This is a genomic window from Actinophytocola algeriensis (genome assembly GCF_014203735.1).
Taxonomy (GTDB): domain Bacteria; phylum Actinomycetota; class Actinomycetes; order Mycobacteriales; family Pseudonocardiaceae; genus Actinophytocola; species Actinophytocola algeriensis.
The window spans coordinates 906066-963736 of sequence record NZ_JACHJQ010000003.1 but is presented as its reverse complement, the minus strand read 5'-3'; the positions used below and the strand labels follow the sequence as shown (position 1 = coordinate 963736).

Here is a 57671-nt window from a genome sequence, read left to right as displayed (position 1 = left end):
GGTGGGGCCGGGGGTGGCGGCGTCGGGGCCGTGCAGCGCCGGGGTGTAGCTGACCGGCGACGGTGGCGGGGCGATCGCGACCGGGTCCTCGCCGGTCAGGCCGAGCTTGTCGGACACACCGGGGATGCCGAAGACCACGCCCGCGGCGATCGCGATGACGGCCGCGATCGAGATGGCCGCGATCAGCAGGGGTTTCCTGGTCTTCGTCTGCTCCTGCTCGGATTCCGGTTCGTCGGCTTCCGGGTGCGCGCCGACGCGCCGGGGTGCGGCGCGGGCCGGCTCCGGAGGTGGCCAGTCGGCGCGGCGGTCGGGCTCCGGGCGCTCCGGGCGGCTCAGGTTGACGGTGGTGCTGTCGGTGAAGCTCTTGTCGCGCCGGATGAAGGTGGTGGCGGAGTTGTCCGCGCGGACGAAGCTCGGGGGCTCCTGGCGGCGGACGAAGCTCGTTTCGTTGTTGTCCGGCCGGGTGTCCTGGCGGTTGTGCGGACGGTTCTCCTGGCGGTTGTCCGGGCGGAGGAAGCTCGGCGGGGCGGATTCCTTCCGGGGCGGCGGACTGACCGGGCGGACGAAGCTGGTCGGGGCGTCCTCCGGCCTGCGTCGCGCGCCTTCTTCACGGCGGTCACCCGCACCGCCGCCGGGTTCGTTGCGCACGCCGTTGGCGGGCCGGGGGCCCGGTTCGCTGCTCTGCTGGCGCCCGGTCCGCTCGTCGTCACCGGCGCTGGGCCGGGAAGCACCCGCCGCGGCACCCTGGGTCTCCTGCCGGCCAGGGCCGGGCTCGTCGGAGCCGCCGGCACTCGGTGCGTCGCGCTGGGAGTCGCCGCCGGTACTCCTCGGCCGGCCGAGGCCCTCCGCGCTCGTGTCCGTGTCCTTGTCGGTGCTCGCCTGCTCCGACTCGGCCTGCGCCGCGTCCGGAGTGGCCTTTTCCTCGTTCGAAGGCGGCCAGGCGGGGCGTTTCACGATGGCGGTCTTCGCGTCCGCCGATTTGGGGAGTGGGCGGGAGAAAGATCTGACCGGGTCCTCTGCCGCCTGTCTTTCCAGATCAGCCACCGGCCACGACACCGGTTGGGTGATCTGCTGCTCAGGTCGGGCGTGCGGTTCGTCACGCCCCTCGCCGGCGGTCTCCGGGGCCTCGGTGTCCGGCTCGCTGTCGGCGTCCTCGGCGGGCGCAGGCTGCGACTCCGCCTGCTCAGCTGGCTCTTTCTGCTGGTCAGGGACCGGCAACTCGTGGGTTTCCGCGTCCTTGGCCCGGGCCGACGAGGAGTCGTCGTCGGTCGTCGGCCAGAGGTCCCCATCCCCGGACTGCGGCACGTGCCCTCCCCAATCGGTAACCAGCAGTGGTCCACACTAGATGGCACCCAGACACGAGCCGATTTGAGCGAGGAAAACCGTGGAGTTCGACGTCACGATCGAAATCCCCAAAGGCGTGCGCAACAAGTACGAACTGGATCACGTCACCGGCCGGATCCGCCTGGACAGGACCCTGTTCACGGCCACCCAGTACCCGGCCGACTACGGCTTCGTGGAGAACACCCTCGGCGAGGACAGTGACCCGCTCGACGCGCTGGTGCTCGTCCAGGAGCCGACGTTCCCCGGCTGCCTGATCAAGGCCAGGGCCATCGGCATGTTCCGCATGACCGACGAGAAGGGCGGCGACGACAAGGTGCTGTGCGTGCCCGCGGAGGACCCGAGGACCGAGCACCTGCGCGACATCCACCACCTCGCCGAGTACCACCGGCTGGAGATCCAGCACTTCTTCGAGGTCTACAAGGACCTGGAGCCGGGCAAGAGCGTCGAGGGCGCCACCTGGGTGGGCCGCGACGAGGCGGAGAAGGAGATCGTCCGCTCCTACCAGCGGCTCAAGGACGCGGGCGGCGTCTACCCGCACTAGGCTGGTCCGTCTGCTGACCAGGCGCGGACCTCAGCACGAAGATCCACGGGACGTGACGAAGAGGCAGGCCCCGCGCACCCCCTGAGTGCGCGGGGCCCTCACCTCCCCGGGTCAGTGTGCGATCGCCGGAGCGGCCGCCGCTGCCTCGTCGTCGGCGACCCGCTGGATGCCCGACTTGTCGGACAGCGGGGTCTCCTTGAGGAACCACATCAGCACGAACGCCACCAGCGTCACGAACCCGCCGACCATGAACACCGTGTCGATCGACTCGGCGAAGCCGGTCAGGATCGGCCTGGCCAGTGTCGGGTCGAGGCTGTTCAGGAACTCGGTGTTGTTCAGGTCGAGACCGCCGCCGCCACCCTGGAGCATCTTCGCGAACTCCGGGTTCTGACCGGCCGCGGCGAGGAACGCCGGGTCGGTCCGCACGGCGGTGAACGCGCCCGCGATCTTCTCGCCGACCAGGCCGAACAGGATCGACAGGAACACCGCGGTACCGACGGTGCCGCCGATGGACCGGAAGAACGTCGCCGACGAGGTCGCGACACCCATGTCCTTGGCGGGCACGTCGTTCTGGATCGCCAGGATCAGGGTCTGCATGCACAGGCCGAGACCCAGGCCCGCCAGGCCCATGATCAGCATGGTCGAGACGAGCGGGGTGTCCACGCCGATCTGCGCGAACAGGAACATCGACACCGACACGATGAACAGGCCCGCGATCGGGAACCGCTTGTAGCGCCCCGTCTTCGAGATCAGGATGCCGGAACCCATCGACGCCACGAGGATGCCCGCGGTCATCGGCAGGGTCTGCAGACCCGACTCGGTCGGCGTCGCGCCCTTCACGATCTGCAGGTACAGCGGCAGCGACATCATCATGCCGAACATGCCGATACCCATCACGAAGTTGATGATGTTGGTCAGCGAGAACACCGGCCTGCGGAACAACCGCAGCGGCAGCAGTGCCTCGTCGCCCATCAGCCGCTCCACGAACACGAACGCGACCAGTCCGACGACGCCGAGGCCGTACATCGCCCACGCGGCGCCGGAGTCCCAGCCCCACACCCGGCCCTGCTCGGCCACGATCAGCAGCGGCACCAGCATGACGGTGAGCGCGGCCGCGCCCCAGTAGTCGACGCGGTGGTTCACCCTGGCGTGCGGCACGTTCAGGAACCGCGCGACCACGAACAGCGCGACGATGCCGAGCGGCACGTTCACGAGGAACACCCAGCGCCAGCCGTCGACGCCGAAGATCGTGCCCGCCCCGGCGAAGAACCCGCCGATCACCGGCCCGAGGACGCTGGACGTGCCCCAGACCGCCATGAAGTAGCCCTGGTACTTGCTGCGTTCCCGTGGCGACACGAGGTCGGCGAGGATCGCGAGCGCCAGCGACATCAGACCACCGGCACCGAGGCCCTGGACCGCGCGGAACGCGGCCAGCTCGTACATCGAGGTCGCCATCGCCGACAGCACGGAGCCGGCCAGGAACAGCGTGATCGCGGTCAGGTACATCGGCTTGCGGCCGAGGATGTCGGACAGCTTGCCGTACAACGGCGTCGAGATCGTCGACGTGATGAGGTACGCGGTGGTGACCCACGCCTGGATGGTCTGGCCGTGCAGCTGGTCGGCGATCGTCTTGGTCGCCGAGCCCATGATCGTCATGTCGAGGGCGGCCAGCAGCATGCCGAGCAGCAGCCCGGCGAGAATCGTCATGATCTGGCGGTGCGACAGGACGCCGCCCCGCTCCCCCTGCACCTCGGGCACAGTGCGCGAGGTTGACTCGGACATCTACTTCTCCCCTTCGGAACGCGCGGCGAAGGCCACACATTCGTTGATCATCGTGGGCAGCTGGCGCTCGTGATCGGTCACGAACCGTTCGAGCAGATCGAGGAACCTGTCCACGTCCTCGGGCGCCCACTGCTGTACTACGCGAGCCAGCGCCAGGCCCAGCCGCCTGCGCTGCTCTTCCAGGAGTGCCTTCCCCGCCTCGGTCGGGGCGAGCACGCTCGCCCTGCCGTCCTCCGGGTCGGCCATCCGCTCCACCAGACCGTCCCGCACCATCGCGGCGATCTGCCTGCTGACCGTCGACGGATCCGAGTGGATCGCCGCCGCCAGCGCGCTCGACCGGCTCGGACCCTGGTGCACGAGGGTCTTCAGCAGCAGAATGGTCGACCGGTCGACACCGGCCTTGCTCATCTTGTGACCGAGCGTCGCCTGCTGCTTGCCGATGCCGAAGATCGCGCTCGCGAGCCTGCGGCCCGCCTCGATCTGCTCCTCGGTCAGCACGGCCGGCTCGGAGTCGGTCCCCGCAACGACCACGACCCGTCCTCCTATTGCTTGCATCACCCAATTAGTTGGTCGATACAAGCATGCGCTTCGTCCAACTGCGCAGGCAAGCGGATAAGGTGTGACGCCGATCCCAGGGCACCTCTGCTGACCTGCACAAACTTCCACAAGTGGACATGTGGGACGTACCCGGCGGTGAACATCACGCGGCGGACGAGCGCAACTCGTTACATTCTCACGGTTGGCACAAGTGTGGCGCAGGCGACAAACTGCTCCAATGCGTCGACTCCTTGCGATGGTCCTCGCGGCCGCCACCGCCTTCTCGCTCGCCGCCGCGGCTCCGGTCGCGACCGCCGAGCCCGTGACCAAGTGCGCACCCGATCCGGCGGCGGCCAAGCAGCAGCTGCGTGCCGAGTGGATCGCGAGCGTCGCCAACATCGACTGGCCCTCCGCCCGCGGCCTCACCGCGGACCAGCAGAAGGCCGAGCTGGTCCGCTGGTACGACGAGGCCGTCGCGCTGGGCCTCAACGCGGTGGTCGTGCAGGTCCGGCCGACCGCGGACGCGTTCTGGCCGTCGCCGTTCGAGCCGTGGTCGCACTGGCTCACCGGCACGCAGGGCCAGGACCCCGGCTACGACCCGCTGGCCTTCGCGGTCGAGGAGGCGCACAAGCGCAACCTCGAGTTCCACGGCTGGTTCAACCCGTACCGCGTGTCGATGGGCACCGACGTCAACGCGCTCGTGCCGACGCACCCCGCACGCGTGCACCCGGACTGGGTGCTGCCCTACGGCGGCAAGCTGTACTACAACCCGGGCATTCCCGAGGTCCGCGAGTTCACGATCGACGCGATCATGGACGCGGTCCGCAAGTACGACATGGACGCGGTCCACTTCGACGACTACTTCTACCCGTACCCGGTGGCCGGGCAGGTCTTCGGCGACGCGGCGACCTATGCCGAGTACGGCAACGGCCTGTCGCTCGCGGACTGGCGGCGCAAGAACGTCGACCTGCTCATCTCCGAGCTGTCGGGACAGATCCGGTCGGCGAAGCCCTGGGTGCAGTTCGGCATCAGCCCGTTCGCGATCTGGCGCAACTCCTCGACCGACCCGGCGGGCTCGCCGACGCAGGGCGGCGTGCAGACCTACGACGACCTGTACGCGGACACGGTCAAGTGGGTGCGCGAGGAGTGGATCGACTACATCACGCCGCAGGTGTACTGGAACATCGGGTTCGCGGTCGCCGACTACGCGAAGCTCGTGCCGTGGTGGTCGGACATCGTGGCCGGGACGGACGTGAACCTGTACATCGGGCACGCCAACCACAAGGTCGCGAACCCGGCACAGCCTGCGCCGTGGCAGGACCCGAACGAGATGAGCCGCCAGCTCACGTTCAACCAGGACTACCCGGAAGTGGAAGGCGACGTCTACTTCTCGGCCGTGCAGGTGCGCGCGAACCGCTTGCAGCACATGACGATCGTGAAGGAGGACCACTACTCCCAGCCCGCGTTCGCACCGACCGCGGACCGGCTGGCGGCACGTGGTCCCTCGGCGCCGTTGATGGCGGACGCGTCACGGACGGCCGACGGTGTGCGGGTGCGGTGGCTCGCGAACGGCGCGACCTCGTACGGCGTCTACCGGTTGGACGGGCACGACCTCGTCGGCCGCTGTGACATCGCGGACGCGACGCACCTGGTCGGGTCGGTGCGGGCGAAGCGGGGTGTGCTGCAGTCGTTCACCGACACGACGGCCGTGCCGGGCCAGCGGTACACGTACGTGGTGACGGCGCTGGACCGCTCGCACAACGAGAGCCGCGCCAGCCAGCCACGGTTCACGAAGGCCTGATGCCCCGAACGGCGCTTTCGGGACGCCGAGTGTCCCGAAAGCGTCGTTCAGGGCATGGCTCCTAGGCCCAGCCCGGCATCGGGTAGGCGGACAGCAGTTCCTTGACCTCGGCGGCGATGGTCGCGATGGCGGTCTCGTCGCCGTCGTTCGCGGCCGTCGCCGTGCGGTCGATCCACTCGGCGATCTGCGGCATCTGCTCGGTGCCCAGGCCGCGGGTGGTGATCGCGCCGGTGCCCAGGCGCAGGCCGGACGGGTCGAACGGCTTGCGCGGGTCGAACGGCACGGTGTTGTAGTTCAGCTCGATCCCGGCCCGGTCGAGGGCCTTGGCGAGCGGCTTGCCCGCGGTGCCCTTGCCGGTGACGTCCATCAGGATCAGGTGGTTGTCGGTGCCACCGGACACGAGGTCGAAACCGCGCGCCGTCAGCGCCTCGGCGAGTGCCTTGGCGTTGGCGACGACACCGGCGGCGTACTCGCGGAACTCCGGCCGCGCGGCCTCGGCCAGCGCGACGGCGATGCCCGCGGTGGTGTGGTTGTGCGGGCCGCCCTGCAGACCGGGGAAGACGGCCTTGTCGAGCGCCTTGGCGTGCTCGGCGTCGGACATGAGCATCGCGCCACGCGGGCCACGCAGCGTCTTGTGCGTGGTGGTCGAGATGATCTGCGCGTGCCCGACCGGCGACGGGTGCGCGCCACCGGCGACGAGGCCCGCGATGTGCGCGATGTCGGCGACCAGGACCGCGCCGACCTCGGCGGCGATCTCCGCGAACGCCGGGAAGTCGATGGTGCGCGGGATGGCGGTGCCACCGCAGAAGATCAGCTTCGGCCGCTCGGCGCGCGCGAGGTCGCGCACCTCGTCCATGTCGACGCGGCCGGTGTCCTTGCGCACGCCGTACTGGACCGCGCGGAACCACTTGCCGGTGGCGGAGACGGACCAGCCGTGCGTGAGGTGGCCGCCCGCGGGGAGCGCCATGCCCATGACGGTGTCGCCGGGCGCCGCGAGCGCCAGGTAGACGGCGAGGTTGGCCGGGGAGCCGGAGTAGGGCTGCACGTTGGCGTGGTCGACGCCGAAGACGGCCTTGGCGCGCTCGATGGCGAGCGTCTCGACCTGGTCGATGAACTGCTGGCCCTCGTAGTAGCGCTTGCCCGCGTAGCCCTCGGAGTACTTGTTGGTCAGAACCGAGCCGGTGGCCTCGAGTACGGCGGTGGAGACGTAGTTCTCCGACGCGATGAGACGCACCTTCTCGAACTGACGCGCAGCCTCGCCTTCGACGAGCTGGGCGATGTCGGGATCGGCGGCGGCAAGGTGCGGGATCGCCGGCTGGTGCATGGTCGTGCCTCCATGGTGGTCGGTGCCGCGACGACACTATCTGTCGTGGCCGGGTGCATCGAGCCGCGCCCGGATCTGTGCCACGAGCTGGGTGACCTCGGCGTTCCCGCCGCGCGGCGCGGCCGGCCACTCGTCGAGCCGGGGCCACCAGTAGTCCCGTGGCGTGCCCGGGTACCGCGGGACGAGGTGCAGGTGCAGGTGGTCGATCCGGTGCCCCACGATCGACGAGTAGACGTGCTCGGCCTGGAGCGCGTGTGCGGCTGCCGCCGCCCACCGGCCGAGGGCCGCGGCTTCGTCGGGGGTGAGATCGGCGAGGCCCTGGACGTGGCGCCGGGGTTCGACGACGAGGTGGCCGAGGTAGACGGGGCCGTCGGCCAGGTCGGGCAGCACGTGCCCGAGGACCATGAGGTCGTCGGCTGCGATGACCCCGTCACCGGCCTGGTGCTTGTCGCAGATGTAGCACGCCACGCGGGGACGTTACCCCGAGCGCACGGCACCGCTCACCCGCACGAATGCGAAACAACCTGCCGCGACCGCGAATCCGCCCGTACGGCAGCCCCCACCCTGCCCCGGGGGCGTCCCGCCTTGCCAGTCTATCAGCTGGAGGTCACGATTCAAGGGCTGTGGGCCGAACTGTGGACAACTGGTGCGGCTGTGGACAACCAGAGCGTGTCCAGCCACCAACCGCCTGCGGTCCGAGGGTGTCGCTGGGTCGGGACCAACACTGTCAAGCGCGGGGAGGCGGACTGGTGCGGTGCGGCGTGCACCAGCGGCGGGTGCAGCCGTTCGTGCGGTCCACGAACGGGGTGCCGCACGTGTCGCAGCGCTTCAGCCGCCGCCAGCCCGTCACCGCCACCAACGCGGCGAGCCCGCCCGCCGCGACGACCAGCTCCGGGTCGCGGCGGGCGACAGCCACGTAGACCACGCACCACACCCCACCGACGGACCGCAACCGCGGGCGGGCCCCGGCCAGCACCTCGTTCAACCGCGCGGCGGCGGCTCGCTCGTCCGGCAACGACAGGACCACGGTGGACAGCCGCGACGACGGCAGCAACCGCTCCGCCACCGCCAGCGCGGGGTCCAGCGCACGAAACGGGGGCACGACCTTCATTCCACTATGGACACCCCCATCGACCGGGCCGTACCCGCGATCGTGCGCATCGCCGCCGCCACGTCCGTCGTGTTGAGATCGGGCAGCTTGCGTTCCGCGATCGCGCGCAGCTGCTCATGGGTCAGCGAACCCGCCCTGTCGTGCCCCGGCCGCGCGGATCCCTTGCTGCCCAGCGCCTTCCTGATGAGAAACGACGTCGGCGGGGTCTTCAGGCGCAGCTCGAACGAACGGTCCTCGAAGACCGTGACCACGACCGGCACCACGTCACCGCGTTGCCCGCTCGTGCTCGCGTCGTAGGAACGCTTGACCTCCACCAGGTTCACGCCGGTCTGCCCCAGCATCTTGCCGAGGTCCACCATCGGCGCGTCGCCCGCGGGCAGTTCCAGCGTGACCTGGAACGTCTGTTTCTTCTTCGGTGCCATGGGGAGCACGTTAGGAATTGACGTTACGTGAAACTCAAGTGCGAACTCGTGCGCGCCTGGTTACCGTCCGTCCATGGACGCCGACATACTCGAGTACTACGACCGCGGCGGCGAGGACACCCGTCTCGTCGACTCCGTGGAACTGTTGCGCACCAAGGCCTTGCTGCAACGGTACCTGCCGAAGAACGCGACTGTCCTCGACGTCGGCGGTGCCTCCGGCGTCTACGCCACGTGGCTCGCCGAGGAAGGGCACGACGTCCGGCTCGTCGACCCGGTGCCCCGGCACGTGGCCACCGCGCGTGCGAAGGGCATCGACGCGGTCGAGGGAGACGCCCGCGCGCTGGCCGAACCCGACGCCAGCCGCGACGCCGTCCTCCTCCTCGGCCCGCTCTACCACCTGCTCGACCGCGCCGACCGGGTGCGCGCCCTGGCCGAAGCCGGGCGCGTCAGCAAGGGCCTGGTCGTCGCGGCCGCGATCAGCCGCTGGTCACCCATGTTCGAAGGCATGCTCCGCGGCCTGGTCGACGTCCCCGGGTTCACCCCGATGCTGCGCGAGGACCTCACCTCCGGCACGCGTCGCGGCACCCAGCACCACCCGTTCGGCTTCACGACCTGCTACTTCCACCGCCCGGAGGAACTCGAGAGCGAGGTGGTGGACGCGGGCCTCACGCTCGTCGACCTCCTCCCCGTCGAGGGCATGGCGGAGTGGATTCCCGACGTCGCCGACCGGCTCGCCGACCCGGACAAGCGTGCGCTACTGCTCGAACTGCTCGAGCGCACCGAACGCGAACCCGCGCTCGTCGGCGCCACCGCGCACCTGCTGGCCATCGCACGCAGGTAACCCGGTTGCCCGCGCGCGGCCGCCGGTGGTCCACTACGCGCCATGGATCAGGCGGCCGCGCTCGCGGCGTTCGACGCACAGCTCCGCAACGTCGTCCGGCCCACGCTGGACGGTGGGCAGTTCGAGCGGGTCGGCCCGGTCATCCGCTGCGTGAGCTCCGCGCCGGACGGCTGGTCCGGTGTCGAGTGGTCCGATGTGGACGAGACGACCGCCGATGCCGTGATCGCCGAGCAGGTCCGGTTCTTCACCGAGGCCCGGCGCGACTTCGAGTGGAAGTACTACGCCTACGACAAGCCCGCCGACCTGCCCGAGCGCCTGCTCAAGGCCGGTCTCCTGCCGGGCGAGGAGGAGGCGCTGATGGTCGCGGACGTCGCCGACGTGCCCGATGTCGCCACCCCGGACGGCATCCGGCTCGTCACAGTGTCCGATGAGGACGGTCTACAGCAGGTGAAAGCCGTGCACGACAGGGTGTTCGGCGGCGACCATACCGCGATGATCGACAGCATGCGCGAGCGGCTGCCGTCCGGTGCGGTGGCGCCGGTGCTCGCGCTCGCCGGTGACGAGGCCGTGTGCGCGGCGCGCGTGGACTTCCACATCGGCACCGACTTCGCGAGCCTGTGGGGCGGCGGCACGCTCCCCGAGTGGCGCGGGCGCGGCATCTACCGCGCGCTGGTGAGCCACCGCACGAAGCTCGCCGTCGGGCGCGGCTACCGCTACCTGCGCACGGACGCGCTGCCGACCAGCCGTCCGATCCTGGAGAAGCTCGGCTTCACGCGCCTCACGACGACCGTTCCGTACACCCTGCCCTAAACGGGTTCGATGCCGTCCCGGTGCCTGCGCATCAGCTCGCGGTAGATCTCCGGGTTGTGGTCCACCCACGCCTTGGCCGTGCCGACGAGCGGGAGGAACGTCTTGGCGGGTGACCCGACGGCCACGGTCTCACCGGGCACCTCGGTCCCCGGTGTGACGGTCGACCCGGCCGCGATCAGCGCGCGCGGACCGACCACGGCACCGTCGAGCACCGTGGAACCGTTGCCCACCAACGCTTCCGCGCCGATGGTGCAGTCGTGCACGAGACACAGGTGCCCGATGGTCGCGCCGGGCCCGACCTCGCACACGCCGTTGCCGACGTGGATCACCGAGTTGTCCTGCACGTTCGCGCCCTCGCGGATCACGATCGCGCCGAAGTCCGCGCGGATCACCACGCCGTACCAGACGGACGCGTCCGCCTCGACCGTCACGTCACCGACGAGCGTGGCGGTCGGCGCGATCCACGCGTCCGGGTGCACGACCGGGGACTTGCCTTCGAAGGAGAACAGGGGCACCGGCCCACCGTAATGTGCGACTACGAAGCCCGTCGCACGACGTCCGCGAACAGCGCCGCGATCTCGTCCGGCGCGAAGCCCATCGCGTTCTCACCGACCGTCAGCTCGACACGACACCGATCGGGCCACGACTCGGGCCGCGCCCGGGTGAACACGTGCACTCCCTGTTCCTCGACGAGTGCCTTGCTCGCCGCCTCGGCCGCGGCGGCGGGCACCGGCAGGCGGACGTGGAACATCGGCGTGTGCGGCGGGTCGGGCAGCACGTCGGCGACACCGCCGGAGGTGACGGCCTTGGCGATGGCGACGGCGTGGTCCCGGAACGCGGCCATCCTCGGCAGGATCTCGTCGAGCCCGACCAGGGCGGCGAGGGCGAACGGCCACGCGTCGGGCATGGCGCCGCCGAGCCGCTGCCGCCACACCTCGGCGTGGTCGATCGTGGCCTCGTCCCCGGCGAGCACCGCACCGCGCACGCCTTCGAGTCCTTTGTAGAGGGACACGTAGACGGTGTCGAACAACCCGGCGATCTCGGCGTGCGGCCGGTCGTAGAACGGCTGGGACTCCCAGAGCCGCGCACCGTCGAGGTGGACGGCAGCGCCGCGGTCGCGGGCCCAGGCGACCTGCGCCGTCAGCTCGTCCCAGGCCGGGAGGAAGCCGCCGATCTCCCGCTGTGGCAGCTCGATGAGCAGCGCACCGACGGGTTCCTTGACGGCGTCGAGGTCCTCGCGGGTCAGCAGCCGCTCGGGGAAGCCCGCCGGCTGGAACCGCAGCCCGTGGACGACGGCGTACCCGCGCTGCTCCCACAGGTCGAGGTGGTTGGCGGGGTGCGCGGTGAAGGTGGTCCGCCCGGTCCGTTCGGCGTGGATGCGCAGCGCGACCTGCTGGGCCATGGTGCCGGTGGGGAAGAACAACGCCTTCTGCTTCCCGAGCAGCTCGGCGAGCCGCTGCTCCAGCCGCGCGACCGGGTCACCGGGCAGCGCGTCCTCGGACACGGCGTCGAGCATCCGCCGCAACACGAAAGCCGGCCTGCGCCGCGTCGGCCCGTGTGCCGCCACCGACCGCTGAACACCGCTCATGAACCGCTCCTAGGCTCGGGGCATGTTGCGCACCTTCTCGGCCGCCGACGAGTGGCCACCCGGTCTCGACGACGCGGTCACGTTCGCGGCCGGATGGCACGCCGACCAGAAGCGCCCCGCGGGTGAACCGTACGTCGAACACCTGAAGGAGGCCACGGCCTTTCTGGCGTACGGCGCGGGAGTCACCTCGCCGTCGCTGCTCCGCGCCGCGGTCCTGCACGACGTGGTCGAGGACACCGACTGCACACTGGCGCAGGTCCGCGACACCTTCGGCGACGACGTGGCAACCCTCGTCGACTGGGTGACGAAGGGCGACGACCGCGCCGCGTACCTCGACCGCCTCCGCGACGCGCCGCGGGAGGCGCTGCTGGTGAAACTCGCGGACCGGGCGAGCAACGTCCAGCGCCTCGACACGCACCCGCGCCCGCGCCCGGAGAAACAGCGCTCGTACTACGCGGAAACGGTCCGCTCGATCGTGCCGCTGTCGTCGGCACACCCGTGGTTCGCGGACTGGTACGCGTCGTGGCAGCGGGAATTCGCCTATCTGGCCTGACGCACCCGAAACCATGTCAGGCCCCGTCCCAACTGCTTCGGGACGGGGCCTGACCTGGAGCCGCCTGTCGGAATCGAACCGACGACCTGCTCATTACGAGTGAGCCGCTCTAGCCGACTGAGCTAAGGCGGCGACGTGGTCATAGTGTAACCGGCGCCCGGGCGTCACCTCACACGACCTCCGTCGTTACATAGGTGCTGGTCGGGGGACTGGTCGGGAGTCGAGGAGGATGCCGATGCGCGGAGGGTCGCAACTCGCGACGGCGGCGGGGCTGGCGGCGCTGGTCCTTGGCCTGGTCGCCGCGCCTGCCGCTGCTCAGCCCACCACGCCGATCCCCACGCCGACGGACCCGGAGTCGCCGGGGATGTCGTCGCCGGTCGGGCCGGTGCCGCCGGGGCGTGCGGTGGGTGATGCCGGGACCGGGCTCGGCATCGTGCGGATCCTGCCGAACTCGACGCCCACCAAGGCGATCGTGCCCGGCATGGAGGACAAGCTGCCCAAGCAGTCGGCCGCCGAGCTCGGGTTCGGGCTCGCGACCGCGCAGGTCAACTCCGAGGCGTACCTGTCGTTCGAACGGTCGGTCGCGCAGGCCGCGCCCGGTGGGCTCGCCATCCAGGGCGGCAGCCCGCAGGCGCCCGGCGCGCTGTCGCAGACCGCGTCGCCCGACAACCCGCAGCCCATCCACAACGGGCTGACGCTCCCGTCGACGCCGCTCGACACGCTCATCCGCGCCGGTGCTCTCCAGGGGCAGGTGCACGCCAGGTGGAGCGACACCGTGGGCCCGTGCGTCGGGACGATCGCCGACGCCACCACCGAGATCGCCAGCCTGTCGCTGCTCAACGCGATCCCCACGCTGCCGTCGACCCCGGACCTGACCGGTGTGTTCGACGCCCCCAAACTCGACGCGAACGCCGACAAGGCCGTGATCGACGGCCTCAAGAAGCTCGCGGGCCCGCTCTCCACCCTGGGCGGCGCGCTGTCCGGCGGCGCGAAGCCCTCGGCGGACGGCGCCGGTTCGCTCGTCAGCCTGCCGAACACGTTGTCCGCGCGGTCGGTGGTGCGGCTGGTGGACATCCCCGGCTCGGCGAACAAGGCGGTGCAGTCGACGTCGACGATGCAGGTCGCCGCGCTGAAGCTGCTGGCCGGTACGCCGTTCGAGATCACGATCCGCGTGGTCAGCCAGCCGACGCTGCAAGTCACGTCGACCGGCGACGAGAAGACGTCGACGGTGACGTACACGGCGCCGGTGCTCGCGGTCGAGCAGGGCGGCAAGGTGATCGGGCAGCTCGACGCGGCGAACCCGAAGTTCGACATCCCGGTCGGCATCCCGCTCGCGCCGGGCGCGCCGTCGTTGCCGATCATCGGTGACCTGCTGGCCAACGGGCAGCAGGTGACGCAGGCGTTGCAGCGCCTCGACCTGGGTGTCATCCGGCTGGGGGTCGCGCAGCTCGACCAACGCGGCACGCCGATGACGTCGCCGTTCACCGGGTTCCAGCTCGGGGCGACGGCGCGGATGCTCGACGTGCAGGTGCTGCCGACGCAGGCGCTCGGGCTGCCGAACCTGCCGTCGGCGCTGGCGCAGGTCGCGCTGGGTGAGCAGGTCGCGCGTGCGTACGCGCCGACGGGTGGGGTGGTGTGCCGGACGTCCGAGCAGCCCACGCCGCCGCCGACGCCGAAGCCGCAGGGGCGGGCGCCGATGGAGCTGGCGTACACGACGATGGCCTACAAGACGATCCCGATGTTCTGGGCCGGGACGGCCATGTTGCTGATCGGCGTGGTGCTGGTGGCGGCGTTGCCGACGCTGCGCTCGCCGCGACTCGCGCAGGGTGGCCCAGGTGCGACGGACCCGGACGCCGGTTCGGCGGAACAGGTGCGGGACACCGGGACCGGAGCGACCGGCAGGGAGTCTGCGGACTCCGCCGAGGCCGGGGACGCAGAGTCGACGGACGCGGAGGCCGCCGAGACCGGCGAAGCAGAGTCGGCGAAGGCGGAACCTGCCGAAGCCGAAGCCGAGCCCGGCGACGCGGAGCCGACCGAGGCGGAACCCGCCGAAGCTGAGTCCGGCCATGCGGAGCCGACCGAGGCGGAACCCGTCGAGGCCGAGCGCGCCGACGTGGAGTCGGCCGACGTGGCAACGGCGGACGCGGAGTCGGCGGATGCCGAAGCCGGCAACGCCGAGTCGGCGGAGTCAGTGCACACGGAGTCAGTGCAGGCGGAGTCTGCGGAAGCCGAGGTGAAGGACCAGTCTCCGGACGGTGAGACCGGCAAGTGAGCCCGGCTGAGCCGGCCCCGGACGGGGCCGGCTTGGCCTCCGGCCCCCTCGAACCACGCTACGGCACGGGTACGACACCGGCGGTCGGATGATCGCGAGTTGTCCACAGGTGGCGGGGTTGTCCACAGGCCCCGTCCACCTGCCGCTGTCGCGGTTTACCTGCTGATCAGTGGGTGCTCCGCGCCTACTTCACGATCGAGTAGCCACGTGCCTGTGGACAACTCAGCCGAAGTGCATCGCGGTCAGCATCGCCTCGATGGCGATCCTCGGTTTCACGTTCAGCTCCATCGCCTCGCGGCACGCGAGGACGGCCTCCAGGCGCTTCAGCGTCGAGTCCGGTGTCCACGTGGCCGCGGCCTGGCGTGCGTCGCGTTCACGGTCCGGGTGGTTCAGGGTCGCGTCGCTGCCCGACGACACCACCAGCACGTCGCGGTAGAACGCCGCCAGATCGACCAGGGCCAGGTCGATGGCGTCGCGCTGGGTCCTGGTCGCCCGGCTTTTCTGCCTGCGCTCCAGCTCCTTGATGGCCGCCGCGCTGCCGCGGGTCGCGCTCGCCGTGCCCTTGCCGGTGCCGCCGTGGCCCATCGCGGTCTTCAGGGCTTCCTTCTCCGCCTCGTCGCGGGTGCCGCTGACCTCGCTCGCGTCCGCCTCGGCCGCCTTCACCAGGACGTCCGCGCAGTCGAAGACATCCGCCAGGCGGCGCAGGTTCAGCGGGATCCGCAGCACCGACTCGCGGCGGGTGCGGGCCGATTCGTCCGTGGCCAGGCGGCGGGCGCGGCCGACGTGGCCGCCGCACACCGACGCCGCCCACCGCGCCATGTCCGGCGAGATGCCGTCGCGGGTCTGCAGGACCTCCGCGATGGCGGCGGACGACGGGGTGCGCAGGCCGAGGTGGCGGCAGCGCGACCGGATCGTCACCGGCACGTCCTCCGGGTGGTCCGACGGGGCGGCCAGCAGGAAGACGGTCCGCTCCGGTGGCTCCTCCACCGCCTTGAGCAGCGCGTTCGCGGCGCCCTCCGTGAGGCGGTCCGCGTCCGTGATGATCACCACCTGCCAGCGGGCACCGGTCGGCCTGCGGGCGGCGATCTGCACCAGCGAGCGCATCTCCGCCACCGAGATCGACAGGCCCTCCGGCACGACCACGTGGACGTCCGCGTGGGTCCCGGCCATCGCCGTCCGGCAACCGGCGCACGAGCCGCAGCCCGTGCCCGTCTCGCACTGCAGCGCCGCCGCGAACGCTTTCGCCGCAACGGACCGGCCGGAACCGGGTGGGCCGGTGAACAGCCACGCGTGCGCGACCGCCGACGTCGAGCCGCCTTCGAACGTGCCGTCGACGATCTTCGCCGCCACGGTCGCCGACGCCGTCAGCACTTCGACGGCCTCCGGCTGGCCGACCACCTGCGACCACACGGTGCCCACAGCGCGCCTCCGGTTACGTGGCCCGGACCTAGGTCGCCCGAACCTCCACCGGAGCGAGGCTATCGCTCGGCACGAGGCTGCCGAGCCTGCGCCCGGCCAGCGCGGTCTGCACGGCGATCCGCACCCGCACCGCCACCTGCTCCGGGGTGCCGTCGGCGTCCACCACCACGTACCGGTCCGGGTCCGCGGCGGCCATCTCGGTCAGCACCTTCTGCACCTGCCAGTGGTCGGTCGACGACGACCGCCGCTGCGTCGGGTCGAGCGTGCTCGGGTCGCGGTCCAGCAGGATCGTGACGTCCGGGCGCAGCCGGGCCGTCGCCCAGTCGGCGAGGCCCTCCAGCTCGGCCGGGTCGAGATCGGCCGCGGCGGACAGGTGCGCGAGCGGGCTGTCGACGAACCGTTCCATCACGACGAGCGCGCCGCGGTCCAGCGCGGGCCGGATCTGGCGTTCCACGATGTCCGCCCGCACGGCCGCCGCCACCAGCGCGTGCGCCCTGGCGCCGGTCAGCTGCGCACCCGACAGCACCGCCCGCAGCCGCTGGTCGTCCAGCGCGGGGTCGGTGGCCAGCAGCACCTCCTTGGCCCCCGGCCGCTTCAGCCAGTCGGCGAGCAGGCGCGCCTGGGTCGAGGTGTCGCTCGCGATGTCGGCCTCCACCGCGACCAGCAGGCCGGTCGACCGGCGCGGCTTGCCGCGGATCGCGTTCAGCAGGTCGGCGAGGATCGGCTCGGTGCGGCGGTCGTCCATCTGGCGGTACGCGATCACGCCGACCAGCGCGGCGATCAGCCCGGCACCCAGCAGCACCGGGCGGGTGCCGTCGATGGTCATCTCGCGGCCCCACACGATGACCTTGTGCGGCTGCACCAGGCCGACGAGCAGCGGGGTCAGCGCCAGCGCGCCGGCCAGGATGACCTTCATCAGCGCCTGGTAGATCGCGTTGATGCGGCCGCGGATCGCGTCCTCGATCTGCGTGCCGATGATCGTCACGCCGGTCAGGAACGCCGCGCCCGCGCACGCACCGACGATCATCACGGTGATCAGCGAGACGAACAGGTGCGGCGACAGCGCCACCAGTACCAGCGTGACGCCCGCCAGCACGATCGCGATGCCGAACAGCCGGTTGTGCGGCAGCCGCCGCGCGAGTTTCGGTGCCCCGGCCATGCCGGTGGCGAGACCGATGAACATGGCCACCATCAGCAGGCCGAACGTCGAAGCGCCACCGCGGAGGCTGCTCGCGTACAGGTTCGCCGACCCGATCAGCGCACCGGCCGCGGCGAACGCGCCGACCATGCCGATGAGCAGGCCGCGGACGAGCGGTGTGGTGCGCACGAACCGGCCGGCGTCGCGGACCATCGCGCCGAAGCCCAGCTTCTCGCCCGACTCCTCCGCGGCCTTCTTCTCCGCCTTGCGCGCCTCGGCGAGCGGGGTGTCGCGGCTGGACAGCTCGGGGATGCGGGTCGCGATGAGGAGCGCGCTGGTGAGGTACAGCGCCCCGACGACCACCACGATGATCTTCGCCATGCCGAGGCCCTCTGGGTCCGGCTGGAGGTTGAGGTTCGTGGTGATGCCGGTGATGATCGCGTACAGGCCGGCGCCGGTGATGGCGGCGATGCCGTAGGTCATGACCAACCCGAGCTGCGCCGCGGTCTCGACCTGGTCGGAGCGGCGCAGCAGGTTCGGCACCGCCGCGTCCTTGGACGGGATCCACATCATCGAGCAGCAGCCGATGAGGAAGTTCGCCACGAACAGCCACAGCGGCGTGCCCACGAGCGCGATCGACACGAACAGCGCGCAGCGCAGCACGTCGCAGACCACCATGACCTTGCGGCGGTCGAACCGGTCCGCGAACAGCCCGCCGAGCGGCGCGAACAGCAGCCCGGGCAGCAGCTGGGTGAGGACGACCCCGGCGAACGCGAAGCTCGCCGCCGAGTAACCGTCGGTCATCTTGGTGACCAGGCTGGTCAGCGCAAGCAGTGACAGCCAGTCACCGATGCTACACAGGTAGGTGACGCCCCAGAGTCTGCGAAAGCCCCTGATGGCGAGCACACTCCGCGCACGGTGTGTGATGGAAGCGTTCGACTCGGCCGGCGACCTGGCGCCACCGTCCGGTTCCGTGCTCGCGCCCCCGATGATGCCAGCCACCCCATCTCCAACCCGCTCGCGCGTCCAGGGTAACCGGGATGCGCGTACGGCCGCCCAGTCGGCCGCGCGGGTAAGGTAACGCGGCCAAGCTGAGAGTGCTGAGGGTTCAGCTGAACAAAGACGAGATCGTGTCGATCAGGTTCGCCAGCATCACGATGACGAGCACTCCGATCACCAGCAGTAGCAGCCCGACGGCCGCGAACCCCGGCGAGAACGACCCGCGCCGCAGCGGCCGGGGCGGTGCCCCGCGCTGAAGCGGGATGCGCCCGGCGGGCAGCACGGGGATACCGGCGGGCGGCGTCGGCGGCGCAGGTGCCGGGGCGGGGGCCGGGGCCGCCGCGGCGGGACCGACGTTCTCGCCGCCGTCACCGGCGTCCGGGTCGTTGGCGCCGAGGTCCCGCTCCGGCTGCTCGTTCACCGGCGTCGCGGGCATCGCCATCATCAGCTCGGAGTCCTCGTCGAGCACCGAGGCCATCGCCTCGCGCACGTGCTCGATGTCGGGCATCGAGGGCTCGACCACCCGCACCCGGACGGCCTCCGCGTCGTACTTCCCGCCGGTCACCAGGCCGGACAGCGGGTCTGACATGAGCGGCGGCGGCCCGGGGTCCTGGGTGCCGTCGTGATTCCAGCTCGCCATGTCGTCCACTCCCTGCGCTACCTGTCGGTGACGTACCGCATCCAACTACCAGACTAGGAGTCTTCTCCGCGCCGGGCGAGATAAACCTGACGTGCCGCAAGGGAAACTCGAACGTCAGCCAAGAGCGGTTCGAAGAACGAGTCCCGGTAGTGCTGGTCGGTGGCGGCGGTCGCGGCGAAGTACAGGCCGGAGAACGCGGCGAGGAACAGCGACACGTGCACGAGCGCGCGCGGCAGCGGCAGCGCGACCCCGAACAGCGTGCCCTGGATCTTCGAGAAGCCGTCACCGAGCCACGCGTCGATCACCGGGCCGTTGATGGCGAGCGCGCCCAACGCGATGAGCAGGCAGAACACCAGGACGCTGAGCACGAGGATCTGCAGCAGCTGCGCGACGAACAGCACCAGTGTGATGTTCGCCCGCTCCCTGCGACCCAGGGGAAGCGGCGCGATCGGCGGGCCGTCGACGGCACCCGCGAGCGGTGTCTTCCGCAACATGTCGGCCAGGTCGCCGAGCCGGTCCCCCGCCACCTTGTCGATCATCGCGCGGAGTTCCTCGTCGAGCCGCGCGGCCATGAACAGGACCGCCAGCACCGCGAACAACGCCACCACCAGCCACAACCGCCAGCGCGGCAGGCCGTCGGCGATCTGCCACATCTCGGTCGAGAAGAACGCGAAGATGACGACCAACACCAGCAGCGGCAACGCTTTCGTCGCCATCCGGCCGACCGTGCCCAGCTCGGCGACGGCCTTGCGCAGCCCCCACGCGAGGATCGAGCCCGCCCCGACCCAGACGGCGAAGAGCATGACCAACGTCACGCCGATGTTGATCGCGAGCGACTGCCACAACCCCGTCCGCAGCCCGGCCCACCACTCGACGAGCGGCAGCACGACCACGTTGAGCAGCAACACGAACCTGGCGAGCACCCACCGGCCGCGCCGCGACAGCGCCCGCATCCACCGCGACGAACCCCAGCCCGCGAGGAGCGGCACGACCAGCGCGGTGACGATGACCGCGAGCAGCACGAACACGTAGGCGGTGTTGGCCATCCGCCGTTCCAGCTCGGCCGCCGGCACGTCCAGCAGCCAGGTGACGGCCGTGATCAGCGGGTCGAGGACCATCACGAAGACGAGCGCGGGCACCGCGCGCTGCAGCAGGCGTGACCCGCGTTCGTCGCGGCGCACCACGAGCGGCAGCCCCCGCCACCGGAACCACGCCTCGACCGCCGGCCGGTCGAACCCGTCGGACACCGCCACGTCGGTCATGCCGTTCCCCCTCACCCGTTCGTGACGGGGAACGGTATCCAACTACGACTTCGACTTGGCAGGTGCCTTCTTCGCCGGGGCCTTCTTCGCAGGCGCCTTGGTCGTGCCGGCCTTGCGGGTCGTGCGCTTGGGCGCCGGGCCCTTCGCGCGCTTCTCCGCCAGCAGTTCTGCCGCCCGCTCGTCGGTCAGCGTCTCGACGCTGTCGGACTTGCGCAGCGACGCGTTGTACTCGCCGTCGGTGACGTACGGGCCGAACCGGCCGTCCTTGACCACCATCGGCTTGCCGGACACCGGGTCGTTGCCGAGCTCCTTGAGCGGCGGCGCGGACGCGGCGGCCTGGCGACCGCGGCGCTTCGGCTCGGCGTACAGCTTCAGCGCGTCCTCGATGGTGACCGTGAACAGCTCGTCCTCGTTGGCGAGCGACCGGGAGTCCGTGCCCTTCTTGAGGTACGGGCCGTAGCGGCCGTTCTGCGCGGTGATCTCCTCGCCGCTCACCGGGTCGTTCCCGACCACCCTGGGCAGCGACAGCAACTTGAGCGCGTCCTCGAGCGTGATCGACTCGATGGACATCGCCTTGAACAACGAGCCGGTGCGCGGCTTCGGCGCCGCCTTCTTCGCCTTGGCCGAGGTGTCCTCCGGCTCGGGCAGGATCTCGGTGACGTACGGGCCGAAGCGGCCTTCCTTGGCCACGATCTCGTGGCCGGTCACCGGGTCCGTGCCGAGCGTGCGGCCCTCGACGGGCGTCGAGAACAGCTTCTCGGCGATCTCCAGGCTCAGCTCGTCCGGCGGCAGGTCCTCCGGCAGGTTCGCGCGCTGCGGGTTCTCCGCGCCGTTCGGCCCGTCGCCGTCGCGCTCGAGGTAGGGCCCGTAGCGGCCGACGCGGACCACGACCGCGCGACCGGTGTCGTCGTCGAACAGCGGGATCGAGTTGATCTCGCGGGCGTCGATCGTGTCCACGCCGGAGCCGACCAGCTTCTTCAGCCCGCCGTCGCGGCCGACCGAGCCCTCCGGGCCCACGTCGCCACCGAAGTAGAAGCCGGACAGCCACGTGGTGCGCTGCTGCTCACCGGCGGCGATGCGGTCCAGCTCGTCTTCCATCGCGGCCGTGAAGTCGTAGTCAACGAGCCTGCCGAAGTGCCGCTCCAGCAGCCCGACCACGGAGAACGCGATCCAGGACGGCACGAGCGCGGAACCCTTCTTCCACACGTAGCCGCGGTCCTGGATGGTGTTGATGATCGACGCGTACGTCGACGGGCGGCCGATGCCCAGCTCCTCGAGGGCCTTGACCAGGCTCGGCTCGGTGTAGCGCGGCGGCGGGCTCGTGGTGTGGCCGTCCGGGTTCAGCTCGGTCGCGGTGACGCCCTGGTCCTTGACCAGCTGCGGCAGCCTGCGCTCGGCGTCGTCGGCCTCGCCGCCCTCCTCGGTGTCCACGGTCTCGACGTACGCGCGGAGGAAGCCGGGGAACGTGATAGTGCGGCCGGACGCGGCGAACGTGCACTCCTCGCCGGACCCGGCGGTGCCGGTGATGCGGACGCTCATGGTCGTGCCGCGCGCGTCGGCCATCTGGGAGGCGACCGTGCGCTGCCAGATCAGCTCGTACAGGCGGAACTCGTCGGTCTCCAGCTCACCGGCGACCTGGCCCGGCGTGCGGAACACCTCGCCAGCGGGGCGGATGGCCTCGTGCGCCTCCTGCGCGTTCTTGACCTTGCGCGTGTACTGGCGGGGCTGCGGCGACACGAACGCGTCGCCGTACAGCTCACGGGCCTGCGCACGGGCCGCCGCGATCGCCGTCTCGGACAGCGTCGTGGAGTCGGTACGCATGTAGGTGATGTAGCCGTTCTCGTACAGCCGCTGCGCCACCCGCATGGTGCGGTCGGAGCCGAAGCGCAGCTTGCGGCCGGCCTCCTGCTGCAGCGTGGACGTCATGAACGGCGGGTAGGGCCGCCGGGTGTACGGCTTCTCCTCGACCGAGGAGACCCGCAGCTCGGAGCCGGTCAGCGCGTCGGCGAGCCGTCGGGCGTCGGCCTCGTCGAGGCGCAGCACCTTGTTCTTCAGCTGCCCGTCCGGGCCGAAGTCGCGGCCGGTGGCGAGCTTGTTGCCGTCGACGGAGACCAGGCGCGCACCGAAGTTGCGCGGCTCGGCCTCCGCACCGGCGTCGAGCTTCGCGGAGATGTCCCAGTACGAGGCGGAGACGAACTTCATCCGCTCCCGCTCGCGGTCCACGACGATCCTGGTCGCGACCGACTGCACGCGGCCCGCGGACAGACCGCGGGTGATCTTCTTCCACAGGACCGGGCTGACCTCGTAGCCGTACAGGCGGTCGAGGATGCGGCGGGTCTCCTGCGCGTCCACCAGGTCCTGGTCGAGCGGCCGGGTGTTCTGCGCGGCGGCGCGGATCGCCGACTCGGTGATCTCGTGGAAGACCATCCGGCTGACCGGCACCTTCGGCTTGAGCGCCTCGAGCAGGTGCCACGCGATGGCCTCGCCCTCGCGGTCACCGTCTGTCGCGAGGTAGAGCTCGTCGACGGTCTTCAGCGCTTCCTTCAGCTCCGTGACCGTGGCCTTCTTGTCCGGCGTGACGATGTAGATCGGCTCGAAGCCGTTGTCGACGTTCACGCCGAGGTTCGACCACGACTCGCCCTTGTACTTCGCGGGCACCTCGGCCGCCTTGCGGGGCAGGTCGCGGATGTGTCCGCGAGAGGATTCCACGACGAAGTTCCGGCCGAGGTAGGAAGCGATCTTCCGCGCCTTGGCCGGCGACTCGACGATCACCAGCCGCCGCGGCTCGGCCCCCGCCGACCCGCTCTTCTTCGTCCCGTTAGAACCTGCCACGCCGTCCCGCTCTCTAGTCCGTGCTCGTTCTCAGCTCGCTAGTGTGCACGTTGCACACCGTGATACCTACCCCCAGGTGCCTCGCGGCACACTTCGTGCAGCTTGCGGAGCGAACATCCGGCACCGCGTGCGGCTTGCGGAGCGAACCATCAGACTCCGTCGGCCGAAAGGCACAAACCGTTACCTGGGTAGCACGCTCAGGCGCTCTGGCGCACCCTGGATACCGCGGGCCAGTGGTTCTCGGCCGTCACGGACGGTGGCCTGCCGACCAGTTCGGCGAGCCTGCCCAGCCGTCGCCGGCCCGAAATCCGCAGGCCCGGGCCCTCGTCCCCGCCTGCGTGCAGGGTAGCGGGCAGTCCCGCGGCACCGAGCGCCCCTCTCACCGTGTCATAGGTCCTCGGCGCTTCGGGGTCGAGTCCGAGGAGGTAACTCCCCGCGAGCCACGTGCCGGCCGCGAGCACCCAGAGACGTAACGCACCGCCGTCGAGCGCCAGTCCGTTCGGGGCGAACTTCTCGCCTTCCTTCGTCCACTCCTCAGCCAGTCGCAGCAGGTCGGACCGGAAGGCGGTGCGCACCCCGTGCTCGCCTTCCCCGGTCACCGTGTGCGTGCCGTCGATCCCCCGTTCGGCCAGTGCGCGCACCACCAGCCGCGCCCGCCACGGTTCGTCCACGCGGAGGGTCAGGCGTGCGGCCGTCCTGGCGAACTCGGACATCTGGGCCTGGCAGCACAGCAGGCCGCTGAGGTCGCCGGCGTGCGGCCGGTTGGCCTCCGCGGAGTAGAACGAGAGCTGCGCCACCCGGCCAAGGATAGAACACGCGTTCGATCTCGGGAAGGGTGATCAGTAACCGAGCCGGTGCAGAGTGCCATCGCGCAGCGTGACGACCGCGCCGCCCTCGACCGCGCTCAGCTTGCCGCCGTGGAGCCGCCCGTCCTGCGCGAGCACGGTGACCGCGCCCTCGACGGTCACGCCCAGCAGGACGTCCTCGCTCAGCACGAGCAGCCCGCCCGCCGAGTCGAAGGCCAGCGTCGCGTACGGCAGCCGCACGGTCGCCGGATCGGCGCCGTGTGCGAGTGCCACGGCGACCGGCACGTCGTCGCTCCCCGCGGCGTTGACGACCGGCGTTGCCGGTCCCAGCCGCGCCGGGTCGAACCAGTACAGGCCGCCCTGTGCGAGGACCCAGCCGCGCCCGTCGCGGCCGACCACCGGGGACAGGCAGCCGCTCTCCCCCTTCAGGTTCTCGAGGGCCGGGATCGACGCCGCGTCGCCGCGGCCGGAGAACCGCGTCGGCGGACAGTGGCCCACCAGTGGCACGCCACCGCTCAGGTCGGGGTGGAGTTTGTTGCGCTCGCCGCCGCCCGCCACCGGTGCGTGCCTGGTCACGACGCCGGCGGCGGACGCGTGCACGAGCTGCCGGGCCAGCGGCTCATCCGGCACGGGCACGACGGTCTCCAGCCACCACAGCCCGCCGGAACCGTCCGGCACGAACTCCAGCAGGCCGTCCTCCTCGCCCTGGCGGGGACCGAGCGGTGTCCGTGCGCCGTCGGCCGCGACGACCTCGATCGCGCCGTTGACCGTGCGCTCGGCGTGGCGCCCGGTCACGTCCAGCACATCTCGGGTGTGCGGTGCCACGGCGATCGGCGTGAGCGGGGCGGGTCCGCCCACTTCGGGCCGGGGGAAGCAGTCGCGGCCGGGTTCCGGCAGTGCCTCGAGCCGCGACCGCGGGTCCGCCAGCCGCCAGACGCCTTCGCGGGTGCCGACGTGCAGGTCACCGTCGACGACCAGCGCGGACTCCGGCACCCCGAGGTCGAGGGGCGGGAGGGCCCGCAGCTCACCGTCCGCGGCGAGGTGCAGGAGCCGGTCCTCGGTGGCGAGCCACCAGCCGTCGGCGCCGTCCGCGGTCACGGCGCCGAGCTCCGGGAGGAACGTGTCGGGTCCGTTCGCGGTGAGGCCGCACGCCGGGTCGAGGCCACCGGCCGCGAGCCGGCCGCCGTCGCCGGGGCCCGCGACGTCCAGGCGCTCGCCGTCGTTGGTGTGGGGGCCGGTCACCGCCACCCTGCCTGCGCGCGGCTGGTCGAGGAGCCGGAGCCGGTGCGGTCCCAGCTCGTGGTTCTCGAAGGGCCCCGACGTGGGCAGTGGCACGGCCGCCAGCTCGGCCGCGAGCATCCGCGCCCCGTCCGGGAGCCGCGTGACGTCGAGCCGGTGCACTGTCTGCCGGTGGGGCTCGCCGGTCTCGACGAGGACCGTGCCGGCCCCGGACATCGCGCTGACCGCGTTCACCCCGGTGACGACGGCCCGTTGCGCGTCGGGGACGCCGAGCCGTGCGATCCACACCTCGCCGCCGTCGTCGTCCGGGCCGCGGTAGGGCGAGAACACGACGAGGCGTCCGGCCACGACGCCGAGTGGCTCGGCCCGTGCGTCGTCGAGCCGGGCAAGCACGGCGGGCCGGACACCCGACACGGTCCTGACCGCACCACGCTCCGCCAGGCCGACACCGTCGTCGACCGGCAGCAACCGGGACGGCCCCGCGTTCGCGAGGCGTTCGAAGGGGTCGCGGCCGGTGGTGTCGCCCAGCGTGTCGACCGGCACGAAACCGGCGGGTACGGCGACGAGGAGCAGCACCGCGGGCGTCGCCTTCAGCCTGCGCGGCAGTGCCGTGGCGAGCGCCCGCACGGCGATGACCGCGACCACCAGGCCGGCGACCAGCGTCGACGCCGACCCGAGGTCGAGCCCCCACGACGCCACCACGACGGCGGCGGCCGCCGCCTGCGCGATCCCCGCCGCCGCGATCAACCACCACCTGGCACGGAACTCAGGGACCACCGCCGCCACCACAGCGGCCACAGCGGCGCCGATGACGAGCGTGACGGCCCACGAACCGGCGACGTCGACGCCGCGCAGGCGCTCCGTGCCCTGGTCGGTCATCTCCCCCAGGGAGACGAGGTAGGTCGGGTGGTCCGCCGACCACCACGGCAGCCACAGTCCCGCCGCGGCGACCGCGGCGACCAGCGCGACGACTACGCGCATCGGCATCTTTCCCCCAAAAAGACTGGCCCGCTTCCGGATCATGCCGGAAGCGGGCCAGTCGTAGAGGGTAGATCAGGCAGCGCCGTTGGTGACGGCCTCCGCCGGGTTCTCCGCGATCGCGGTACCGCGCCGCTTCGACACGAACACCGCGCCGACGATCAGCAGGATCGCGACGAGCGCGAACACGGCACGAAGCACGCCGTTCTCGCTCTCGCCGATCGACAGCGTCACGATCGCCGGGGCGATCAGCAGCGAGACCAGGTTCATCACCTTGATCAGCGGGTTGATGGCCGGGCCCGCGGTGTCCTTGAACGGGTCGCCGACGGTGTCGCCGATGATCGTGGCCTCGTGGGCGTCGGAGCCCTTGCCGCCGTGGTTGCCGTCCTCGACCAGCTTCTTCGCGTTGTCCCACGAACCACCCGAGTTGGCCAGGAACACGGCCATCAGGGTGCCGGTCGCGATCGCGCCCGCCAGGTAACCGGCCAGCGGGCCGGTGCCGAGGCCGAAGCCGACGGCGATCGGGGCGAGCACCGCGAGCAGACCGGGGGTGGCCAGCTCACGCAGCGAGTCGCGGGTGCAGATGTCCACCACGCGGCCGTACTCCGGGCGGACCGTGCCGTCCATGATGCCGGGGTTCTCGTGGAACTGGCGGCGCACCTCGTACACCACCGCGCCCGCGGCACGGGACACCGCGTTGACGGCGAGACCCGAGAACATGAACACGACCGCCGCACCGAGGATCACGCCGACCAGCACGTTCGGGCTGACGATCGACAGGCTGAACGCCGCGATGTCCGACGGGTCCACCCCGATCTCGGTCACCTTCTCGGTGATCGCGGTCAGGTAGGAGCCGAACAGCGCGGTCGCGGCGAGCACCGCCGTCGCGATCGCGATGCCCTTCGTGATGGCCTTCGTGGTGTTGCCGACCGCGTCGAGCTCGGTCAGGATCGCCGCGCCCTCGCCGTCGACGTCACCGGACATCTCGGCGATGCCCTGCGCGTTGTCGGAGACCGGGCCGAAGGTGTCCATCGCGACGATGACGCCGACGGTGGTGAGCAGACCGCAACCGGCCAGCGCGACCGCGAACAGCGCCACGAACAGCGAACCGGACAGCAGGAACGCGCCGTAGACCGAGGCACCGATCACGACAGCGGTGTACACCGCGGACTCGAAACCGACCGAGATGCCGGACAGGATCACGGTGGCGGCACCGGTCAGCGACGACTTGCCCACGTCCTTGACCGGCTTGTACTCGGTGCCGGTGAAGTAGCCGGTCAGCCACAGGATGATGCCGGCGAGCACGATGCCGATGATCACGGCGACGGTCGCGATGACCGCCGGGTTGCCACCGATGCTCGGGTCGCTCGGGCCGTCCAGCTCGGAGAACGAGGACGGCAGGAAGATGAACGCCGCCGCCGTGCACAGGATCGCCGAGATCAGCGCCGAGATGTAGAACGAGCGGTTGATCGCGGTCAGGCCACTTTCACCGGCCTTGGCGCGGGTGATGTACACGCCGATGACCGCCGTGATGATGCCCAGCGCGGGCACGATCAGCGGGAAGAGCAGGCCCTGCGCGCCGAACGCGGTGGAACCGAGGATCAGCGCGGCGACCAGGGTCACGGCGTAGGACTCGAACAGGTCCGCGGCCATGCCCGCGCAGTCACCGACGTTGTCACCGACGTTGTCGGCGATGGTGGCGGCGTTGCGCGGGTCGTCCTCGGGGATGCCCTGCTCGACCTTGCCGACCAGGTCGGCGCCCACGTCGGCGGCCTTGGTGAAGATGCCGCCGCCGACACGCATGAACATCGCGATCAGCGCGGCGCCGAAGCCGAAGCCCTCGAGGACCTTGGGTGCGTCACCGGCGTAGACCAGCACCACGATCGCGGCACCGAACAGGCCGAGGCCGACGGTCGACATGCCGACCACGCCACCGGTGCGGAACGCGATGCGCATGGCGGTCTCGCGACCACCCTGCTCGCGGGCCGCGGCGGCGACACGCAGGTTCGCCTGCGTGGCGAGCCACATGCCGAGGTAGCCGATGGCGAAGGAGAACCCGGCGCCGATGACGAAGAACAGCGACCTGCCGATACGTTCCCCCCAACCGTCCGCGGGGAGGAAGAAGAGGAGCACGAACACGATCGCGCCGAAGATCGTCAGCGTGTTCCGCTGCCGCTTCAGGTACGCGCCGGCACCCTCCTGCACCGCCTTGGCGATGTCCTGCATCTTGGTGGTGCCCTGGCCGGCGGCCAGCACCTCCTTCAGCAGCACGTAACCGACGGCGAGAGCGGCGAGAGCGATCACGGCGACCACGACGACAATGCCGCGATCACCGCCGGTCAGCGTTGGACCGCCTTCCGCCGCTAGGTACTGCCAGGACATCTGGCCTCCTGGGTCTGCCCGATGTGGCGCGGTTTCCGCGATCGCCGAGGACCGCCGCAAACGTCCGGAGAGACGGGTGCGCCACCAGGGGTTATTGATGGGACGTCGGCGGAGTCTATTGGTTGGACTCACCGCCTTCGCGAGGCGGCCTCCCAACTGCGGATTCTCCGGATTCATGATCGATCAAGAGCATCGATACAGAATTCAGCGCAATTCCTTCGCGGCGCGCACGGAGCGGACCATCCGGCACAGGTTCGATTCGTTGTCGGTGCCGTGTGCTTCCCTAGCTCCGTGAGTCGCCTCCTGCTCGACCGCGTGCTGGCCGGTGTGCCGCAGGGCGAGAACCCGCTGCGGCACGCGCGGGACCTGCCGGAACGACCCGCGACGTTCGCCGAATGGCCGCCGTGGGTGCCGTCCGACCTGCGTGTTTCCCTGGCCCGGTGTGGTGTCGAACAGCCATGGTCACACCAGGTCGAGGCCGCGACGCACGCCCGCGAGGGCAGGCACGTGGTGATCGCGACCGGCACCGCGTCCGGCAAGTCGCTCGCCTACCAGCTGCCGGTGCTGAGCGCCCTGTCCACCGACCGCCGCGCGACCGCGCTGTACCTGTCGCCGACGAAAGCGCTGGGCGCCGACCAGCTCCGCGCGGTGCGGGCGCTGGAGGTCGAGGAGGTCCGCCCGGCGTCGTTCGACGGGGACACCGCCCTGCCGGAACGCGACTGGGTGCGCGCACACGCCAGGTGGGTGTTCACGAACCCGGACATGCTGCACCGCGGGATCCTGCCCGCCCACGCGCGGTGGGCGTCGTTCTTCCGGCGGCTGAAGTACGTGGTCGTCGACGAGTGCCACGGCTACCGGGGCGTGTTCGGGTCGCACGTCGCGTTGTTGCTGCGCAGGCTGCGGCGGGTGGCGGCGAAGTACGGCGCCGACCCGGTGTTCGTGCTGGCGTCGGCAACGGTCTCCGACCCGGCGACGTCCGCGTCGAGGCTCTCCGGGGTCCCGTGCGTGGCGGTCACGGAGGACGCGTCACCACGGGGCGCGCGCACGGTGGCGCTGTGGGAGCCGCCGCTCCTGCCCGAACTGGCCGGGGAGAACGGTGCGCCGGTCCGCCGGTCGGCCGGCGCGGAGACGGCGCGGATCATGACGGACCTGGTGGTGGAGGGTGCCCGCACGCTCGCCTTCGTCCGATCCCGCCGGGGCGCGGAGCTGACCGCCCTGTCGGCCCGGCACGCACTGTCGGAGGTGGACCCGTCGCTGCCCAAACGGGTGGCCGCGTACCGCGCGGGCTTCCTGCCGGAGGAGCGGCGGGCACTGGAGAAGTCGCTGGCCGACGGCACGCTGCTAGGTGTGGCCAGCACGAACGCGCTGGAGCTCGGTGTCGACATCGCGGGGCTGGACGCGGTGGTGGTGGCCGGCTACCCGGGCACGCTGGCGTCGTTCTGGCAGCAGGCGGGCCGCGCAGGCCGGGCGGGTGACAGCGCGCTGGTGGTGTTCGTGGCGCAGGACAACCCGCTGGACACCTATCTGGTGCACAACCCGTCGGCGATGCTGGACAAGCCGGTGGAAGCGACGGTCATCGACCCCACCAACCCGTACGTGCTGGCCCCGCAGCTGGCCTGCGCGGCGATGGAGCTGCCGCTGACGGAGAAGTGCCTGGCCGCTTTCGGCGGTCCGGTGGCGAAGCGGGTCGTGGAGGACCTGACCGCGGACGGCATCCTGCGCAAACGTCCGACGGGCTGGTTCTGGACGTCCCGCGAACGCCCCCACGCGTCGGTGGACATCCGCGGCTCCGGCGGTGAGCAGGTGGCGGTGGTGGAAGCGGACTCGGGCCGGATGCTGGGCACGGTCGACCCGGGTGCCGCGTTCACGACCGTCCACTCGGGAGCGGTGTACCTGCACCAGGGCACGTCCTACGTGGTGGACGACCTGGACCTGGAAACCGGCTTGGCGATGGTGCACCGGGAGGACCCGGAGTGGTCCACGTCGCCGAGGGAACAGATCGACATCACGGTGCTGTCGACGGAAGAACAAACCCGGCACGGTGACGTGACTGTCAACCTGGGCGAGGTGGCGGTGACCTCGCACGTGGTGGCGTACCTGCGCAAACTCCCGTCGGGCCAGGTGCTGGACCAGATCCCGCTGGACCTGCCGGAACAGACGCTGAACACCAGAGCCGTCTGGTACACCCTGACCGACGACCTGCTGGCAGCAGCGGGCCTGACCAAACACGAGATCCCCGGCGCCCTGCACGCGGCGGAGCACGCGGCGATCGGCCTGCTGCCCCTGTTCGCGACGTGCGACCGCTGGGACATCGGCGGCGTGTCCACAGCCCTGCACCCCGACACGGGCGACCCCACGGTCTTCGTCCACGACGGACACCCAGGCGGCGCAGGCTTCGCCGACCGCGCCCACGCGGCACTGATCCCGTGGCTGACAGCGACAAGGGACGCGATCGAGGCGTGCGAGTGCCCGTCGGGCTGCCCGTCGTGCGTGCAGTCCCCCAAGTGCGGCAACGGAAACGAACCCCTGCACAAGGAAGGCGCGATCCGCGTGCTGACGACGGTCCTGGACGCGATCACAGCATCCACTCCGGAATCCAAGGCCTCCTGAGGATCCCCGACCACGTCACGACCCCGCGCCGTGGCCCGCTCCGCGAACCAGCGTTCCGGCATGCCGCAGCCCCAAGCTCCACGCTGTCAACACGTGTCCACCATGCGCGCCGCGCATGCGTCCATGTGGGACAGTCCACACGTGACAGAACGCCGGGGCGGCCAATGCCAGCCCCGGCGCTCTGAGTTAGCCGGGCGCGCGAGGAGCGGCCTCTACCGCTCGGGTCGTCGCGCGACTTTTCGGGATGTCGGCAGGGTTTCCGTCCACCTCATGGAGGTACGGGGAGGCAGTTTCCTCCACGAGGTGTCGGTCACCCTCGGGCCAGGTGTTCGCCGACGGCGGTGCGGGTACCGCCATATCCCTGGTGTCGGTCGCGACGCGGGAGACCTAGCTCCTCCAGCGAGCGCCCGGCATGCTGCCCGTCCCGTTCGGCCGCTGAAGGTGCGGGAGCAGCGCCGAGTCGGGGCGGGTTGGTTGCGGTGGTGCCGCGCGGATGCGCAATGCCACCGCTGGTGTGCCGGATGGGTGCGTTCCGGCGTGGCTTTCGGGGGATCGGACCCCGGCTGCGGACTTGGTCAGTCCGCGGCGACGAGACGACCGCCGCGAGCGTAGGTCGCCGCGTCGGTGATCGCGTCCATCAGCGCGTCCTGCACGAGGCTCGGCTCGGGCATCTGCCAGCCGCAGACCTCGGGACGGACGCGCCAGTGCACGACACCGTGCTGAACGGGCGTCGGCGGCAGCGGCACGAAGCTGCCCGCCGCGTGCAGCACGACATCGCCCTGCTCGACAAGTGGCCGGGCAAGCTTCTGCCCGGTGCGGACCAGGAAGGTCCAGCGGTCGTCCGGCGTCGCGATGATCGGCACCGGCAGCCCGACCGCGCGCAGCACACGGGCCGCGCCTCGGCCGAGGTGACCGGGCACCTCGATCGCGTCGAGCGTCACGCCGGTGGCCAGCAGCACGCTGTAGGGCCGGCCGGTCCACCACGTCGCGACCTGCTCCGGCTTGGTGCCGATGCGCTCCTGCCAGTCGGCGTGCACCGGCACGGGCCCGATGCTCTCGACGCCTTCGCGACCCGCCCACTGCGAGCCCGCCAGATAGGTGCCTGGCAGCACCGGCCATCCGCGCCACGCGAGGCCGACGGCCTGCGCACGAAGTTCGACGCGGAAGGCCCTGCGCCAGCTATCTGACGTATCCATGTCCAACATGACGAGCTCTTGCCTCTCCTTGTTTCTGGGCGCCCGGTGCGGCGGGTGCCCTACGGATTACTTAACGGCACGGCGACGGCAGAACAAACTTGCAGTCGACAACTGGTCGTCCACGCACGGTGAAACGAACGGCGTCTGACGAGGGACTGAACTCCGCGGACTCGTTCATCGGCGGTCCAGACCACTCTCCGCGGCCTGGTAATGCCGCTTACCGTGCGCGGACGACCGTTGAACTTGTCTCAGCGGTTGAGCTCGACCGGTCCGGCACGTGCCCGTGCTGCCGCTGAACCGAACGGTGCGTAGCCCACATCGGCCTCGACGAGCGCGTCCCAACCGGACAGACGGCAGGACCGCAGCACCGCCCCCATCCGCTCGACCACCCACCGCGCCTCGGCGCATGCTGCCTGCTCACCGTCGACCGCCGTGCCCGCCGCGGCCAAGGCGCCCAGGTCAGCGGCCCCTTCCGCCTGATGTCGAGCCACCACGGCGCCGCCGTACCAGTACACCGCGGCCATGACGGCCATGACGACCGCGATCCCGCCGACCACCCAGACTGTTGCCGCTCCACGATCCGCAGACCGCTCGTCGCGCCCCGCCCACGACGGACGGCCCACCGGAAGCCGCCGCGGCACCAACCGACAGAGGATGCGAACCATTCGCCTCGGCTCGACGAGGACCGCTTCCTGATAAGGATGGTCACCATGAGGATCGTCACCGTTGGGCCGGGAGGGCGACGCCTCGCGCACCGCGGGCTCACCGCCCGCGCTCGTCGTGGGCGCAGGTGCCGCACCAGGGCTGGGCACAGCGGTAGTCGTCGGGTGCTTCTCCGTGGCTTCGGGCGGCGCAGGTGCGGCGGAGCCGGTCCGCCGGCCGCGGGCCTGGCCCGCCTGCCTGGTGGGCAGTAGCCGCTGAGTGACTCTGCTCAGCAGGCGGGCCAGGCGCCTTCCGCGGTGTGGGCGCCGGAGGTGGTGGCTCATCCGTCCGGCTCGCGGACCGCGAACGCTTCCGCCTGTAAGTGGAGGCCGGGCAGCAGTCCGCTTGCCGGTGTCGCGCTGACCTGTACCTCTATGTGTTCGCCGGTCATGGTGATCGTTACCTCCGCGTTCTCGGGGGCTATGCGTTTCGCCGCGGTTCTGGCCTGGTCCTGTTCGCCTCTGGCGGTCAGGCGGGCCGCTTCTCGTGCCGCGTCGACGCAGCGCACGTGGTCCACGGCCGCTGCCGCGCCGCCCAGTGCGAATGTCAGGAACACCGCGAACGCCGCGAGACCTATCGCGGCCTCCACCGTGACGCCGCCGCCGTCTCCTGGCCTTCGTCTCGGTCGACGGTGGGCGGGCATCAGCCGGTGAAGTTGAGCGCTCGGTCGATCAGGCCGGTGAGACCGTCCTCCACGGAGCCGCTCTGGACGATGCCGAAGAGGATCATCGCGAACGCTGCCGCGACCAGCAGGCCCAGCGAGTACTCCACCGTCGACATGCCGCGGTCGTCGAGGAAGACGTATCGGGGTCGGGGGAACATGGGTTTCCTTCTTTCTATGTGGGTGTTCACAGGGAGATCCGTTCGGCGAGGCCGGCGATCACCGGCGCCACGCCGAGACAGACGAACGCGGGCAGGAAGCACAGTCCGAGCGGAGCGGTGATCAGGACACCTGCCCGCTGGGCTGTCGCCTCCGCGTTGTCGGCCGCCGCTGCCCGCACCGCGGCGGCCAGGTCGGTGACCAGGTCGGCCAGTGCTGCGCCGGACTGGGCCGCCCGCCGGGCGCCGCGTGCCAGTGGCGCGGTCTCCGGGCAGCTCGTGGCGGGCTCCCAGGCTGTTGCCGGGTCGGCGCCCAGCGCCAGGAGCTCCGCCGAGGAGCGCAGCGCCCGTGCCGGTTCCGCGGGCAGCTCGCCCGCCACCACTGTGATCGCGGTCGGGACCGGCAGTCCTGCCCGCAGGCACGCGGCCAGCAGGTCCCACGTGGCGGCGACCGTCATCGGGTCGGCCTTGGGCGGCCGTCTCGCGCGGCGGAGGAACCACCAGACGGCCACCGCGACCGCGAGACCTGGCAGCGGACCCGCCACGACCGCCGCCAGGACACCAGCGCCCGCGGCCGAGAGGTGCGGAGGTGGCTTCGCCGGTGTGAGCCGCGTCCACGGGCGATGAGCGGTCCGGCCGGTCAGCCATGCGAGCCGCAGCCTCGCGACGTCCGACCGCGAGGTGAGCTGCACCGCCGCCGCCAGCAGCACGAGCGCGACGCTGTGGGTGTTCATCGGAGCGCCACCTGACTCGTGATGCGGCCCGACCAGATGACGCCCGCGCACAACAGGGTCACGCCGGCCAGCAGCAGCACCTGTCCCGGACCGGTGCCGGTGAGCATCCGCAGCGGGCTCGCGCCGACGGCCTCCCCCAGCCCGATGCCGAGTACCGGGAGCAGGGACAACGCCGCGGCACTCGACTTCGGCCCGGTCATGCGTGCCAGCACCTGCCTGGCGAACCTGGTGCGTTGTTCGAGGTCCCCGCGGACCGCGTCGAGGACGTCCGCCAGTGGCAGGCCGTGCCGTTGGGCGAGCTGCCACGCCTTCGCGATCCTGGCGAGCGCGGTCGCCAGCGCCGGGGTCCGGGCACCTGCCAGTGCCGTCGCCATGTCGCCGTCCAGCCGGGCCGCGGCGGCCATCGCACGCATCGTGTCGACCGTCTGCGGCTGGGCGTCCTCGGCGGCGGCTTCGGCGGCTGCCGCCGGATGGGCCCCTGACCGCAGGCCCGCGACGAGGGTGCGCAGTGCTTCCGCGAGTCCGTCGACGGCGGCGAGGGATTCCCGGTTCTCGGTGCGGGCACGGAGTTGGCGTCGTGCTGTCGCCGCGAGGAGACCGGCCGCCACCGCACCGCCGGGTCCGGCCGCCAACCAGCCCGCCACCACCGCCGCGACGATGAGCGTCACCCCTGAGGGACGCGGTGTGCGCATGCGCTTGCGACGCTGTTGACCTGTGAGGACGCGCAGCCGTTGACCGGCTCTGGCGTCTGGCCAGCACAGCAGTGCGAAGCCGGTCAGGAGGAGGCTCACCACGGTGCTTCCACTCCCCTGGCGGCCAGGAGGGTCTTGAGCCGGGTGCGGTCGTGGACGACACGGACGGTGTCCCCGTCGCGGTCGAACACGCCGACGTCGGTGAGCCGCCGGGTGCCGTCCTGTTCGCGTGCCATGTGCAACACGAGGTGGAAGGCGGCGGCCAGCTGGCTGTGCAGTGCGGGCCGGGGTAGACCGCCGAGCGCGGCCAGCGCCTCCATGCGGGCGGGGACCTCGGTCGGCGAGTTGGCGTGGAGCGTGCCCGCGCCACCGTCGTGGCCGGTGTTCAAGGCCGTGAGCAACATGCAGACCTCGGCACCTCGGACCTCGCCGACCACCAGGCGGTCGGGGCGCATGCGCAGGCCCTGGCGGACGAGGTCGGCGAGAGTGACCTCGCCCGCGCCCTCCACGTTCGGCGGGCGGGCGATCAGGCGGACGAACTGCGGGTGGTTCGGGGACAGCTCGCCGGCGTCCTCCACGCACACGATTCGTTCACGCGGTGACACCTCGCCGAGCAGCGCGTTCAGCAGCGACGTCTTGCCCGCGCCGGTGCCGCCCGTGATGACGAACGCCAGCCGCGCCTCGACGATGGCCTCGAGGGCGCGGTGGACGGTGTCGTCGAACGTGCCGAGCGCGCGGAGCGACGCCAGGTCGTGGACTGCCGGCCGCAGCACCCGCAGCGAGATGCAGGTGCCGCCAACGGCGATGGGTGGGAGCACGGCGTGCAGCCGCACGCGCCCGGGGAGCCACGCGTCGACGAACGGCTGGGCGTCGTCGAGTCGGCGGCCGCAGGCGAGCGCCAGCCGTTGCGCGAGGCGGCGGACGGCGTCCTCGTCGGGGAACCGGATGTCGGTGCGGCACAGTCCGCCGTCGCCGTCGCGCCAGACCTCGTCGGGTGCGGTGACCAGGACGTCGGTGGTGCCGGGTTCGCGCAGCAGCGGTTCGAGCGGGCCCGCGCCGACGAACTCCTGGGTCATGCGGTCGGTGGCCACGAGGATGTCGTCGTGACCCGCGACGCCGCTTTCCTCGCGGACGGCGCGGGCGACCTCGGCACGGGTGATGGCGGTGCCGCTGCCTGCGAGGCGGCCGCGGACGCGGTCGACGAGCTCAGGGGTGGACATGTGTTGCTCCTTCGTGGTGGCCGGCGCCGGCCGCGGTCCGCGGGGGCATGCGGTTGGTTGACCGGCGCCGGCCCTCCCCGCCCGCTGTCCGAGCGGGCGGAGCTGTGGGTGGTGTCTGGCCCGGGGCGTTGGTCCCCCGGCGCGGCGTTCAGTGACCGCACGCCCGGCGGGACGAGCGGTGCGGGCGGTCCCGGCGGTGGCCGGGACGTGCGAAGACCTGGTGCCGGACCGGGTCGGGGATGCCGGCCCGGCACAGGCCGTCCCTCGGTGCGGCAGGAGTGCTGGTACCGCGGTCGAGGGAGGTTGGTGGCCGCCGGACCGGGTGACCGGTTGAAGGAACTTCCGGTCCGGCGGCGTTGTCCTCGTTGCCGGCGACCCGTTGGGGTGGCCATGGAGGACGTTTGTCGGCCGGGCGCCGAACCGGTGTGGTTCCGGGGCCCACTGACGCCCGGTCCGGCGCTCGCCGTTCCGCCCTGCCGCGTGCTGGGGAGGCGGTGCGGGCGGACGTTTCTGTCGCGGGTGCCGGGCGCCGGACCGAGATGGATGAACGCCACGAGGTGTTCTGTCCGGCGCCCGTTGCCCGCCTGCCGCCGGAAGGGAAGGCGGCTTGGCGGACGTTCTTGGTTGGCGATGGCATCAGGCGGCCCTCGCTTCGCCTTGCGGGGAGCGGGATTTCGGGGGTTGGGCCGCCAGTTCCGTCAGGGTCGCCCGTGCTGCCAGGGACAGTGGGCCCTTCGGTTTCGGGTGGAAGTCGCCTCGTTCCAGGGACTGGGCCAGTTGGGGTTCGGGGCGCATCGTGGCCAGGACCGGGATGCCCACCGCCGCGGCTATTTCCGTCAGCTTCAGGCCGCCTGGGGACGGGCCTCGGACAACCAGTTGTGGGTGAGCACCCCTGGCTCGCAGTTCGTCGGCCAGCTGTTTCGCGGTTATGCAGGCTCGTACTTCGGCCGGGGTGACGATCACTGCCAGGTCGCAGCGGTCGACCGCGGCCCACGCCGCCCCGTCCAGTTGTCGTGGGACGTCGCAGACCACGACCTCGCCGGTGCGTCTGCCCGCCTCGATGACCGCGGCCACCGCGTCCGGAGCCGGTCCTTCGCCCTTGCGGGCGCCGGACAGCAGCGTCAGTCGTGCGTTGCCCTTTCGCCTTGTCGGCAAGGCCATGTGCAAGGACGACGCCGCCACGCGGCCCGCGCTCAGTTGCATGTCGGGCCAGCGGAGGCCCTCTTCCGCTTCGGCGCCCAGCACCACGTCCAGGCCGCCGCCGCGTGGGTCGCAGTCGATCAGGAGCGCGTTGTCGCCCGCTTTCAGGGCGGTCAGACCCACCGCCACCGCGAAGACCGACGCGCCAGCTCCTCCCCTGGCGCCCAGTACCGCGAGGACCTTGCCCGCGTTGCTGGCCGGGCCTTCCGCCGCGTCGGCCAGTGCGCTCACCAGCCACGGCTCGGCGCCGGGGAGCGTGATCAGGCGTTCGGCCCCGACCTCCATCGCCTGTTTCCACAGTTCCTGGGGTTCCGGGTCGGGGACCACGACCACCACCGCGTCACGGCGGGGGAACGCTTCTCGCTCGCACTCGGCGACACCGGTCGCGTCCAGCAGGACCAGCGGGGCCGTCGGCCAGCGCAGCCGTGCGGCCGCCGCGTCCGGGACGCGTTCCAGGTCGCAGCCGGCCGCGGCGGCCAGCTTCAGCAGGTCGTCGAGCAGGTTCTCGTCCGCCACGAAGGCCATCGGCCGGTTCGTGCTCACGGTGCCCCCTCGGGTGCTCGCCGGGCGGGGTTGCCCGGTCTGGTCCCAAGAATCGGCGAGCGGCGGGGGCCGGACAACGCGGCAAGATCGACATGTGGACAACCGGATGGGCTGTGGACAACTCCCGTTCCAGGGGTCGTCGACAGCCGTGGTTGTCGGTGGGGAGGCGTAGGCTTCCGCGGTTTGGGCACGCGTCGGCTCAGGGCCTGAACATCAAGAGGGGGGAAGAGAAGGGACGACCCCCGCCAGGGGGGAGGGACGGGGGTCGTCAGAGGTTCAGCCCCGGGGGGTCGGACTGAACCGGTCCGGCATGACGCCGGATGTCCCCACTGTATCCCGTTACGTCCAACTCGTGGTTGCAACTTGCTCGAAGTGGGGCAACGAACCCGTTCCGACACGCACTACCTGCGGCAACCGACGGGAGTGAGGTAGCCCTCCTATGCTCGGCGGGGTGACAGAGCTGCGCGCCGCCGCGTTCTTCGACCTTGACAAGACAGTCATCGCGAAGTCCAGCACCCTTGCCTTCAGCAGGCCTTTCTTCCGCAACGGTCTCATCAACCGGCGTGCCGTACTGAAAGGCGCCTACGCGCAGTTCGTGTTCGCGGTCTCCGGCGCGGACGCCGACCAGGTGGAGCGCATCCGCGCGCACCTCACGGCGCTGTGCAACGGCTGGGACGTCCAGCAGGTCCGGGCGATCGTCGAGGAGACGCTGCACGACATCGTCGACCCGCTGGTCTACGCCGAGGCGACCGAGCTCGTGGCGGAACACAAGGAAGAAGGCCGCGACATCGTCGTCGTGTCGGCGTCCGGGGCGGAGATCGTCACGCCCATCTCCGAGATGCTCGGGGCGACGCACAGCATCGGCACCCGCATGGTCGAGGTGAACGGCAAGTACAGCGGCGAGATCGACTTCTACTGCTACGGCGACAACAAGGCGACCGCCATGAAGGAGCTGGCCGCCGAGCACGGCTACGACCTCGCCGCGAGCCACGCCTACTCCGACTCGATCACCGACCTGCCGATGCTCGAGGCGGTCGGCCACCCGACGGTGGTCAACCCGGACCGGGGGCTACGCGTGCTGGCGCTCGAGCGGGGCTGGCCGGTCCTCGAGTTCACCAAGCCGGTGTCGCTGCGGTCGCGCTTCCAGCCGTCCGGCACGGCGGTCGCGGTCACCGCGATCAGCCTCGGCGCCATCGCCACCGCCGGCGCCACGTGGTATGGCATCCACCGCCGCAGGAAGCGTTGAAACATTTCAAGGAATGCACCCGGTCGGTGGTACGAGCCGTGTCACCAATCGATTAAGGGACACGGAGAATACGCTCACAATGCGTTGCCGTCGACCACCCAGGGAGTCTTGAACGGTGCACCCCAACGTGGTCTTGAAGTGACCTTCGCCACTGGGTACAAAGGAGGTGCGGAGTTTCGATCGGCCAGGGGCCAGACGAAGAGAAGCCTGGTCCACCCCGGTGACACTCCGTGCACGAGCACCGGGCACCCACGCGCAGCGAGCCGCGGGAGGCATGTCGTCAAGGGACTGCGTACCGGGACGCCGGACGCCGAGGCCAGGTAGGTACGACACTGTTGCACGCTTGGTAACCCGTGTAGCTCGTGCGGTTGTTTTGGGCGATCCCCGTCCGCCATTACGGCGGACAGGGATCGCTCTTTTCGTGTGAGGACACGAGTCGCACTTTTGTCGGTGCGGCGGGCTAGGTTAGGCCGAACACCTGCTTGCCCACGGGATCGTCCCGTGGGTAACTTACCGATGCTGTCAGCTATCGGTTAAGAGGTTACGGATTGTCCCGCCTTGCCGGCCAAGGAGGCCGCTGTGTCTCTGTCCAGAACATCCGCCCGTCGCAGTCTGTCCGTCGCGGTCGCGGCGGTCGCGACCACCGCCATGGTTAGCGGTACCCACCCGGCCTCCGCTGTGGCCGGCACCGCGACTCCGCAGGTGAGCAGTGCAGCGGCGGCCGAGGCACTCGCCCGCGCGGAGATGCGCGGCATGTCGCTCGAGCAGAAGATCGCCCAGCTGTTCGTGGTCTCCGTGTGGGGCAAGGGCGCCGACGAGGTCCACCCCACCAACCAGGCGAACTACGGCGTCGACACCCCCGCCCAGGTCGTCGAGAAGTTCGGCGTCGGCGGTGTCATCTACTTCAACAACAGCGGCACCGACAACGTGGACAACCCCGCGCAGATGGCGGCGTTCTCCAACGGCCTGCAGCGCGCCGCGGTCCGCCACAACACGCGGATCCCGCTGATCGTGGCCATCGACCAGGAGGGCGGCAACGTCACCCGCCTCGAGTCGCCTGCCACGGAGTTCCCGGCCAGCATGGCCGTCGGCGCGGGCCGCAGTGCCGCCGACGCCAAGACGGTCGCCACCCTCAACGGCCGCGAGCTGCGGGCCATGGGGATCAACCAGAACTTCGCGCCGGTCGCGGACGTCAACTCCAACCCCGACAACCCGGTGATCGGCGCGCGCTCGTTCTCGTCGCGGCCGGAGCTGGTGAGCCAGCTGGTGACCGCCGAGGTCGAGGGCTACCAGGAGGGCGGGCGGCCGAACCAGACCGTGTCCTCGTCGGCCAAGCACTTCCCCGGCCACGGCGACGCCGCGACCGACAGCCACACCGGCCTGCCGAACATCGACCGCACCGAGGCCGAGTGGCGTGCCATCGACATGCCGCCGTTCCGGGCCGCCATCAAGGCGGGCGTCGACTCGATCATGACCGCGCACATCCAGGTGCCGAGCCTCGACCCGTCCGGCGTGCCGGCCACGGTGTCGAAGCCGATCCTCACCGGCCTGCTGCGCGGCGAGCTGAAGTACAAGGGCGTGATCGTCACCGACGCGCTCGGCATGGGCGGCGCGAACGTGTTCCCGCCGGAGGAGATCCCGGTCATGGCCATCGAGGCCGGTGTCGACCAGCTCCTCATGCCGCCGAACCTGCAGCTTGCGCTCGACTCGGTGAAGGCGGCCGTGGAGAGCGGACGGCTGACCGAGCGGCGCATCGACCAGAGCGTGCTGCGGATCCTGCTGCTCAAGCTCAAGCGCGGCATCATCACCTCGCCGTTCGTGGACGAGGGCAAGGTGGCGGGCATCGTCGGGACGCCTGACCACATCGCGCGGGTCCAGCAGGTCAGCGACCGCACGACCACGGTCGTGCGCAACGACGCGAACCTGCTGCCGCTGGCCGGCGACCTCGGCAAGGTGCTGGTGACCGGCATCGGTGACACCCGCAGCCCGCAGTGGCTCGCCGACAGCCTCAACCGGCGCGGCGCCACGGCAACGGCGTTGTCGACGGGCGCCAACCCCAACGCGACGACCATCGCGAACGCGGTGGCGGCAGCCAACACCTCCGACCTGGTCGTCGTGCTGACCAACAACCTCAAGGACCGGACCGCGCAGCGGAACCTGGTGAACGCGCTCCTCGCGACCGGCAAGCCGGTCATCGCGGTCGCCTCCCAGATCCCGTACGACGCGGGTTACGTCGACGCGCCGACCTGGGTCGCGACCTACGGCTGGCGCGCACACGCCATGGAGTCCCTCGCGAAGGTCCTGACCGGCGAGATCTCGCCGCGGGGCAAGCTGCCGGTCGACATCCCGGTCGGCGGCACCTCTGACGTCCTCTACCCCTTCGACCACGGGGTGACCTGGTGAGCGGCAAAGACAGGCGCGGCATGGACCGCCGAAACTTCCTGATGGCGTCGGCGATGGCGGCACCCCTCATGGGTGTCGGCGCGGCGACGGCGAGTGCCGACGAGGAACGCGGGCACTCGCACCGCGGCACGACGACCGGCGCGGAGTCGCTGGCCGCCGACGGCTGGCGCAGGTTCCGCGGCCGCAAGGTCGGCATCCTGACCAACCCGACCGGCGTCCTGCGCGACAACACGCACATCGTCGACTCGATGGTGGCCGCCAACATGCCGCCGACCGCGGTGTTCGGGCCGGAGCACGGCTTCCGCGGCACCGCGCAGGCGGGCGGTTCGGAGGGCGACTACCTCGACCCGCGCACCCAGATCCCCGTCTACGACACCTACACGCTGACCGCGGCGAAGATCGCCGACCAGTTCCGCAAGGCGGGCATCGACCTGCTGGTCTTCGACATCGCGGACATCGGCGCGCGCTTCTACACCTACATCTGGTCGATGTACAACGCCATGCACGCCGCGGTGCTGACCGGCATCGACTTCATGGTGCTCGACCGGCCCAACCCGGTCGGCGGCACGCCGTACGGCCCGATGCTGGACCCGGCGTTCTCGTCCGGTGTCGGCCGCAAGCCGATCGTCCAGCAGCACGGCATGACCGCGGGCGAGCTGGCCAGGTTCTTCGACGCCGAGTTCCTGCCGGCGGACGCGGGCGGGCGGCTGCGGAGCCTGGAGATCGTGAAGCTCAAGGGCTGGCGGCGGGACGACCTGTTCTCCGACACCGGGCTGGAGTGGGTCTTACCGAGCCCGAACGTGCCGACCCCGGAGACCGCGCTCGCCTACCCGGGCACCTGCCTGTTCGAGGGCACCGTGTTCTCCGAGGGCCGGGGCACCACGCGGCCCTTCGAGATCATCGGCGCGCCGGGCATCGACTGGCGCTGGGCGGAGGCCCTCAACCAGGCAGGGCTGCCGGGTGTGCGGTTCCGCGAGCACTACTTCGCGCCGACGTTCTCCAAGTGGGTCGGCAAGGTGTGCGGTGGCGTGCAGCTGCACATCACCGACGAACGGCGCTTCCAGGCGATCAGGACAGCGGTCACGATGCTGGTCACGGCCAAGCAGGTGCACCCGGACGTCTTCGGCTGGCGGCCGGACAACTTCATCGACAAGCTCTCCGGCTCGACCCGGCTGCGCACGATGATCGACGCCGGGGCGACGGTCAACGAGGTGATCGGCGCGTGGCGCGACGAGCTGGCCGCGTTCGCGAGGCTGCGGGAGCAGTACCTGATCTACCGGTGACGACCGATAAGAGGTGGCCATGTCCGGAGTCCTTCGTGTCACCGTCCTCGCACTGGCCGTCGCCGTGACGGCCGGTTCCGGCGTGAGCGTGGCCGAGTCGCGGGGCGGGGTCACCGGCCGCTTCGACGTGCCCTTACCCGGGTACGCGTCGCCACACACCGCACTGCGGGACGGGTCACCTGCCTCGGTCGGCCTCGATCCCGCGCCGATCGACGCGGCGCTCACCCGCATCGACGAGTGGACCAGGAAGAACTACGACCCGAGGCTGACCGTGCCGCTGTACTCCGGCGCGGTCAGCCTCGTCGCGCACGACGGGGTCGTGGTCAGCAGGAAGACCGCCGGGTACGCGGTCCGGTACGCCGACGGCGCGGGCACCGAGCTGCCAGAGGACCAGAAGGTCCCGATGCGCGAGGACACCATCTTCGACATGGCGTCGGTGTCGAAGCTGTTCACGTCGATCGCCGTGATGCAGCTGGTCGAGGCAGGCCAGGTCGACGTGAACGCGCCGGTGGCGACCTACCTGCCCGAGTTCGGGGTGAACGGCAAGGAGTCGATCACCGTCGCCCAGCTGCTCACGCACACGTCCGGCCTGGTCTCGTGGATCCCGCTGTGGTCGAGGTACCCGGACATCCCGGCGCGGATCAAGGCCGTGATGGACATCGCGCCGCGCACGACCCCGGGCACGAACTACGAGTACTCGGACCTGAACCTGATCACGCTCGGGGTGCTGATCGAACGGATCACGGGCAAGAAGCTGGACGAGGTGGTGGCCCAGCGGATCACCGGGCCGCTGCGCATGGTCGACACCGGCTACAACCCGCCCGCGTCCAAGCTGGACCGGGTCGTGGCCACCGAGTACCAGACGGCACCGCCGCGCGGCATGGTGCGCGGCTCGGTGCACGACGAGAACGCCTGGTCGCTGGGCGGGGTCGCCGGGCACGCCGGGGTGTTCTCCACCGCCGGTGACATGGCGATCCTGGCGCAGACGATCCTCAACGGCGGCTCCTACCGAGGACACCGCATCCTGCGGCCGGAGACGGTCACGGCGATGATCACCGACCACAACGAGGCCTTCCCCGGTCACGATCACGGCTACGGGTTCGAGCTGAACCAGATGTTCTACATGGGCGCGCTCGCCGGCCCGCGCACCGCGGGGCACACCGGGTACACCGGCACGGACGTCGTCATCGACCCCGCGTCGCGGTCGTTCGCGATCCTGCTCACCAACCGGGTGCACCCGAGCCGTAACTGGGGGTCGATCAACATCGCCCGCGAGGCGCTGAGCAGCGGACTCGCCAAGGCGCTCGCGGTGAAGCCCCGGCACGGCCGGGACGCGTGGTACTCGGGCATCGGGGACGCGTCGTCTGCGTCACTGACGACTGTCACGCTGCACCCACGGCAACCCGTTCGGGTGAACTTCGACGCCTTTGTGGACACGGAGAGCACCGATCGGCTGATATTCGAAGTAAGCACCGATGGGGTGACGTGGACGGCGGTCCCGCTGTCCGTCCACGGCCGAGGCGCACCGGACGAATCGGTCGAAGCACTCTCCGGCAACGGCCACCGCGCATGGTGGCGGGTCGAAGCTCGACTGCCACACGCAGCGGAGATCACGTTGCGCTGGCGATTCGCTACCGATGCCCGGTACACCGGGCGCGGCGTGCATCTTGATCAGGTCGTGGTCACGGAACGTGGTCGGACGCTCCTCAACGGTGAGAAAGAACCCCACAAGCTTCAGTCAGACGGCTGGCAGCTCAGATCACGATGAGGAAGAAAAACTGGTTGAAGCGCTAACAAGGTGCGGCGATACATCGACTGGGTTGTTACACCCACACAACCGCACCTGAAGTTTCACCCAGATTTGGGTAGCGTTGTCTACAGACGACGGCTGCCGCCTTGTCGTTCCACATGCCTGTTAGTAAGTTTCCCACGTGAGCGCGAGTGCCATGACCACACAACACACTGAGTCAAGTCCGCTGGTCCGAATCCGGTCGCTTCTGCCCGGTCTGGCCCGCGCCGAACAGCGCGTGGCGAAGGTCGTCCTCGACAGCCCGGCCACCGTCGCCCGTCGCAGCATCACCGAGGTCGCCGAGGCGGCCGGTACGAGCGAGACCACCGTCACCCGTTTCTGCAAGGCCATCGGCGTCGGCGGCTACCCGGAGCTGCGCATCGCGCTGGCCGCGGACACCGCCCGTTCCGAGGCCCGCGTCGACCGGGACCTCGGTGGCGAGATCGCCCCCGACGACGACATGGCGACCGTGGTCGGCAAGGTCACGTTCGCCGACGCGCGTGCCGTCGAGGAGACGGCCGCGCAACTCGACGCCGAGGTGCTGGAGAAGGTCGTCGTGGCCCTGGCGTCGGCGGGCCGGGTCGACGTCTACGGCGTCGGCGCCAGCGCGTTCGTCGCCGCCGACCTGCAGCAGAAGCTGCACCGCATCGGGCGCATCAGCTTCGCCTGGAGCGACACCCACATCATGCTGACCTCTGCCGCCGTGCTCGGGCGCGGCGACGTGGCCGTCGGCATCTCGCACACGGGCGCGACGGCCGACACCGTCGAGGCCCTGCGCGAGGCGCGGCGCGCCGGTGCCACGACGGTCGCACTGACCAACTACCCGACCGCGCCGATCAGCGAGGTCGCCGACCTCGTGCTCACCACGGCGGCGCGGGAGACCACGTTCCGGTCCGGCGCCATGGCAAGCCGGATCGCGCAGCTGACGGTCATCGACTGCCTCTTCATCGGGGTCGCCCAGCGCCACCTGAACGACTCGATGAAGGCCCTCGACGACACCAGGGACGCGGTGGGCTCGCACCGGCTGGAGACCCGCCACGACGGTCGCCGCAAGGCGCGGGAGACCGGTAAATGATCGGTGGGGGAGGCAGCAACATGACTGTGCCGCGACAGGCCGTACACGTCGAATCGCCGACGGAACGGCGGAACCCGCGGACGACGGATCTTGATCAGCTGCCGACTCTCGACCTCCTGAGGTCGATCAACGCCGAGGACCGTCTCGTCCCCGACGCGGTGGCGGCCGCGCTGCCCGCGCTCGCCGCCGCCGTGGACTTCGCGACCGAGGCACTGCGGGGCGGGCACCGCGTGCACTACGTGGGCGCCGGCACGTCCGGCCGGCTGGCGACGGTGGACGCGGCCGAGCTGGTGCCGACGTTCAACGCGCCTTCCGACTGGTTCGTCGTGCACCACGCGGGCGGCGACCACGCACTGCAGAACGCGGTGGAGAACGCCGAGGACGACGACGAGGCGGGCGCGGCGGAGCTCGCGGCGTCGGCCTCGGCGGGCGACTTCGTGCTGGGCCTGACCGCGTCCGGGCGGACCCCGTACGTGCTGGGCGCGCTGCGTGCCGCCCGTGAGCTGGGCGCGCACACCGGCCTGGTGTTCTCCAACCCGCACGCGACGGGCCTGCTGGACATCGACGTGCTGGTCGAGGTCGACACGGGCCCCGAGGTGGTCGCCGGGTCGACCCGCATGAAGGCGGGCACCGCGCAGAAGCTCGTGCTGACGGCGTTCTCGACGGCCGTGATGGTCAAGCTCGGCCGCACCTACTCGAACCTGATGGTCAGCATGCGCGCCACGAACGCCAAGCTGCGCGGGCGGACCCTGCGGATCCTGCAGGAGGCCACCGGCGTGAGCAGACAGGAGTGCGCGGCCGCGCTGGACGAGGCGCACGGGGACCTGAAGGTGGCCCTCGTGCACCTGCTGTCGGGCGTCGACCCGGAGCGCGCCGCCGCGGTACTGGCCGCCACCGACGGCCACGTCCGCCAGGCCCTGACCAAACTGGACGCGACCGCGGTCTGAACGCTGGCCAGCACACCTGAGAGGTGGCCGAGATGCTGCTGTCCTGTGGATCTTTGTGCTGAGGTCTGCGCCTGGTCAGCAGTCACCTCAGGGGAACGTGACTTTTGAATGCGGGGAGGCGGATCAGTCAGGCGGGTAGTGCGGCTTCCGCGATGCTCGTCGCCTCGCGGGCACCCGCCTCGATGGCCTCGCACGAGAACAGCAGCCACTCGGTGAGGCCGTCGCCGCCACTGGCGAACGCGGCGGCCGCCTCGCGGTAGCGGTCGGAGCGGCGCAGGTAGAAGACCTCCGGCACGATCAGGCCCTTCGGGTCGAGGCCGGTCGCGATCATGGTCAGCCGCGCGGCGGCACGCGCGACCACGCCGTCCGCGGTGCCGAACGGGGACAGTGCCAGCAGCTCGCCGTGCACGACGGCGGTCAGGACCGGCCCGGGCACCGAGGTGCCGCCCGCGACGATCTCGGCCAGGATGTCCAGCCGCTTCGAGATCCAGCGCGCCTGCCGGGGACGGCCGAGCGACTCGTCGTCGGCCAGGTCGGCGGCCGCCAGGACGTGCAGCCGGGCCAGCGCCTGCATCGGTGCGCGCTGCCACACCGCCAGGATCGGGCCGATGGACTCGCCGATGCGCAACGCACCCGCGAGGTGCGGGTCCGTGACCTCGCCGGTAGCCGGGATGTCCGCGGCGCCGCCGTCGAGCGCGGCGGACGCGCGGGACGCGCGGACCGACGCCTCGGCCGCGGTAGCGGGCCAGCCGCGACGGTTCGCCGGGTGTCCGTGGACCGCGTCGACCGCCTCGCGTGCGGCGGCCACCGCCTCGTCGACTCCGGGCAGGTCCAGCAGCGGCGCCAGGGGGTCTGTCACGTGGACGGACCCTACCGGGTGACATCCGTTCGGGAACCCCCAGTTCATTGGTCTGGACCTCTGTACGTGCTGTTGCCAGGCGTGATAGAGCACTACCGTTCACGGCAGACACACGCAGTCCCCCCGGGGTCGAGGAGGATCCGCATCATGACCGAGCAGTCCGGCCAGGGCCAGACGCTGGACAACCTGCTCACGGAGAGCAGGACCTTCCCGCCGAGTGACGAGTTCGCGCAGCAGGCGAACGCGAAGGCCGAGCTGTACGAGCAGGCCGACGCCGATCGCGAGGCGTTCTGGGCCGCGCAGGCGGAGCAGCTGACCTGGGAGACCCCGTGGAACCAGGTGCTGGACTGGTCGAACGCGCCGTTCGCGAAGTGGTTCGTCGGCGGCAAGCTGAACGTCGCCTACAACTGTGTCGATCGCCACGTCGAGGCCGGCAACGGCGACCGCGTCGCGATCCACTGGGAGGGCGAGCCCGGCGACGGCCGCACCATCACCTACGCCGACCTGCTGCGTGAGGTGTCGAAGACCGCGAACGCGCTGCTCTCGCTGGGTCTGACGACCGGGGACCGGGTCGCGATCTACATGCCGATGCTGCCCGAGGCGATCTTCTCGATGCTCGCGTGCGCGCGGCTCGGCCTGACCCACAGCGTCGTGTTCGGCGGGTTCTCCGCCGAGGCGCTGCGGTCCCGCATCGACGACGCGCAGGCCAAGCTCGTGATCACCGCCGACGGCCAGTACCGGCGCGGCAAGCCCGCGCCGCTGAAGGCCGCCGTGGACGAGGCGGTCGCGAAGACGCCGTCGGTCGAGCACGTGCTGGTGGTCAAGCGGACCGAGACCGACGTCGAGTGGACCGAGGGCCGCGATATCTGGTGGCACGACACCGTCGACGGGCAGTCCGAGCAGCACACGCCGGAGGCGTTCGACTCCGAGCACCCGCTGTACATCCTGTACACCTCGGGCACGACCGGTAAGCCGAAGGGCATCCTGCACACGACGGGCGGCTACCTGACCCAGACCGCGTACACGCACCGGAACGTCTTCGACCTGAAGCCGGAGAGTGACGTCTACTGGTGCACCGCCGACATCGGCTGGGTGACCGGGCACAGCTACATCGTGTACGGACCGTTGGCGAACGGCGCGACCGAAGTCGTGTACGAGGGCACGCCCAACACGCCGCACGAGGGCAGGCACTGGGAGATCGTGCAGAAGTACGGCGTCACCATCTACTACACGGCGCCGACGCTGATCCGCACGTTCATGAAGTGGGGCAAGGAGATCCCCGAGAAGTTCGACCTGTCGTCGCTGCGGGTGCTCGGGTCGGTCGGTGAGCCGATCAACCCGGAGGCGTGGATCTGGTACCGGGAGACCATCGGGTCCTCGAAGACGCCGGTGGTCGACACGTGGTGGCAGACGGAGACGGGCGCGATCATGATCTCGCCGTTGCCGGGGGTGACGCACGCGAAGCCGGGTTCGGCGCAGCGCGCGCTGCCGGGCATCTCGGCGAAGGTGGTCGACGACCAGGGCAACGAGGTCGCGGCCGGTGGCGGCGGCTACCTGGTGCTCGACAAGCCGTGGCCCGCGATGCTGCGCGGCATCTGGGGCGACGAGGAGCGGTACCGGGACACGTACTGGTCGCGGTTCGCCGACCAGGGCTTCTACTTCGCGGGCGACGGCGCGAAGTACGACGCGGACGGTGACGTCTGGCTGCTCGGCCGCGTCGACGACGTGATGAACGTGTCCGGCCACCGCATCTCGACGACCGAGGTGGAGTCGGCACTGGTGTCGCACCCGACGGTGGCCGAGGCCGCGGTGGTCGGCGCGTCGGACGCGACCACCGGTCAGGGCATCGTGGCGTTCGTGATCCTGCGCGGCGGCGTCGCCGAGGACGAGGCGCGCGGCGAGGCCGCGATCAAGGCACTGCGCGACCACGTGGCGAAGGAGATCGGCCCGATCGCGAAGCCGCGGCAGATCATGGTGGTGCCGGAACTGCCGAAGACGCGGTCCGGCAAGATCATGCGCCGCCTGCTGCGCGACGTGGCGGAGAACCGCGAGATCGGCGACGTGACGACGCTGGCCGACTCGTCGGTCATGGAGCTGATCTCGTCGGGTCTGAAGGGGTCCGGCTCGGACGAGTGATGTGTGACGAGTGACTGAACGGGCCGCGATCCCTCGAGAGAGGTCGCGGCCCGTTCCGCCGTGTCCACAAAGGACACTCAAGCCTGAACGCCAGCGGATCTGACCCACCCAGGGCGCAAACGTCCGCGTCGCTCGCGCGCGATACCCAACCCCCACCCTGTCCCGGGGGCGTCCCGCCTTGCCAGTCTACCAGTTGGGGCTTGGATTTCAAGGGCTGTGCGCCCAACTGTGGACAACTCACCGTGCTGTGGACAACTGAGCGGTTGGCGGTCCCGCGCGGTTCAATATGGCGGTGTCAGTCACCCATCCCGGCGAGCCGCACCACGCGAGTCTCGGAGAGCGCCTCAACTGGTTGCGCGCCGGTGTGCTGGGCGCCAACGACGGCATCGTGTCCGTCGCCGGGGTGACGGTCGGGGTGGCCGGGGCGACCGCCGACCGGACCGCGATCCTCGTCGCGGGGGTGGCGAGCCTTGTCGCCGGTGCGCTGTCCATGGCGGGCGGGGAGTACGTCTCCGTCTCCACGCAGCGGGATACCGAGCAGGCGGCGCTGCGGCTCGAGAAGTACGAGCTCGACACCATGCCCGAGCAAGAGGAGCGGGAACTCGCCGAGATCTACCAGGAACGCGGTCTCTCCCCCGGTCTCGCCGCCGAGGTCGCGCGCGAGCTGACCGCGAGGAACGCCCTCGAGGCCCACGCCGAAGCCGAACTGGGCATCGACCCCGACGATCTCACCAGCCCCTGGCACGCGGCATGGGCGTCGCTCGTCGCGTTCACCGTCGGCGGGCTGCTGCCGCTGCTCGCCATCTCGGTGCCGAGCGTCTCCATGCGGGTGTGGGCGTGCGCGGCCGCCGTCGTGGTCGGGCTCGTGCTCACCGGGGTGGTCAGCGCACGCCTTGGCGGCGCGAACGTCACCCGTGCGATCGTCCGGAACGTCGGGGTCGGCGCCTTGACGATGCTCGTCACATATCTCGTCGGGCTTTTGTTCGGGGTCACCGTTGGCGGTTAGGGTCGACGCAGGTGAGCCGGGAAGTCTGGTCGGCATGATGATCCGGCAACCCCTGGAGACCCGTGACTGAGTTCGGCCGCTTCCTCCGTACCGAGACCGTGGGCGGGTCGATCCTGCTCGCCGCCACCGCGATCGCGTTGCTCGCGGCCAACGGACCGTGGGCCGACGCCTACCTGACGTTGCGGGACACCGCGGTCGGGCCGCACTTCCTGCACCTCGACCTGACCGTCGGCGACTGGGCCAAGGACGGGTTGCTCGCGCTGTTCTTCTTCGTCGCCGGGCTCGAGCTGAAGCGGGAGCTGGTGGTCGGCGAGCTGTCGCGGCTCAAGAACGCCCTGCTGCCGGTGATCGCCGCCATCGGCGGGATTGTCGTGCCCGCGCTGGTCGCGGTCGGGATCGGCTGGGGTGATCCGCGCATGGCGCAGGCGTGGGCGATCCCCGTCGCCACCGACATCGCGTTCGCGCTCGGGGTGCTCGCGCTCACCGCGTCTGGGCTGCCGAGCAGCGCGCGGGTGTTCCTGCTCAGCCTCGCGGTGGTGGACGACCTCGGCGCGATCCTGCTGATCGCGATCCTGTTCACCGGCTCGTTCGACCTCGTCGCGGCGGGCGCCGCGGTGGCACTGCTGGCGCTCTACTGGTTCCTGCAGCACAAACGGGTCCGGACGCCGTGGGTGCACGTGCCGGTCGCGGTCGCCACGTGGGTCGCCGTCCACTCGTGCGGGGTGCACGCCACGGTCGCGGGCGTCGCGCTCGCGCTGCTGACACGGGTGCGCACCGACCCCGGCGAGGAGGAGTCGCCGTGCCTGCGGCTGGAGCACCGGTTGCAGCCGTGGTCGGCCGGGCTGGCCGTGCCGGTGTTCGCGTTCTTCGCGGCGGGCATCCCGGTCAGCGGTGACGCGCTCGGCAGGCTGTTCACCGACCGGCTCGCGGTCGCGATCATCGCCGGGCTGGTGATCGGCAAGCTCGTCGGGATCGTCGGGGCGGCACTGCTCGCGGTCCGGTTCAAGTTCGCCGCCCTACCTTCCGACCTGGGCAAACGGGACCTGGTCGCGGTCGCGATGCTCGGCGGGGTCGGGTTCACGGTGAGCCTGCTGATCGCCGACCTGTCGCTCGACGGACCCGACATGGAACTGGCGAAGGGCGCTGTTCTGGTCGCGTCGGTGCTGGCCTCACTGCTCGCGGCGGTGCTGTTGATGCGCCGGAACAAGGCTCGTTCGGCGGGTTGACCCCGCCCGGCCAGCTTCTTTGATCCGCACGTGGCACGATGTCGCCGTGACCAGTGCGCGCGAGAACAGCCACGGAAACGGGGCGGAGCTGCCCAGGGTCCCGTCGATACCGCTCTCGGACGATGCTGCGGCGCCGGGAGACCAGTCGATCGGCGGCCTGGTCAAGGACGCCACGACGCACCTGTCGACGCTGATCAGAGGCGAACTCGAGCTGGCGAAGTCCGAGGTCGCAGGCGAGGTCAAGAAGGGCCTGACGGGCAGCGTCTACTTCATCATCGCGCTCGTCCTTCTGCTGCTCTTCATCCCGTTCGGGCTGGTCGCGCTGTCGCTGGGACTCAACGACATCTTCGACTGGGAGGCCCACCCCTGGCTGGGCTTCCTCATCGTCTTCGTCGTCGCGATCGTCGGTGCGGCCCTGCTCGTGTTCCTCGGCATCAAGAAGTTCAAGCGGATCCGTGCGCCGCAGCGCACGATCGACTCCGCGAAGGACACCATCGCCGCGCTGCGTCCCGGTGGGGACGGCAAGCACGGCGAGCTCGAACCGCGTCGTCCTTGACCAGCACCATCGTGCGCCCCGACCCGTCGACCGTGCGCCTCGACGGACCCTGGGTGCACCGTGACGTCCACGCCAACGGCATCCGCCTGCACGTGGCCGAGGCGGGCGAGGGCCCGCTCGTGTTGCTGCTGCACGGCTTCACCGGTTTCTGGTGGTCCTGGCGCAACCAGCTGGGCGCGCTCGCGGATGCCGGCTACCGCACGGTCGCGGTCGACCTCCGCGGCTACGGCGACTCCGACAAGCCACCCCGCGGCTACGACGGCTGGACCCTCGCCGGTGACGTCGGCGGGCTGATCAAGGCACTGGGCGAGCCCCGCGCGCACCTGGTCGGCCACGCGTGGGGCGGCATGCTCGCGTGGACCGTCGCCGCGCTGCACCCCCGCCTGGTCCGCTCGGTCACGTCGATCGCGGCCGCGCACCCGATGGCGCTGCGCAGGGAGATGCGCCGCACCGCGTTGCACCGCAAGGCGACCAACCAGGCCCGTGCGCTGGGGCACGTGTTCCGCGCGCAGGTCCCGCTCGCGCCGGAACGCTGGCTGACCCGCGACGACGCGGCGACCGTCGAGGACCTGATGCACCGCTGGTCGGGTCCACAGTGGACGGGTACGCCGGACTTCGCGGCGGCGGTCCGCACGCACCGATCGGCGATGATGGTCCGCGGTGTCGCGCACAGCGCGCTCGAGTACTACCGCTGGGCGGGCCGCTCGCAGCTCCGCGGTGAGGGCCGCCGGTTCTCGGAAGCCATGCAGCGCAAGGTGACCGTGCCCGTGCTGCAACTCGCGGGCGCGGTCGACCCGTGCGTGCTGCCGCGCACGCTGACCGAGTCGTCCGCGTGGGCGACGCGCCCGGTGCGGACGACGACACTCGACGGCGTCGGCCACTTCCCGCAGCAGGAAGCGCCCGCCGCGACCAACCGCGCGATCGGCGAGTTCCTCACCCGATAGTCCCGGGACATCTCAGGGTTCTCCCGGAGACGACGGCGAATCCCCGGCGGCAGACTCGTTCCCGGGATCAACCGGGAGGAAAACCATGAAACGTGGTTCCATGCTGCTCGCCGCCGTCCTGCTGACGGGTGTGGCGACCGGCACCGCCACCGCTGAACCGGGGAAGACACTCGACTGGCGGCCGTGTGCGCCGGACAGCCAGGTCGAATGCGCGACGATCACCGTGCCGATCGACTACGCGCGGCCGTCGACGGGCACGATCGAGGTCGCCGTCGTGCGCGCGAAGGCGACGGGCGAGCGCGAGGGCACGCTCGTGTTCATGCCGGGTGGGCCCGGCGGCTCGGGCGTGGACCGGGTGCTGGCCGGGAACGTCGTGCCGCCCGCGGTGTCCGAGCGGTTCGACGTCGTCAGCTACGACCCGCGCGGCACCAACCGCAGCCACCCCGTCGAGTGCGCCGCGGACCTGGTCACGAACCTGCCGAACGTGATCCCCGATGCGGGGGCGCGGCTCGCGGACATCCAGGCCTGGGCCCGTGAGACCGGCGCCAGCTGCCGCGAGCACACCGGCCCGCTGATCGACCACGTCGACAACGTCAGCGTCGCGCGGGACATCGACGTGCTGCGTGCCGCGCTCGGCGAACGGAAGATCACGCTGTACGGCCGCTCGTACGGCACGTTGGCGGGCCAGATGTATGCCGAGAACTTCCCGCACCGGGTGCGCGGCATGGTCCTCGACAGCGTCTTCGACCACGGCCTCACACAGACGCGGTTCATGACGACCCAGGCCGCGGCGGGTGAGGACGCGTTCGCCGAGTTCGCCACGTGGTGCGCGGAAGACGCGGACTGCGCGCTGCACGGCCAGGACGCGGGTCAGGTGTATGGCGACCTGTACGAGAAGGCGGTCCTCGGTGAGCTGCCCGTGCCGCCGACCGCGCTGAACCAGCTGACGCTGCAACGCCTCTACAACCCGGACTGGGCGGAACTCGCGGTGCAGCTGAAGCAGCTGTCGGAGGGCACGGCCACCATCAGTGCCACTGAGGAGACGGCACCGTTCCCGATCGCGTCGTTCTGCACCGACCACCGGGTCCGGTTCGGTTCGCAGGGCGAGTGGTTGTCGTTGTGGCGCAAGCAGAACGCGGCCGCGCCGGTCCTGCGCACGCACTTCGCGTGGGCGGTCCTGTCGCTGTGCTCCGCGTGGCCAGCGGAGGTGCCGAACCCGCAGCACCGCACCGACGCCGACGACGCGCCGCCGATCCTCGTCATGAACTCGCTGCACGACCCCGCCACCGGCTACGCGTGGGCGAAGGACGTCCACCGGCAGCTCGACGACAGCGTCCTGCTGACCTACGACGGCTGGGGCCACGGCGTCATGGACCGCACCGACTGCACCCGCGCCGTGTTCACCGACTACGTGCTGGACCGCGAAACCCCGCGGCCCGGCACGCACTGCGCGGCGGACTAGGCGGCGCAGTTCCCGGTCGCCACGGCACGCGACAGGTCCGGGGCCGCTTCGACCTCCTCCGCCACCTCGGCGGCGGTCAGCGCGAAGCCGGTCTCGGACTGGTCCGTGGCGGCGCCGAAGATCACGCCGATCACGCGGCCCTGCGTGTCGACCAGCGGGCCGCCCGAGTTGCCGCTCTGCACCAGCGCGCGCAGCGTGAACACCTCGCGCTGCACCTGCTTCGCGTCGTAGATGTCCGGGCCGTTCAGCGTGATCTCGTCCCGCACGCGGGCGGGCGACGCGCGGTACGGGCCGTCGAGCGGGTAGCCGAGCACGATCCCGTCCTGGCCGGAGGTCGCGGGCCTGCCCGCGAACGGCAGCGGCGCGGCGGTCAGGCCGGGCACCGACAGCACCGCGACGTCGGTCTCCGGGTCGTACAGGACGACCCGCGCGTCCAGCTGGCCGTCGTCGGTCTCCACCACGACCTCGGACGTTCCGGCGACCACGTGCGCGTTGGTCATCATCCGCTCTGGCGCGATCACGAACCCGCTGCCTTCGAGCGCACGCGAACAGGACGGGGCCCGTGCGTGGATCTTCAGCACGCTCGGGCGCACGTTCTGCACGACCGCACTGTTCTGCAGTGCCGGATCGGGCGGCGCGACCTCACGGTTCGGGGTCCGGTCGAACGGGTCGACGACCTCGGGGAAGCCCGACACGTCGAGCAGCCGCCGCAGTTCGTCCGGCAGGTCCTGCGCGGCCTGCGGCATGACCTTGTCGACGCCGCCGAGCACGGTCGAGTTGCGGATCGCGGACGCGAGGTCCGGCAGCCCGCCCACGGTGACCAGCGGCAACGCGATCAGCCACGCCACGACGAACACCACGGCGCCCTGCACGATCGCGCCGAGCGCGTTGTCCACGCCCGCGAGCCTCGGCGACTTGATCCGCTCGCGCAGGCTGCGGCCGAGCCACACGCCGAGCGTCTCGCCCAGCGCCACCAGGAGCACGAAGATCGCCACGGCGAACGCGACCCTGGTCGGCGTCGACTCGATGTAGCGCACCACGAGCGGCGCGATCTTGATGCCCGCGATGGCGCCGATCAGCACCCCGATGAACGCAGGCAGCGCGGTGATCACGCCTTGCCGTGCCCCCGAGATCGCGGCCAGGATCGCGAGCAGAATCACGACCAGGTCGACCCAGTTCACCCGTTCATACCTCCCCGACGGCTTGCCTCACTGAACGCCAAGCGGCGTCAAGGTCGCGTATGTCCGAACCGTCCCACGGTTTCGCCCAGTCGCCGAGCTCGAGCAGGAGCGTCAGCAGTGCGGCAGTAAAGCCCCACACCAGCATCCGTGGCAAGGCGAACGCGGGTCCCGTGAAACCGGACGGGTGGCGGCACATGAACCGGTTCGCCGGATCGGCCAGGTCGGCGATCGGCACCCGGGCCACCGCCGCGCTCTCCAGCGGGTCGACCGCCCAGACCCGGCTCGGCTTCTCCCAGTGCGCGACCACGGGCGTGACGTGGAAACGGGACACGGGGATGTGCAGCCGCGGCAGCAACGCGACCGGCCGCACGCCCGCCGGGTCGAGCCCGGTCTCCTCGACGGCCTCGCGCAACGCGGTCGCGACCGGGCCGTCGTCCTCGGGCTCGCTGGAGCCGCCGGGGAACGCGACCTGCCCCGAGTGCGCGCCACCGCGGTCGGCCCGCAGCTGCAGCAGCACGTCCGGGCCGCGCGTCTCGTGCTCGCCGAACAGGATCAGCACGGCGGCGTCGCGGGCGTCCTCGGTCGGCGCGGAGAGCTGGCGGAACATCTCCGCGTCGAGGTGCGCGCTGGCCTCGACGACCGGGCGCAGCCATGCGGGGATGGTCGCCGGGTCCACCAGCGGCCCGTGCTCAGCCATTCGCCACGCCGTTCGCCACTGCCTGCCTGACCTGGTCGACCGACGTGAACACCCGCGGGCTCTCGATCAGCGTGACCGTGCCGTTCTCCACCAGGTACGTGGCCGGCAGGCCGATCGGGTGCAGCTTCTGCCTGGCGTGGCCGTCCTCGTCGAGGAGGCTCGGCAGCTTCACCTTCAGCGCGGTGAGCAGCTCGAGCGCGTCACCCGGCCGGGACTCGACGCCGAGCGTGACGACCGGGATGGCACCGGGCTCCTTCGCATAGGCGTCCAGGATCGGCAGTTCTGTCTTGCACGGCTGGCACCAGGTGGCCCACATGTTGACGAGCACCCGCCCCTCGAGCGCCGCCGCGATGTCGACGGCGCGGCCGTCCGCGAGGCACTCCGCTGCGATCCCGCGCAGTTCAGCGGGGCCGTCCGCGCCGTCAGGACACGCCGGTAAGTCCGCCTCGGCCCGTGCCCCGGTCAGGTCGGGCGCGGTCTGCGTGCTGTCCCTCGGTGGGGGCGGAGCGGGTTCGGAGCGCGGC

The 57671-nt window shown here is 70.9% G+C and carries 48 protein-coding genes and 1 tRNA gene (2 of these 49 cut by a window edge); 19 read left to right on the top strand and 30 right to left on the bottom strand.

Annotation, left to right across the window (positions count from 1 at the left end; all coding sequences use genetic code 11):
• Window positions 1-1305, bottom strand: the 5' portion of a protein-coding gene (gene dacB / locus FHR82_RS47445) for a D-alanyl-D-alanine carboxypeptidase/D-alanyl-D-alanine endopeptidase (protein ID WP_184811311.1). The gene continues 1191 nt to the left of window position 1, outside the view; only the first 1305 of its 2496 coding nucleotides appear in the window; its start codon is at window positions 1303-1305; its stop codon lies beyond the left edge, outside the window.
• Window positions 1306-1384: 79 nt separating this feature from the next.
• On the opposite strand from dacB, the gene FHR82_RS16880 reads away from it, so the two are divergent.
• Window positions 1385-1885: an inorganic diphosphatase gene (locus FHR82_RS16880; RefSeq protein ID WP_184811310.1), complete on the top strand. Its 501-nt coding sequence runs from the start codon at window positions 1385-1387 to the stop codon at window positions 1883-1885.
• Between the two features lie 111 nt (window positions 1886-1996).
• On the opposite strand, the gene FHR82_RS16875 is transcribed toward FHR82_RS16880, so the two are convergent.
• Together FHR82_RS16875 and FHR82_RS16870 are read right to left on the bottom strand one after the other, a co-directional pair.
• Complete coding sequence (locus FHR82_RS16875; protein ID WP_184811309.1) at window positions 1997-3667, bottom strand: MDR family MFS transporter; 1671 nt, start codon at window positions 3665-3667, stop codon at window positions 1997-1999.
• Window positions 3668-4198, bottom strand: a complete 531-nt coding sequence (locus tag FHR82_RS16870; RefSeq protein WP_184811308.1) for a MarR family winged helix-turn-helix transcriptional regulator — start codon at window positions 4196-4198, stop codon at window positions 3668-3670.
• Between the two features lie 244 nt (window positions 4199-4442).
• Here FHR82_RS16870 and FHR82_RS16865 point away from each other — a divergent pair, with 244 nt between their 5' ends.
• The gene (locus FHR82_RS16865; RefSeq protein ID WP_184811307.1) at window positions 4443-6005 is read left to right on the top strand and encodes a glycoside hydrolase family 10-like protein; all 1563 of its coding nucleotides are present in this window, start codon (window positions 4443-4445) and stop codon (window positions 6003-6005) included.
• A 61-nt stretch (window positions 6006-6066) separates the two neighbouring features.
• Here the strand turns inward: FHR82_RS16865 and glyA are convergent, their stop codons facing one another.
• From glyA to FHR82_RS16845, 4 genes are all read right to left on the bottom strand, one after another.
• On the bottom strand, window positions 6067-7329 hold the full coding sequence (glyA, locus tag FHR82_RS16860) for a serine hydroxymethyltransferase (RefSeq protein WP_184811306.1): 1263 nt from the start codon (window positions 7327-7329) through the stop codon (window positions 6067-6069).
• A gap of 36 nt (window positions 7330-7365) precedes the next feature.
• Window positions 7366-7797, bottom strand: a complete 432-nt coding sequence (locus FHR82_RS16855) for an HIT domain-containing protein (protein WP_184811305.1) — start codon at window positions 7795-7797, stop codon at window positions 7366-7368.
• Between the two features lie 259 nt (window positions 7798-8056).
• On the bottom strand, window positions 8057-8431 hold the full coding sequence (locus FHR82_RS16850; RefSeq protein WP_184811304.1) for a CGNR zinc finger domain-containing protein: 375 nt from the start codon (window positions 8429-8431) through the stop codon (window positions 8057-8059).
• Between the two features lie 5 nt (window positions 8432-8436).
• Window positions 8437-8862, bottom strand: a complete 426-nt coding sequence (locus tag FHR82_RS16845) for an uL11 family ribosomal protein (RefSeq protein WP_184811303.1) — start codon at window positions 8860-8862, stop codon at window positions 8437-8439.
• Window positions 8863-8935: 73 nt separating this feature from the next.
• Between FHR82_RS16845 and FHR82_RS16840 the strand changes: the two genes are divergently transcribed.
• Entirely contained in the window at window positions 8936-9703 is a 768-nt protein-coding gene (locus FHR82_RS16840) for a class I SAM-dependent methyltransferase (protein ID WP_184811302.1), read from the top strand.
• 42 nt (window positions 9704-9745) lie between these two features.
• Window positions 9746-10513 (top strand): GNAT family N-acetyltransferase, encoded by a 768-nt coding sequence (locus tag FHR82_RS16835; protein WP_184811301.1) that lies wholly within the window; start codon window positions 9746-9748, stop codon window positions 10511-10513.
• Here FHR82_RS16835 and FHR82_RS16830 read toward each other — a convergent pair.
• On the bottom strand, window positions 10510-11028 hold the full coding sequence (locus tag FHR82_RS16830) for a gamma carbonic anhydrase family protein (RefSeq protein ID WP_184811300.1): 519 nt from the start codon (window positions 11026-11028) through the stop codon (window positions 10510-10512). The two genes, FHR82_RS16835 and FHR82_RS16830, sit on opposite strands and share 4 nt — an antisense overlap.
• Window positions 11029-11048: 20 nt before the next feature.
• Entirely contained in the window at window positions 11049-12101 is a 1053-nt protein-coding gene (locus FHR82_RS16825; protein ID WP_184811299.1) for a threonine aldolase family protein, read from the bottom strand.
• A 22-nt stretch (window positions 12102-12123) separates the two neighbouring features.
• Here FHR82_RS16825 and FHR82_RS16820 point away from each other — a divergent pair, with 22 nt between their 5' ends.
• Window positions 12124-12654: an HD domain-containing protein gene (locus FHR82_RS16820; protein WP_184811298.1), complete on the top strand. Its 531-nt coding sequence runs from the start codon at window positions 12124-12126 to the stop codon at window positions 12652-12654.
• A gap of 55 nt (window positions 12655-12709) precedes the next feature.
• Here FHR82_RS16820 and FHR82_RS16815 read toward each other — a convergent pair.
• Window positions 12710-12786: transfer RNA gene (locus tag FHR82_RS16815), tRNA-Thr, on the bottom strand.
• A 103-nt stretch (window positions 12787-12889) separates the two neighbouring features.
• Here FHR82_RS16815 and FHR82_RS16810 point away from each other — a divergent pair.
• Window positions 12890-14926 (top strand): ICP22 family protein, encoded by a 2037-nt coding sequence (locus tag FHR82_RS16810; protein WP_225944035.1) that lies wholly within the window; start codon window positions 12890-12892, stop codon window positions 14924-14926.
• Between the two features lie 222 nt (window positions 14927-15148).
• Here FHR82_RS16810 and FHR82_RS16805 read toward each other — a convergent pair whose 3' ends face one another.
• The 8 genes from FHR82_RS16805 to FHR82_RS16770 form a co-directional block, all read right to left on the bottom strand.
• Window positions 15149-16345, bottom strand: coding sequence for a DNA polymerase III subunit delta' (locus tag FHR82_RS16805; protein WP_311771116.1), 1197 nt, complete (start codon window positions 16343-16345; stop codon window positions 15149-15151).
• 28 nt (window positions 16346-16373) lie between these two features.
• A complete protein-coding gene (locus FHR82_RS16800; RefSeq protein ID WP_376706418.1) occupies window positions 16374-18485 on the bottom strand; it encodes a bifunctional MFS transporter/dTMP kinase in 2112 nt (703 codons plus the stop codon).
• Window positions 18486-18591: 106 nt separating this feature from the next.
• Window positions 18592-19122, bottom strand: a complete 531-nt coding sequence (locus FHR82_RS16795) for a hypothetical protein (protein ID WP_184811297.1) — start codon at window positions 19120-19122, stop codon at window positions 18592-18594.
• 53 nt (window positions 19123-19175) lie between these two features.
• The gene (locus tag FHR82_RS16790) at window positions 19176-20384 is read right to left on the bottom strand and encodes a hypothetical protein (protein WP_184811296.1); all 1209 of its coding nucleotides are present in this window, start codon (window positions 20382-20384) and stop codon (window positions 19176-19178) included.
• A gap of 42 nt (window positions 20385-20426) precedes the next feature.
• Complete coding sequence (gene topA, locus FHR82_RS16785; protein ID WP_184811295.1) at window positions 20427-23216, bottom strand: type I DNA topoisomerase; 2790 nt, start codon at window positions 23214-23216, stop codon at window positions 20427-20429.
• Between the two features lie 197 nt (window positions 23217-23413).
• Entirely contained in the window at window positions 23414-24013 is a 600-nt protein-coding gene (locus tag FHR82_RS16780; protein WP_184811294.1) for a hypothetical protein, read from the bottom strand.
• 42 nt (window positions 24014-24055) lie between these two features.
• A complete protein-coding gene (locus FHR82_RS16775; protein WP_184811293.1) occupies window positions 24056-26242 on the bottom strand; it encodes a hypothetical protein in 2187 nt (728 codons plus the stop codon).
• Between the two features lie 72 nt (window positions 26243-26314).
• Complete coding sequence (locus FHR82_RS16770; protein ID WP_184811292.1) at window positions 26315-28621, bottom strand: sodium-translocating pyrophosphatase; 2307 nt, start codon at window positions 28619-28621, stop codon at window positions 26315-26317.
• Between the two features lie 291 nt (window positions 28622-28912).
• On the opposite strand from FHR82_RS16770, the gene FHR82_RS16765 reads away from it, so the two are divergent.
• A complete protein-coding gene (locus FHR82_RS16765) occupies window positions 28913-31231 on the top strand; it encodes a DNA 3'-5' helicase SftH (RefSeq protein WP_311771115.1) in 2319 nt (772 codons plus the stop codon).
• Window positions 31232-31806: 575 nt separating this feature from the next.
• Here the strand turns inward: FHR82_RS16765 and FHR82_RS16760 are convergent.
• From FHR82_RS16760 to ssd, 8 genes are all read right to left on the bottom strand, one after another.
• The gene (locus FHR82_RS16760) at window positions 31807-32436 is read right to left on the bottom strand and encodes a bifunctional DNA primase/polymerase (protein ID WP_184811290.1); all 630 of its coding nucleotides are present in this window, start codon (window positions 32434-32436) and stop codon (window positions 31807-31809) included.
• A gap of 239 nt (window positions 32437-32675) precedes the next feature.
• On the bottom strand, window positions 32676-33050 hold the full coding sequence (locus FHR82_RS16755; RefSeq protein WP_311771142.1) for an Rv3654c family TadE-like protein: 375 nt from the start codon (window positions 33048-33050) through the stop codon (window positions 32676-32678).
• A 359-nt stretch (window positions 33051-33409) separates the two neighbouring features.
• Window positions 33410-33718, bottom strand: coding sequence for a TadE family type IV pilus minor pilin (locus FHR82_RS16750; protein ID WP_311771114.1), 309 nt, complete (start codon window positions 33716-33718; stop codon window positions 33410-33412).
• 53 nt (window positions 33719-33771) lie between these two features.
• The gene (locus FHR82_RS16745; protein WP_184811288.1) at window positions 33772-33951 is read right to left on the bottom strand and encodes a DUF4244 domain-containing protein; all 180 of its coding nucleotides are present in this window, start codon (window positions 33949-33951) and stop codon (window positions 33772-33774) included.
• A gap of 26 nt (window positions 33952-33977) precedes the next feature.
• Window positions 33978-34682: a type II secretion system F family protein gene (locus tag FHR82_RS16740; RefSeq protein WP_184811287.1), complete on the bottom strand. Its 705-nt coding sequence runs from the start codon at window positions 34680-34682 to the stop codon at window positions 33978-33980.
• On the bottom strand, window positions 34679-35374 hold the full coding sequence (locus FHR82_RS16735) for a type II secretion system F family protein (RefSeq protein ID WP_184811286.1): 696 nt from the start codon (window positions 35372-35374) through the stop codon (window positions 34679-34681). The genes FHR82_RS16740 and FHR82_RS16735 overlap by 4 nt, the downstream gene beginning before the upstream one ends.
• A 95-nt stretch (window positions 35375-35469) precedes the next feature.
• Window positions 35470-36594, bottom strand: a complete 1125-nt coding sequence (locus FHR82_RS16730) for a TadA family conjugal transfer-associated ATPase (RefSeq protein WP_184811285.1) — start codon at window positions 36592-36594, stop codon at window positions 35470-35472.
• A gap of 636 nt (window positions 36595-37230) precedes the next feature.
• A complete protein-coding gene (gene ssd / locus FHR82_RS16725) occupies window positions 37231-38337 on the bottom strand; it encodes a septum site-determining protein Ssd (protein WP_311771113.1) in 1107 nt (368 codons plus the stop codon).
• Window positions 38338-38776: 439 nt separating this feature from the next.
• Between ssd and FHR82_RS16720 the strand changes: the two genes are divergently transcribed.
• The 6 genes from FHR82_RS16720 (at window position 38777) to FHR82_RS16695 (ending at window position 47080) form a co-directional block, all read left to right on the top strand.
• On the top strand, window positions 38777-39583 hold the full coding sequence (locus FHR82_RS16720) for an HAD-IB family hydrolase (RefSeq protein WP_184811284.1): 807 nt from the start codon (window positions 38777-38779) through the stop codon (window positions 39581-39583).
• Window positions 39584-40231: 648 nt separating this feature from the next.
• Window positions 40232-41986, top strand: a complete 1755-nt coding sequence (locus FHR82_RS16715; RefSeq protein ID WP_184811571.1) for a glycoside hydrolase family 3 protein — start codon at window positions 40232-40234, stop codon at window positions 41984-41986.
• 20 nt (window positions 41987-42006) lie between these two features.
• The gene (locus FHR82_RS16710) at window positions 42007-43269 is read left to right on the top strand and encodes an exo-beta-N-acetylmuramidase NamZ family protein (RefSeq protein ID WP_184811570.1); all 1263 of its coding nucleotides are present in this window, start codon (window positions 42007-42009) and stop codon (window positions 43267-43269) included.
• 19 nt (window positions 43270-43288) lie between these two features.
• Window positions 43289-45037 carry a serine hydrolase domain-containing protein gene (locus FHR82_RS16705; RefSeq protein WP_184811283.1) on the top strand — a complete coding sequence of 583 codons (1749 nt, stop codon included), beginning with the start codon at window positions 43289-43291 and terminating at the stop codon, window positions 45035-45037.
• Window positions 45038-45215: 178 nt separating this feature from the next.
• Window positions 45216-46133 carry a MurR/RpiR family transcriptional regulator gene (locus FHR82_RS16700; protein ID WP_184811282.1) on the top strand — a complete coding sequence of 306 codons (918 nt, stop codon included), beginning with the start codon at window positions 45216-45218 and terminating at the stop codon, window positions 46131-46133.
• Between the two features lie 20 nt (window positions 46134-46153).
• Window positions 46154-47080: an N-acetylmuramic acid 6-phosphate etherase gene (locus FHR82_RS16695; RefSeq protein ID WP_184811281.1), complete on the top strand. Its 927-nt coding sequence runs from the start codon at window positions 46154-46156 to the stop codon at window positions 47078-47080.
• A 127-nt stretch (window positions 47081-47207) separates the two neighbouring features.
• On the opposite strand, the gene FHR82_RS16690 is transcribed toward FHR82_RS16695, so the two are convergent.
• On the bottom strand, window positions 47208-47939 hold the full coding sequence (locus FHR82_RS16690) for a Fic family protein (protein ID WP_184811280.1): 732 nt from the start codon (window positions 47937-47939) through the stop codon (window positions 47208-47210).
• Window positions 47940-48086: 147 nt separating this feature from the next.
• Here FHR82_RS16690 and acs point away from each other — a divergent pair, with 147 nt between their 5' ends.
• The 6 genes from acs (at window position 48087) to FHR82_RS16660 (ending at window position 55269) form a co-directional block, all read left to right on the top strand.
• Entirely contained in the window at window positions 48087-50075 is a 1989-nt protein-coding gene (gene acs / locus FHR82_RS16685) for an acetate--CoA ligase (protein WP_184811279.1), read from the top strand.
• A 292-nt stretch (window positions 50076-50367) separates the two neighbouring features.
• Window positions 50368-51081: a VIT1/CCC1 transporter family protein gene (locus tag FHR82_RS16680; RefSeq protein ID WP_376706417.1), complete on the top strand. Its 714-nt coding sequence runs from the start codon at window positions 50368-50370 to the stop codon at window positions 51079-51081.
• A gap of 62 nt (window positions 51082-51143) precedes the next feature.
• On the top strand, window positions 51144-52307 hold the full coding sequence (gene nhaA / locus FHR82_RS16675; RefSeq protein WP_184811277.1) for a Na+/H+ antiporter NhaA: 1164 nt from the start codon (window positions 51144-51146) through the stop codon (window positions 52305-52307).
• Between the two features lie 46 nt (window positions 52308-52353).
• Window positions 52354-52863 carry a phage holin family protein gene (locus FHR82_RS16670; protein ID WP_184811276.1) on the top strand — a complete coding sequence of 170 codons (510 nt, stop codon included), beginning with the start codon at window positions 52354-52356 and terminating at the stop codon, window positions 52861-52863.
• Entirely contained in the window at window positions 52860-53807 is a 948-nt protein-coding gene (locus tag FHR82_RS16665; protein ID WP_221463806.1) for an alpha/beta fold hydrolase, read from the top strand. The genes FHR82_RS16670 and FHR82_RS16665 overlap by 4 nt, the downstream gene beginning before the upstream one ends.
• 85 nt (window positions 53808-53892) lie before the next feature.
• Window positions 53893-55269: an alpha/beta hydrolase gene (locus FHR82_RS16660; RefSeq protein WP_184811275.1), complete on the top strand. Its 1377-nt coding sequence runs from the start codon at window positions 53893-53895 to the stop codon at window positions 55267-55269.
• Here FHR82_RS16660 and FHR82_RS16655 read toward each other — a convergent pair.
• The 3 genes in view from FHR82_RS16655 to FHR82_RS16645 are tightly spaced (at most 4 nt apart) and all read right to left on the bottom strand, a layout consistent with a single transcriptional unit that may run on beyond the window.
• Window positions 55266-56450, bottom strand: coding sequence for a MarP family serine protease (locus FHR82_RS16655; protein WP_184811274.1), 1185 nt, complete (start codon window positions 56448-56450; stop codon window positions 55266-55268). The genes FHR82_RS16660 and FHR82_RS16655 overlap by 4 nt on opposite strands.
• A 4-nt stretch (window positions 56451-56454) precedes the next feature.
• Entirely contained in the window at window positions 56455-57147 is a 693-nt protein-coding gene (locus FHR82_RS16650) for an NUDIX hydrolase (protein ID WP_184811273.1), read from the bottom strand.
• Window positions 57140-57671, bottom strand: partial view of a TlpA family protein disulfide reductase gene (locus tag FHR82_RS16645; protein ID WP_311771112.1) — the 3' portion only. Its footprint extends 68 nt past the window's final position; 532 of the gene's 600 nt are visible here — the last part of the coding sequence; its start codon lies off the right edge, out of view — the gene reads right to left on this strand; its stop codon occupies window positions 57140-57142. The genes FHR82_RS16650 and FHR82_RS16645 overlap by 8 nt, the downstream gene beginning before the upstream one ends.

What these genes read in the sequence shown, in the direction of transcription:
- FHR82_RS16875 (WP_184811309.1), bottom strand. Translation starts at nt 3,667, where the DNA reads ATGTCCGAGTCAACCTCGCGCACTGTGCCCGAGGTGCAGGGGGAGCGG.
- FHR82_RS16865 (WP_184811307.1), top strand. Translation starts at nt 4,443, where the DNA reads ATGCGTCGACTCCTTGCGATGGTCCTCGCGGCCGCCACCGCCTTCTCG.
- glyA (WP_184811306.1), bottom strand. Translation starts at nt 7,329, where the DNA reads ATGCACCAGCCGGCGATCCCGCACCTTGCCGCCGCCGATCCCGACATC.
- FHR82_RS16845 (WP_184811303.1), bottom strand. Translation starts at nt 8,862, where the DNA reads ATGGCACCGAAGAAGAAACAGACGTTCCAGGTCACGCTGGAACTGCCC.
- FHR82_RS16840 (WP_184811302.1), top strand. Translation starts at nt 8,936, where the DNA reads ATGGACGCCGACATACTCGAGTACTACGACCGCGGCGGCGAGGACACC.
- FHR82_RS16835 (WP_184811301.1), top strand. Translation starts at nt 9,746, where the DNA reads ATGGATCAGGCGGCCGCGCTCGCGGCGTTCGACGCACAGCTCCGCAAC.
- FHR82_RS16825 (WP_184811299.1), bottom strand. Translation starts at nt 12,101, where the DNA reads ATGAGCGGTGTTCAGCGGTCGGTGGCGGCACACGGGCCGACGCGGCGC.
- FHR82_RS16820 (WP_184811298.1), top strand. Translation starts at nt 12,124, where the DNA reads ATGTTGCGCACCTTCTCGGCCGCCGACGAGTGGCCACCCGGTCTCGAC.
- FHR82_RS16810 (WP_225944035.1), top strand. Translation starts at nt 12,890, where the DNA reads ATGCGCGGAGGGTCGCAACTCGCGACGGCGGCGGGGCTGGCGGCGCTG.
- FHR82_RS16795 (WP_184811297.1), bottom strand. Translation starts at nt 19,122, where the DNA reads ATGGCGAGCTGGAATCACGACGGCACCCAGGACCCCGGGCCGCCGCCG.
- FHR82_RS16790 (WP_184811296.1), bottom strand. Translation starts at nt 20,384, where the DNA reads ATGACCGACGTGGCGGTGTCCGACGGGTTCGACCGGCCGGCGGTCGAG.
- FHR82_RS16775 (WP_184811293.1), bottom strand. Translation starts at nt 26,242, where the DNA reads ATGCGCGTAGTCGTCGCGCTGGTCGCCGCGGTCGCCGCGGCGGGACTG.
- FHR82_RS16770 (WP_184811292.1), bottom strand. Translation starts at nt 28,621, where the DNA reads ATGTCCTGGCAGTACCTAGCGGCGGAAGGCGGTCCAACGCTGACCGGC.
- FHR82_RS16760 (WP_184811290.1), bottom strand. Translation starts at nt 32,436, where the DNA reads ATGTTGGACATGGATACGTCAGATAGCTGGCGCAGGGCCTTCCGCGTC.
- FHR82_RS16745 (WP_184811288.1), bottom strand. Translation starts at nt 33,951, where the DNA reads ATGTTCCCCCGACCCCGATACGTCTTCCTCGACGACCGCGGCATGTCG.
- FHR82_RS16740 (WP_184811287.1), bottom strand. Translation starts at nt 34,682, where the DNA reads ATGAACACCCACAGCGTCGCGCTCGTGCTGCTGGCGGCGGCGGTGCAG.
- FHR82_RS16735 (WP_184811286.1), bottom strand. Translation starts at nt 35,374, where the DNA reads ATGCGCACACCGCGTCCCTCAGGGGTGACGCTCATCGTCGCGGCGGTG.
- FHR82_RS16730 (WP_184811285.1), bottom strand. Translation starts at nt 36,594, where the DNA reads ATGTCCACCCCTGAGCTCGTCGACCGCGTCCGCGGCCGCCTCGCAGGC.
- FHR82_RS16720 (WP_184811284.1), top strand. Translation starts at nt 38,777, where the DNA reads ATGCTCGGCGGGGTGACAGAGCTGCGCGCCGCCGCGTTCTTCGACCTT.
- FHR82_RS16715 (WP_184811571.1), top strand. Translation starts at nt 40,232, where the DNA reads ATGGTTAGCGGTACCCACCCGGCCTCCGCTGTGGCCGGCACCGCGACT.
- FHR82_RS16710 (WP_184811570.1), top strand. Translation starts at nt 42,007, where the DNA reads ATGGACCGCCGAAACTTCCTGATGGCGTCGGCGATGGCGGCACCCCTC.
- FHR82_RS16705 (WP_184811283.1), top strand. Translation starts at nt 43,289, where the DNA reads ATGTCCGGAGTCCTTCGTGTCACCGTCCTCGCACTGGCCGTCGCCGTG.
- FHR82_RS16700 (WP_184811282.1), top strand. Translation starts at nt 45,216, where the DNA reads ATGACCACACAACACACTGAGTCAAGTCCGCTGGTCCGAATCCGGTCG.
- FHR82_RS16695 (WP_184811281.1), top strand. Translation starts at nt 46,154, where the DNA reads ATGACTGTGCCGCGACAGGCCGTACACGTCGAATCGCCGACGGAACGG.
- acs (WP_184811279.1), top strand. Translation starts at nt 48,087, where the DNA reads ATGACCGAGCAGTCCGGCCAGGGCCAGACGCTGGACAACCTGCTCACG.
- FHR82_RS16660 (WP_184811275.1), top strand. Translation starts at nt 53,893, where the DNA reads ATGAAACGTGGTTCCATGCTGCTCGCCGCCGTCCTGCTGACGGGTGTG.
- FHR82_RS16650 (WP_184811273.1), bottom strand. Translation starts at nt 57,147, where the DNA reads ATGGCTGAGCACGGGCCGCTGGTGGACCCGGCGACCATCCCCGCATGG.